The organism is Algoriphagus aquatilis (assembly GCF_042657405.1).
In the GTDB taxonomy this organism is placed as follows: domain Bacteria; phylum Bacteroidota; class Bacteroidia; order Cytophagales; family Cyclobacteriaceae; genus Algoriphagus; species Algoriphagus aquatilis.
Genome location: NZ_JBHSKS010000006.1, coordinates 119,291 through 176,961, shown reverse-complemented (window position 1 = coordinate 176,961; position 57,671 = coordinate 119,291). Strand labels below are relative to the sequence as shown.

Sequence of the window (57,671 nt, the reverse complement as noted above, 5' to 3'; positions counted from 1 at the left end):
CTTAGCACCTTCATTGGCAAAAAGCAGTGCGATCGCTTTTCCCATCCCAGAAGCTGCCCCAGTGACAAGGGCTACTTTATTTTCTAGCTTTTTCATAGTTGTTTTCTTTTTAGAGGTAGGCGTTGTCTGGTTGTCCTGTTATCAGGTTGTCAGAATTTCTTTTAAATCGCAATGAGACTTTATACACTAAACCAATCATTTTCCGCTTCAAAAATTGGAACCTGAGACTGCTAACTGATCACTTCCGCTCTGCTTCCACCATATTCTCAATCCCTTTCAGCAAAGCATCGGCATTGAAAGAAATACTGTCTATTCCCTGCTCAATCAGAAACTTGGCAAATTCGGGTCGATCGCTTGGTGCTTGTCCACAAAGCCCGATCTTTTTTCCTTTGGCCTTAGCCACACGGATCACTTCTGAAATCATCCACTTTACAGATGGATTAGTTTCATCAAATAGTTCACCCAACACTTCCGAATCCCGATCCACGCCCAAGGTGAGTTGAGTGAGATCATTGGAACCGATCGAAAAGCCATCGAATAGGTCAGCAAACTGCTCTGCCTGAATCACATTGGAAGGAATCTCAGCCATGACGTAGATTTCAAGACCATGTTCACCACTTTTCAACCCAAGCGATTCCATTAAGTCAAGCACTTTTTTGCCTTCTTCAGGTGTGCGGCAAAAGGGAATCATCACTTTCAGATTTTCCAAGCCCATCTCTTCCCGCACTCGCTTCACCGCGGCACATTCCAAGGCAAAGCCTTCCCGATACCGCTCATGGTAATAGCGGGAAGCGCCACGGAAACCAAGCATTGGATTCTCCTCATTTTCTTCAAACTGCTTTCCGCCAATCAAATTCGAGTATTCATTGGACTTGAAATCACTCATTCGGAGGATGACATCTTTCGGACAAAAAGCTGCCGCTATAGTCGCTACCGATTGAGCCAACTTATCCACGAAATATTCCTTTTTATCTGAATAATCCTGACAGAGCGACTCAATCATGGTCTTGTCCTCCTGATTTTTCAACTGATCAAAATGGGCCAAAGCCATGGGATGTATACGGATGCTTTTGGATATCACAAATTCCATCCGCATCAGGCCAACTCCCTGATTGGGGAAAAAGGAAAGATCAAAGGCTTTATCAGGATCTGCTAAAATGAACATGGGCTTGGTCTTCGGCATCTGCATGCCTCGGAAGTTGTGTTGGGTCTCTTTCCACTTGAGTTTGCCGGAATAAACTTTTCCGATCTTTCCCGAAGCATTATCGATGGTCACCAAATCCCCAGTTTGTAAAGTTTCAAGGGCATTTTCTGCTCCCACAATCGCCAAAGCACCAACTTCTCTGGCTACGATAGCTGCGTGACTGGTCCGCCCCCCTTTGGATGTGATGATCGCAGCTGCCTTTTTCATGATGGGATCCCAATCCGGATTGGTAATTTCAGTCAGGAGAATTTCATCCTTTTCCAACAAGTGGGATTCAGCGGGTGATTTGAGACGTTTGATCTTTCCTGTTGTAATTCCGCTACCAATCGCATAGCCCGTAGACAGCAAATGCCCGGTCTCGATTAGAGCGTATTCTTTGAGCAAAAAGGGATCCTTTCCCGAATGAATCGTCTCAGGCCTGGCTTGGACAATGTAAAGTTCACTGTTTAAGCCATCCTTAGCCCACTCAATATCCATGGGCATTTTATAGTGCTTTTCGATAGCCACGGCCCATTTTCCCAAGGTCTCTACTTCCTGATCATTTAACACCAGCAACCGCTGCTTGGCAGGCTCAGTATCCAAATTGACCACACCTCCATATTTGGAATAAATCATGGTTTTAGTCTTGGAACCCGCCTTTTTGGAAATAATGCTCTTTTTACCTTTTTCCAAGGAAGGTTTGAATACCAAATACTCGTCCGGAATCACAGCTCCTTGGACGATATTTTCCCCCAAGCCCCAGCATCCTGTGATCAAAACTGCATTCGTAAAGCCTGTCTCAGGCTCGATGGTGAAAATCACTCCACTACTCGCCAAGTCAGCCCTGACCATTGCCTGCACTCCCACAGAAAGAGCGATAACATACTTGTCAAACCCTTTATCATGTCGGTATTTGATCGCACGTGCGTTATAAAGAGAAGCAAAACAGGCCCTGACCTTGTCCAAAAGTGCCTTTTCCCCCTTGATATTCAAAAAAGAATCATGCTGTCCCGCAAAACTAGCTCCAGGTAAATCTTCTGCTGTCGCACTGCTTCGCACAGCAACTTCCAGTTCCCGTCCTGCTTTATCACACAGTCCTTGGTAACTGGATCGGATGGCAGAAATCAATTGCTCTGGAATTTCAGCCTTAAGAATTTCACCTTTGATCTTTAAGGAAACTTCTCTAAGGTTAGAAAAATTGACACAATCGAGACTTTCTAGAGACTCAGAAACAACCTTTTCCAAGTCATTTTCTTTAAGAAAAAGCCGATACGCATCTGCCGTTACGGCAAAACCATCAGGAATATGAATCCCAAGAGGATTTAGTTGCTGAACCATTTCTCCAAGGGAAGCATTTTTACCACCGACCCTGCCCACATCCTGAATCCGCAACTGATTAAAAGGAACTATCAAGTTTTTCATAGCGCTTGCATTGGTATAGTTAAACCTAGTCAAAACCACTCCGGAAAAGGTTGACAAAAATCAGCTTCTCGCCATATTTTCGCTCGAGAAACAACCTCATGTTTTTTTTGTTAGCTTCACAAAGCAAAACCCAAATCAAAAAACACATGAAAAACGCGAAACTCTTTTTTCTAGCCTTCGCGCTGTTGCTTACCTCATCGTTTGCAGCGTTTGCCCAGCTTCAGCAGCCAGCGTTGAGCCCTGCAGCTCACGTATCCCAAAATGTAGGCTTTACCAAAATCAGCATTGACTACTCTTCGCCCGCTGTAAAAGGAAGAAAAATCTTCGGAGAAATCGAAAAATACGACGTGACTTGGAGAGCAGGAGCTAATGCTCAAACCGTGATCGAATTCAGCACAGCCGTGAGCGTGGGTGGCAAAAATCTTAGAGCAGGGAAATATTCTATCTTCATGACTCCGACAGCATCCGGAGACTGGACCGTACATTTGAACAGCAAAGCTGCTTCTGTTTTCTCCTACATGAAAGACGGCAAAATCGACGAGGAAGCGGTAGCCAAAGACGATGCAGCATCTTTCAAAGCCACAACCGAAAGAGGTGGAAACACCGAGCGCTTGCAGTACCACATCTCTGCTAATGACAACAAAACAGCCATCATCACCATGGCTTGGGAAGGTGTAAAAGTTTCTTTCCCAGTAGACACTCAGGTTACTCAGAAAATGGATCAGTTCAAGACCCAGTTCTAAGGACGAATCTTGACCTTATCAAGGCCTATTCTGTAAAGGAATAGGCCTTTTTCTTTACATAAAAGCTAAATTTACTCAGTAAAAAACTCCTGCTTTTTTCTTGAAAAAACCTCCTTTAGCAGTTACAAAATCTCCAAAAAGAGCTCAAACACCCGAGGAAGAATGGGCAAACGCCTGGTCCCATGGCATCGGATTGATGTTGGGTGCCATCGGAATTCCCTTTCTTTTCTCCTATGCCCTTCAATCTCAAAATCAAGGATCATGGATCGGTGCAGCAACTTTCAGCTTGGGAATAGTGATGGTATATGGCTTTTCGACTGCATACCACGCGGCAAAGAATCCTAAGAAAAAATCCAAACTCCAAGTCATGGATCATGTGTCCATCTATTTCCTGATTGCTGGATCTTATACACCTATGGTTTTGTCCATATTGAAAATGGAAACAGCCGTTATTTTCCTTGGCATTATCTGGGGCTCAGTGCTAATTGGAACGTTTTTCAAGCTTTTTTTCACTGGAAAATTCAAAACGCTTTCGGTCGTCATCTACTTGACTATGGGCTGGCTGGCAGTCTTTTTTATCCAGGATTTGGTGGAAAAAATCTCTTGGGATACGCTCACTTGGATTGGATTGGGTGGGCTGAGCTATACCATTGGGGTTTTCTTTTATGTGAAAAGTGAAAAGCTCTACTACCACGCCATTTGGCATTTGTTTGTATTGGGCGGCACAGCAGCACATTTTGTAGCGGTGTATCAATTGATATAATCCCAGCTATTCGAAGCGATCTTTTCAGAATATTCTTTTGTAAAAAGGAATTTCACCGCTCCGTTTATCACAATTTTAACGAGGTTAGCACAGCATTTTTTATCTTCAGATCAACCCATTAACCTCACTATGACTGCACTTTCTCCCAACCCCACCCAGCGATTGGTTTCACTGGATGTCTACCGTGGCCTGACCATGTTTTTATTGGTAGCCGAGGCTGCCTTGGTTTACGATGCGTTGTTGGAGCTTTTTCCAGAGGGACATAGTTTACATCCGCTTTTCCTCCAATTCACCCATCATGAGTGGAACGGGTTGCGGTTTTGGGATTTGATCCAGCCCTTTTTCATGTTTATCGTAGGTGTGGCCATGCCATTTTCACTAAATAAACGACTGGCACTTTCTGAAGATCGAAGCAAAGTGACCTTGCATATTTTGAAACGCTGTTTGATCCTTTTCCTGTTTGGTACAGGACTCCATTGTGTGTACTCAGGTAAAATGGTTTTTGAGCTTTGGAATGTCCTGACCCAATTATCCTTCACCGTTTTGGTGACTTACTTCTTATTGACGAAAGGTTGGAAAGTTCAGCTTGGAGTTTCTTTGGGTCTTTTGGCATTGACTGAAATTCTCTATCGAGCTTACAATCCGGAAGTTCCTTTTGAACACGGCACCAATTTCGGCAACTCCATTGACCAACTCCTGATGGGCAAAATCAACACCGGAGGATGGGTGGCCATCAACGCGATTCCTACCGCAGCACACACGATTTGGGGAGCAATCTGCGGCAATCTGTTGCTTTCGGAAAAACCTGCTTCGGAAAAAATCAAAACTATTGCCCTTGCTGGAGTTACAGGGTTGGTGATTGGCTACGGGTTGGATTTGGCAGGCATCACCCCGATTATCAAGCGAATCAGTACAGTTTCCTTTGTATTTGCCTCAGGGGGTTGGGCCTTAGTCGCTTTGGCTTTTTTCTACTGGTGGGTGGATGTAAAAAACCGTAGAAAAGGCATTTTCCCTTTCTTGATCGTGGGAATGAATTCAATTTTCATCTATCTGTTTGCCGAAATGCTGGGAAGATGGATGAATAAGACGGTGGGGATTTTCATCGGAGGGATCTTTGGCTGGATGGGATTTGGAGAACACGGACTCTTCCTGATGGCTTCCCTCGGAACTTTGGTTGCGATGTGGGGACTCTGTTATTTCCTGTATAGAAAGGGGATTTTCTTTAGGATTTAGCGAATTGAGATTCCAAGATTCGTTTGAAAAAATGTAGTCTCCACACTTTTTCAAATGAAAAAATGTAAAACTCAACACTTTTTCAAACGAATAAATGTAAAAACAAACCCTCCAAGGGATCAAAACCCTTGGAGGGTGGAAGCCTTACTTTCCAAAACTTCCCGAATCCACTTCTTTGATAAACTGGATCACACCTGGGAAAAAGTGCTCCGGATCATCGTATTGGCTCAAGTGGCTGCCATTGGGACAAAGTAAAAATCGGCCATTGGCTACTTGCTTGGACATCCACTCCATGTGTTTGGGATCCATCGTATCGTGAGTGGCCCCCAAAACCAGAGTAGGAACTGTAATATCTTTCAGCTGATCCTTGATATCCCAACCTTTCAGACTCGCACCCGGAGTAATTCCAAACTCGCTGTAGCCCTGCATAAAGACATAGACATTGGGGTTGACTTGGGACATCATTCGGTTGATTTCTTCCGGCCATTCATTGGGAGGTCTGCGAAGGACATGCTGAGGGTAATGGTGCTCTCCAAGCAGCTCCATGTAACGGGGATTTTCGAAATCACCCTTTCGCTCGATCTCCATCACTTCAGCAAAAACCTCCTTTGGCATCTGAGGCCCTAAAACTTCCTTGGCATAGTTCTCATACTCATCCAAACTCGACATCATGTTACAGATAATCAGTCCTTTGAGTTTATCCTGATGCTTCAGGGCGTATTCCATCCCCAGCATTCCTCCCCAAGACTGGCCCAGTAGGTAAAAGTTATCCTTATTCAATCCCAAGGCCATTCTAACCTGCTCCACTTCATCCACAAACCGCTCAATCGTCCAAAGGGTGGAATCCTCCGGCTGATCGGAATGTGCCGAACCCAATTGGTCATACCAAATGAACTCAATGCCTTCCTGAGGAAAATAATCCTTGAAATTGGCGTACTGCTCATGGGTCATGCCTGGCCCACCATGGAGAAGCAGCACCTTCATGGTAGGATTAGCTCCTACCCGCTTGGTAAATACCTTAAATTCTCCTTTAGGAGTCTGAATCGAAATCATCTGTACACCTTCCTCAAGTGCCACCGCTGATGAGTCTGATTTACTCTCCTCTTTTTGGGTTTGAGATTGGCAGGAAAAAAGCATTCCTACTGATAAAACAAACAAGTAATACAGCTTTTGCATGGTCATTTAGTCTTTTGGATTAGGTCAAATTAGGGGAAAGATGGCTGGGATTCAAGGCACTTCGCTAGGGATAAACTTTCCAAAATAGAAAAGGCTCAAACCTTTCGATTTGGGCCTTTTCAGATTTCACATTTTAGACTTCAGATTTCAGACTTTCTCTACCCACTCCACGCCGGTGTCCTTCCAAGCTCGATCACGAGCCGAATCCAAGACTGCTTCGCATACTTTCTGTGTTTCAAATGCATCTCTGAACGTCGGATGACATGGCTCCCCTGATTGCAGGCTGTAGAAGAAGTCAGCTACCTGATGGATAAAGGAATGCTCGTATCCAATGGAGGTTCCCGGTATCCACCAACGGTGCATGTAAGGATGATCTCCGTCTGTGATATGAATGGATCTCCAGCCTCGGACCTTGCCCTCGTCACTGTGATCGAAGTATTCTAATCGGTTCATATCATGCAAATCCCATCGGATCGAAGCATGCTCTCCGTTGATTTCTAACGTATATAGTGCCTTGTGTCCACGAGCATAGCGGGTAGCTTCGAAAAGCCCCAAGGATCCGTTGTCAAAATGGCAATGGAAAATACAGGCATCGTCAATTCCTACTGCTTGCTTTTGTCCTGTTCCTTGGTGTACACGCTCCTTCACAAAGGTCTCTGTCACAGCCGACACATCTTTGATACCTCCATTGATCCACATCGCGGTATCCACGCAGTGGGCCAGCAAGTCACCGGTCACGCCTGAACCAGCCGACTTCACATCCAATCTCCAAGTACCATCTCCACCTTGTGGAAGATCAGGATTGATCGTCCAATCCTGAAGGAAGTTTGCTCGGTAATGGAAAATCTTGCCCAACTTGCCCGAAGACACAATATTTTTAGCCAAAGTCACCGCCGGAATCCTTCTGTAGTTGTACCACACGGTATTTTTCACTCCAGCTTCTTCTACAGCTTTCAGCATGCCTTCTGCCTCTGCTACCGTTCTAGCCAATGGCTTTTCGCAAAGAATCATTTTTCCTGCTTTAGCTGCAGCAATCGCGATTTCAGCATGGGTATCATTGGGTGTACAAATGTCCACTGCATCGATATCGTCCCGCTCAATGATTCTTCTCCAGTCAGTTTCGTAAGAGGCATAACCCCATCGCTCCATAAAGGCTTTGGCATTGGGTTCACGTCTGGAACAGCAAGCCTGAAGCACAGGAACATATTCGTATTCCGGGAAGAAGTCAGCCAAACGCTTGTAGCCATTGGTATGGATTCGGCCCATCAGTCCCGTACCGATCAGACCTACTCGGATTTGTTTTTTATTACTCATAATTGAAAGATGTTAAGATTGAAAGATTTTAAAATAGGAGAACCAGCATTGAAAAGAGCATCTTCAGATTGAAACCAGATTTTAAACTCAATTAAGCATGAAATAGAAATTCAGTCTCAACTCTAATTTTGATCTCGTAAATCGTAAATCTGCCTTCGTAAATCCTATCGGCCTTACCAACCATGTGCGTTCCGCACCTTGACCATTGCCGCGAGGATATCATTCCAAGTCTGTTGCTTTTCCATGACCGCGTTTGGAAACATACAACCGTCCCAACAGATATGAGTCATGGCTTTGGTCAGGTTACCTTGACCATCTCTAAGCCAATATCCAGCATCATGCGCAATGTCCAAGAGACCGTTTGGATCGGTAGCTTGGCAGTGGCGACCTGTCTTGTCGTGTGAACCTGAGCCAAACACAGAACCGTCGTTCTGCGCCACATGGAAATCAATAGTCCAAGGTCGAAGAGCATCAGTTACTGTCTTTAAAGCAGCTTTGATCACTTCACGATCTTTCAAATCTGCATCAGCAGGAAGAATACGATGCTCAGGAGCATTGTATCCCATCGTATAGAGGAAGGTGTGAGACATGTCTGCTTGGAAGCCTACATTTTTCCGATCTGTCATTTCCAAAAGCTCCACCATATGCTTCCAACTGTGCATGCCCCCCCAGCAGATTTCACCTTCGGCAGCAAGTCTTTCTCCAAATCCCGCCGCTACATCAGCTGCTTCCTGAAAAGTCTGAGCAATCAACTTGGAATTCGCCAATGGATCTTTAGCCCAGTCAGAAACACCGGCAGCAGAATCAATTCGGACAATCCCGTATTCTCGCACTCCCAGTTCCTTCAGTTTTTGTCCGAATTCACAGGATTTGCGAACCATCTCTACAAAGGTCTTGCGCTGATCGGCTGTACCCATCGCTGAACCAGCCCAGATTGGGGCTACCAGTGAACCCACTTTGAGGTTGTGCTTGGCAACTTTATCGGCAAGTCTTTTGGGCTCGTCAGGATCATCCTCCAGGTTGAAATGTGGCTCAAGAAGACCCACATCGATTCCATCAAATTTGACCCCGTTGACTTCGGCAGCGGCAGTCATGGAAAGAAGGGTATCGAAAGGAATCACCGGCTCAGAATCCGGTCCTTTTCCTACTAAGCCTGGCCAAGTGGCATTGTGGAGTTTGGGAAAATTGTTCATGGTTATGTTGAGTTTATTGTTGAATAGTTGAGTTAAAATTTGTCCGATGTCCGTTGTCGGATGACCGATGAAAATATGCTGAAAGACAGGAGACCGAAGACGGAAGACCGAAGTGTACCAGCATCAACCATCTTTTCCGAATCTTAGGTCTAGCGTCTTATGTCTTATGTCTTTCTTCTCAGCCAACCACCAAATCCGGATTTCTTGGACCAAAGTGCTTCAGCATCACGATGGGATCAGTTTTGGACAGGTTGGTAATTTTCACACCGGCTTTAGCTGCATCCTCTGATACGAAGTATTCGTCATGGGTCAGCTGACCAAAACGAATCAAAGCAGGAGTCTCGATATCCCACACACCCATTTTGCCATAGCCCTGCATCATGATCATGCCGTAAGCAGCCGCATCTTTGATGACCACAGTTTGCCCCGGAAACACAGTCAATTCTTTAGCACTGTAGTCATGGGACCGGTAGCAAATCCAGTTTTCATGATAGCCCGCTGCATTCATCTCTGCGACAGCATGCACCGGTTTTGGTTCCATGTAGTGGTTATCCATCAGATTTGGGTTCACATTCAAATCCCAATCGATCATCTCCACTAGCAATTCATAATCACCCCAACGGTTTTTTGGAGTGGCATTCCAGAGCAATTCTTCAGGAATAATCGCCTCATTCACCAGTGACTGATACATCGCGAAAATGTCAGAGGCTTTCTGAGGTTCGTAGGTACAAAGCGATCCTGGAGCATGAAGCATTCCCGGAGGCACATCCCAACCGGTACCCGGCTGAAGGCGGAATGCTTGAGAGTAGTTGGTGATTTTGTTATCGCCTTTGGTGAAGTTTTTCAAACAATCCAAGATCGTCTCTTTACTGGTACCCGGAGCTATTCCAAAGAAGGTATAAGGAAAATCTCCTCCATGGTTGTTGACTTGAGGAGGGAAATAGTAGGCTTCAGGCTTTCCGTTTTGATTAGTCAGCTTACCAAACTCATCGGAAGGGTGAATGTGGTGAGGAAGTGGCCCCATGTTGTCAAAAAATTTGGAATACATCGGCCAAGATTTGTATTGATCCCAAAGTCTGCTGCCGATAATAGCAGCGCCTAACTCATCGATGGCATCCTTAAGAAGGAAAAGCTCAGTCTTCCCACCTTCCTCGTAAGCGATATGACTCAGTCCTTCATTTTTGGAGGTCAACGGGCCATTTTCTGCCGGAGTCGTAGATGAAAACCAACGCTCGTCGATTCCTCCACGCATACCTCCAAAGGAATAGTAATCATCGGGATGTAGCTTGATTCTTCTACCCGGTACGCAGAATGAGCGAGGAACCCAAGTAGGAGTCAATCTTAAAATGCCTTCGCCCTGCTCCAGGGCCTTTTTTGCTAAACTCATCGTATTGGTTATTAGGTTATTGAGTTATATTTTTTGTTCAGTGTTCGTTATTCAGCGTTCGACATTCGATGTTCTGAAAGTTCAAGGTTCGAAGTTCTTGGTTCAAGGTTTCCATTCAAGGAAAAGGTCGTAAATCGTAAATCGTAAATCGTAAATCGTAAATCGTAAATCGTAAATCGTAAATCGTAAATCGTAAATCGTAATTCTTAAATCGTAAATCCCCTCGCTTTTTCACCTGTCAGCACTTCCAAAAGCAGATCATAAGTTCTGCTTTCTCCGGGTTCCAAAAGAATCAAGGTTCCGTTTTCCCTGGCTGCTGCCTGACCGATTGGCGGATGAGAAGCTGGCTCCAAAGCGGTTACATACTCATTCTTCCCCCAATGCTGCCAGTTGATCAACCAAGGCATTTGAGTTTTAGAAAAGGTGATTTTCAACGCTAGGCCTAGCTGATCATTAGCATAGCCGCAGATCACTTGATCATTGCTATCTGCCTTTGGATCGATAAAAGCCACATCTTCTCCAAACCCGGCATGCTCATCCATGGGTGGAGCACAGCGGGTAAATTCGTGCTCTCGATTGAATGCTGTATTGTTGGCATCGGTGGCCTTGGCCTTCTTTTCACCTTGCCAAATAATCCGTGTACCCTCATCAATCAATGGCCATCCACAGTTGATATGATACAAAATCATGTGAGGTGCAGGCGCATTTCCACGATTGGTCACGGTGTCTTTGATTCGGATTTCAGGCGAACCGATGGTACCTGAAATGGATCGATGCATTTCCAGACTTGGTCCAAAGGTGGTAGTCTCTCTTACCTTGGCAACGATCTCAAAGCTTAAATCTTCGGTGAAAATATCCGGTTGCTTGATCGAAATGAGTTCAGCCGGAGTATTGGAATAATTACCGTGAAGACCTCTGGAACCGCCTGCATCTGTATTGGGAGGGCCTGCATTGGAAAGCCCACAGGTGGTCAAAAGACCTCCCCCAAAAGTCCTAAGCCAATCAATTCCTTGATTCGAAAATGGCTGCGGAGTAGTCAACCCGGCATGAGAAATCCAAGCCAAGCTGTTTTCATTGTAGAAGGCATCCAAGATATCCATCCCTCTGTCCAACACCAGTTTGTAGCGTAGGCCGGTTCCGGTATTGATCCAAGCGAACCTAACTCCCCGACCGGGTCCATTATCCACAATAGAGGTTTCAATGCCTCCCAGTTGATGGGAATTGGAGAGTTTGTGCTTCCAGTTTGCGGGATTTCCGAGGGTCATTTTGGGTAGTGTAATGAAAAGGTAACCTATAAAAAAGCCTTTCTGAGACTGTCCTGCCCTATAAGGGTGTCTGGAAAAAGCTTGGCTTTAAGATAGCCAAAAGAGGAAACAGAATTCTGCCTTTGATAAAAAAGAGAACAAAAAATCCTTTAAAAACAAAAGGCGCTAAAATTAATCTAGCGCCTTTTTGACTTTATTAACCAATTAACACTATAACTTTTTCAACTGGATATTTTTGAACATTACTTTCATCGGTGGCCCAACGTGCACTTGGAATCCCATCAAGCCTTTCAGCATGCGGTTTTTGGCATCGTCATCCGTGACTTCACTCATCAAGGTACCGTTGACATAATGCTTCATTACATTGCCTTTGGCCACGATATGGATGGTATTCCAGTCTCCTTTTTTGATCAGGTTGCCTAATTCGGCACGGTCACCCAATTCAGAAACCAGATTTAAGCCTTTCCAAGCATTGCGCTCCACAAAACCGCGGGTCTCCTTGATGGAATCGGGTTGAGAAGTAATGCGGGTTTGCTGACCTCTGTAGGCCAAGGTAGTACGCTTACGCTCTTCATAGTTTTGGCCGGTGTACCGATTGCCTCCATCGATGTCTGCTTGATATCCACGAAGCGCATAGGGAACTTCGGTAAACCGATCACTGCGATATTGCACTCCCGAATTTCCAGTTTCAGAAATCCAGTAGTCCAATTTGAGCTCAAAATCTCCGAGTTCTCCACCTTTCCAGATGATAAAGGTGTTGTTTTTCAGGACAGTCTCCGGAGTGATTTCTCCTACGATGGCTCCATCTTTTACGGACCAATACACAGGATCATATTCCCAGCCTTCCAGACTTTTTCCATTGAAAATAGGCTTAAAGTCTGCCTGAAGCTCCTCCTTTTCTGCCGGAGTCTGGCAAGTCAAGTTGACCCAAGCTACCGTGGCCAGGGTGGCCACGGCTAAAAGGGTTTTATTTGAAATTAAGGAAATCATTTCTGTGCAGTAGGTTGCTTATACACCGGATGATCTGCATTACCGCCTGAGATCAGGTAGGCCATCAGGTCTTTTAGTTCCTCTTCATTCAGACGGTTAATCAGACCACCCATCATGATGGAAACCTCTGCATTTTTCTTCAACACTACCGTGTTTTTCGCTACCGTCTTGATGTCATTTGGAGCAAATGGATTCTGAGAGATGTAATAGTTTTGAGCATCCTCATCATTCAGTTTACCCACGATAGAACCACCGGCCTTAAGCTCCAATACCGTTGCATGGTACTGATCAGAGATGGTTTCACTTGGGTTGATCGTCGCTACCAAGATATCTTTTGGAGAGAATCGGGTTCCTAATTGGCTCAAATCTGGGCCAATCGCTCCCCCTTCACCTTGCATGGTGTGGCAAGACTGGCAAAGGACTGCGGAATACATGGCTTTACCTTTGACCAGGTCGCGGCCTACCAGATTAGCAACCAACGGTTCTGCTTCTTCCACGGTCCAGCGACGTCCAGGGCCTTCAGGCTGCACACCGGTGTTGGCGATATCATTTCCGCTGGCAGTAAGTAATTTTCCACCGGACATTTCATCGTACTTCTCAAAGTCAGCCTTATCCACAGATGCAAGGGCCATCTTTCTGGCTCGATCGAGGAAGCCCACATAGCTTCGGCCACCTTTGTAAGCTGTCAAGGCATGATTGATCCACTTGAAGTATTCTTCCCGCTGAGCCGGAGTCCAGCCCTTGTCTGCACCTCCTAAAACGGTAGCGTAGAATGTCGCCTGAGCAGGTGGCACATTAGCCAGCATGTTGGCAATGTCTAACCCGTACTGCGGGTTTCGGAAAATCAAATCCGAAGAGGAAGTAAAGGTCTTCTGATAGTCCGGATCATCTTTAGCATTCTTAAGCAATGCCAATGTTTTTTCTACGGCTGTTGGCGCATCCAAATGAGCCATCAAAATAGAAAGTGAGCGATCCAACAAGTTGTCATTAGCTGGGAAATTAGGATCCAAATAGGCGATGAGCTGCTGCTTTACTGACTCGGCACCTTTGTCATAGCGGTAAAGAATCACCTCTATGGTACGAAGGATGTCTTGTTTTTCTTTGGAAGAAAGTGCCTTATAATCCACCTGCATCAAGCTGGTAAGCATCGCAGCGGCATCTGCATCGGTGGCATGGTGAGCCAAAGCCAAGATTGCATGGATCTTTTTGGCAGGATCTGTCTCGGCAATAGCTTTGGCTTTCCAGGAATCAACTGGCTGATGTTCCAACACAATACGAGCTGCATATTGCACATAGCGGTCTGCATGTCCTAGCTGAGCCCAAGCTTTTTCCAATCCCTCTGCAGGAGCACCAGCTTTGTGATATTGCTCCAATTCTCTTCTAAGCTTAGCTTCTTGAGGCAGGTCAGCCTCGGTCAATGGCACATATTCATCGAGCTCACCTTTATAAGTCACTCGATACAGATCTGATTCCAATCGTCTACCTCCAGTGGCAAAATAAAACGCTCCGTCAGGACCGATGATCCCGTCTGTCAGCGGAAGTGGAGAACCTGAAATAAACTCCTCAGCTGTGGCATCATAGGTTGCCCCGTTTGGAGTCAGGTGAATCGCATAGATGATCCCGAAGCTCCAGTCAAAAGCATAAAGTGCCTTTTTGTATTTGCTTGGGAAGTTGGCTTTAAATCCAAACATTGCATTGGTAGGAGAACCCTGACCGATGTTAAGTACTGCGGGTAGGTTATCCGGATAGTTGGGAGACCATTTGGAGTTGCCTGTTCTCCATCCAAATTCCGATCCGCTCGTTGCATGATTGATACGGGTAGGTCGATACCAAGGCATCCCAAAATCCCATTCCATATCGGCGTCATAGGCGAAGATATCCCCTACCTCATTGTAGTCAAAGTCAAAGGCATTTCTGAAACCAGCTGAGATCAATTCCCAATCAGTGCCTTCTGGATTGATTCGAGCAATCCATCCTCCTGGAGCCATTCGATCATTGGCATGCCCTCTAGGATCTTTGATCAAAGGGAAAAGATTATCCTCTTGCCACACGCGAGGCAAACGATAGGAGTTCATCTCTGGCACATCCACGTGATTGCCTGCAATTAGATAAATCCCTTTTCCATCAGGGGTAACTTTCATGGAGTGAGGACCATGTTCACCTTGTTGACCTTTCAACTCACGGATCTGAGTAATGGTCTCAAACTGATCATCACCGTCCAAATCCTGAATTCGATACAGGCCTGTTGGTTGGCTGAATTTTTCATTGGGATTATGGTTTACCATCACATAGAGTGAATTGAAGGCATAGAGTAAGCCTTGAGCATAGCCCATTCCGACCAAGGAGTCTGGCGCATTACCTACGATCAATTTTTCGACTTTCGGTTTAACCGTGGAATCAGAGCCAATTGGAGGCAATTCCAAACGGTATAAAAACCCATATTGATCGGAGGTGATCATTCGGCCCTTGTCGTCAAAGGTCATGGCAACCCATGATCCTTGATCATTTTCTCCCGGACTGTAGAGCAATTCAGCCACAAAGCCATCAGGTAGTTTTAGCTTGTCAATTTTTGGATTTCCGGTAAGCTGCCGGACTTCTTCTTTTTTTGCGCAAGCCAAAAAAACAGAGGCAATGACAGCAAAGAAGAATAGGTGTTTTACAGTGCTTTTGAGGAACATATTATTTTGGATTTAAAGCTCTTATTAAAATTCTATTTTAAGAGAATTCAATATGAGAAGTTCTTTTAGGGAAAGAAAGCCACTCATGAAGGCTATTTACTTTTTGTCAAGAATTTAACTGTCCTGCCATTTCAGGTTTGATAAAAAAATAACCCAACATCTTCGCTTATCTAAAAAAGGAGATGTCGGGCTATTTCATTTAGAAAACCAACTTAGAAATAAGGACTGATCTCAGATTCTGCAGCCGGTAAGGCGTAGAATTTGGTAATGTTTGTGAAGGCATTGCTTCGGAAAGTCGCTCCCTTAGGATAGTAGTACAGCTGGGGATTGGCTTTAGCTCTTGCAGCGAAAGCCCCAATGATTTCCTGTACTCGATCGGTTCGGGTGATGTCATGCCATCTCTTATTTTCGAAAGCCAATTCCACTCTTCTTTCTTTGAAAATCGCTTCTCTCATGGTAGCCTGGGTGCTTGCAGTAGTAGCAGCAAGACCTGCGCGGCTTCTTACCTGATTTAGGAATGTAGCAGCTTCGGATGTTTTCCCTTGTTCATTGAGTGCCTCTGCCAAAAACAAAAGCACCTCCGCATAACGGTAGATCGGAAAATTCATTCCGTGGTTACCGTGCTGGGCATGCTTTTTAGCGAATTTCTTGATGTATGGGAAGATTTTAGGAGCATCTACGAGTGAGGTAGATAAGGTAATAAACCCGATAGAGGCATCCTTTCTCAAGTCACCCTCCTCATAAGCCGCGATGATATCCGGTGTCGGTACGTTATTGCCTTCACCGTCCAGTGGCTGTGGATTCGATGTACCCGTAATGGTCACCAATTCGGCAGGAGTCATTGGTCTTGGCATGAAATTGTACAAGAATGAACCCGCCATACCTGCTGCACCTTCCAAGAACTGCACTTCAAACAATGATTCTGCATTGTTTTTATTGGACGTATTGTCGGAAAACACATTGGCGTAGTTTGGAATCAAGGAATAATGTCCACTGGAGACAATTTCCTTGAGCAAGGTCTCTGCCTGAGCCCAGTTTTTACGAGTAATATAAACATTAGCCAAAAGCATTCTTGCCGCTCCGGAAGTCACTCTTCCCAGCTCCTGCTGAGGTCTAGCAGGAAGAAGTGTAATAGCTTCTTGTGCATCCTTGATGATTTGAGTATACAGTTGCTCTTCTGAGGCCAATTCTTTTGCGGCTTCAGATCGGTTGGTCACCGGAGTGAGATGAAGTGGCGCTTTTTGGAAATAACGCACCAATTCGAAATACGAATAAGCTCTCAAGAACAGCGCCTGACCTTTGATATTGTTTTTGCTAGTCGCATCAAAGGTTACAGGATCAATAGACGAAAGAATTTGATTTGTCCTGGAAATGGTCAAATAATTCAGTCTGTATTGATTGAGAACGTGCGTGTTGGACGTGATCCCCTGTGCATCCGGTATCGCATGGTCAGAGATGTCTTCTTGCTGTTCGGTAGCACCAAAGAGGATATTTCGTGCATAAATGGTGTTATCCGAACGCATTTCAGACACCAGCCATGCCCGATCATTGACTACGTTTCTCATCGGTGCATAAGCTGCATTCACTGCCTGCTTAAAGTCATTTTCTGTTTTAAAGAAAGTCGCGGAACTAAGCTGGGTCTCAGGTACAATCGAGAGGAAATCCTCACAGCTGCTGAGCGTCAAGCCGCCTATCAACGCGAATAATATGCTTGTCTTTTTCATAATTTCTCGGTTTTAGATTTTTCGCTCAATTAAAAGTTGATGTTTGCACCAATGGTGAATGTTCTTGGGATTGGATAACCCAAGAAGTCGATACCTTGGCTCAGGTTACCACCGTCGCCTTGACCATTACCCTGCATACTGGATTCAGGGTTGGAACCTCCCCAATAAGGAGTCCACGTGTACACATTTTGAATTGAGGCATAGAATCTGGCGCTTTTCACAAACTTGGTCAGCTTGCCAGCGTCGTATCCGATCGTGATGTTTTTGATCGTAAAGAATGAGGCATCGTAAATAAAGTTGGTATTCATCCAGTCACGTTCGATACCGGTCACGTTTCCACCACCTACTGTGGTACCAAAAATTCCCTCACCTGGATTTTCCGGAGATCTGAATCGGTCTTTAGCTCTTCTGACCATGTTAAAGACACCGTCCAAGTTTGCTGTAGAATAAAGGTGTCTCATCAAGAGTTCATTACCATAAGAACCAGATCCTACAATACTCATATCCCACTTGCCATACTGGAAGTTATTGACGATACCGTAAGTGAAATCCGGGAAAGGGTTACCGATGATAGTTCGATCGTCATTATTACCTCCGTTGGTAATGATGCCGTCTCCATTGATATCCTTAAGCTTGATACTACCTACAGTAGATCTACCCGGTACCTTTGGATTGTTGGCTAGGTCTTCAGCATTCATATAGTTACCGAGCTTTACCAAGCCGTAGAATTGTCCAAAAGGCTTCCCAACCTGAGTAATGTGGAATGAACCATACACTCGGTCGATTCCGTCTGCCAATGCAATTACTTTATTCCTGTTGAAGGAAATATTGGCACTGGTAGTCCATTTGAATCTACCATCTGTATTTCGGGTGTTGATCGAAAATTCATGACCCCAAAATTTGATTTCTCCGATATTGTCATTGAAACTTCCGAAGCCTGATTCTTGAGGAATCTGAACGCTGTAGAGGAGGTTAGTTGTGTTTTTCTGATAGTAATCGTACACAAACTGGATTCGATCATCAAACAATCCTAAGTCAATTCCCATGTCGAATTGTTTGGTAGTCTCCCATCCCAGGTTGGCATTGGCCAAAGAGGTCAATCCAGCACCTGGAACCACATTGTTATTGAATACGTGGTTGATGGTATTATTTACCAGCGCATATTGGGTGTAGTTACCGATGTTGTTGTTACCGGTCACCCCAAAACTACCTCTCAACTTTAGGAAGGAGATTTTTTCATTGGTTTTCAAAAACTCTTCATCAGACATTACCCAACCTGCAGACACAGATGGGAAAATACCCCAACGGTTATTTGCGCCGAATCTTGAAGATCCATCACCTCTGATAGCCGCTGTCAAAAGGTATTTTCCTTTATAGTTGTAGTTCAATCTTGAAAGCAAGGAGGTCAAAGACCATTCGTTAATGCCAGTTGTGGATGAGTTTCGGTCTATATTGATGGCTCCTTGGATGGTAGGAATACGGTCATCCGCATAGGTATTGGCATTGATCGTAGTCCGTTCGTTTCGATAATATTGATTGGTGTAACCCAACAAGACATCAAATCCATGATCTCCATAGGTCTTTGCATAAGTCACCAAATTCTCATTCAACCAGCTCAGGTCGTCATTGGTCTCTCTCGTATAGCGGGCCACGGTAGGAATTGGCGCGTTGAGTGAGTTGGTCGCAGTAGAAGGGTTGAAGAAGGTAAAATTTGAATTTCTGATCTCTGCGTTGAACGTAGACTTGATGGTCAGCCCTTTGATCGGCTTATATTCCGCAAAAGCATTGGAAAGCAAGTTCGTGGTTTTAGTTACGTTAGTGATTTCCTTTGCAGCTCTTACCCAGTTGGCATAGGCCCAGATATTTCCTGTATTTGACGGGAATCTATTGAAATAGGTCAAATCTCCATTTTGATCATAGATATCCATAATTGGCCATGTGTGGATGGCATTAAAAAGCAAACCTTGGCTTCGGTCTCCATCTGTACGTGGAGAAAAGTCATACACATAGGTTGGAGCCACATTAATTCCCACTCGGAGATTATCGAGGATTTTATAATCCGTATTGAGTCGCATGGAGTACCTCTGATAGTCTGTGTTGATTACCACACCTTTTTGATCAAATACCCCAGCCACTAACGAAGTATTGCTGCGGTCAGTATTTGAAGTCACAGTCAAGTTGTAATTCGACATAGGCGCTACCTGCAAAAGGGCATCAAACCAGTCGTTGTTTTTGTCTCTGTATTGAGCTGGATTTTGAAAAATATCAGGAACAGGCTGCTTGGCATCCTCAAAAAACTCTTTCTTAAACTGGGCAAACTCCTCTGCATTCATCATTTCCAACCTGTTGTAAGTTGGCACGTGCTGCAACCCGGTGTATACATTTAAGGCCACATTGGTTTGATTTGCTTTTCCTTTGGTAGTCGTGATCAAAACCACACCATTAGCCGCTCTCGATCCATAAAGTGACGTAGAAGCTGCATCCTTAAGCACGGTGATATCCTCGATTTCGTCAGGGTTGATATTGGCAATGTTACCGGTGATAGGGAATCCGTCCACTACGTACAGCGGTTCGCTACCTGCAGAAACAGACAACTGTCCACGAATTCTTACTGACATTCCTGTACCAGGTCGTCCGGTAGTCTGGTTGATTTGCACCCCTGCCAATCGACCTTGCAGCTTATTGGTGATCTGAGCCACAGGCATATCCCTAAGGTCATTTCCAGCTACGGTCTGTACAGCTCCGGTCACTTCTCGTTTGAGCTGGCTACCGTAACCTACAACCACAACCTCAGAAAGGTCTGAGGTAGAATAAGCTAAATTGATGTTGAGATTAGTCTGACCTGCTACTACGGCAATCTCCCTGGTAGTAAAACCAACAAAGCTGATCACTAAAACATCACCGGGAGAAGCATCTATGGAAAACACCCCGTCGATATCGGTAACCGTACCTTTTTGAGTGCCTTTAATAGAAACCAAAGCGCCGGGAATAGGCTCTTTGTCTGGATCAGAAGTCACAACCCCTCGTACGGATTGCGTCTGACCAATACTCGCTATGCTAAAGCAAAGCATTAACAATAAAAATCCGAAAAGCCGGACTTTTATCTTAGATAGATAGTGGTTATTCATATTGGTGGGTTTAAAGTAATTTGTAATAATTCCGATTAAATATCCTAATCCAACTGACCCATCCCATCCTGTTGAATCCTGCATAAAATTCAGAAAATCAGTAGCTAACAAGCAGGATAGAGCAGGATACCGCCACCCAAATCATTTAATCAAATTGAAGTTTTAAAAAAAAATACCACTGAGATAAAAGTCTATAAAATACAGGATGCAACAGGATACTGAACAACTTATTTATACATAATAAGATTGAAAAATTATTTAGTCAAAAATATATAAGACACTATACAAAAACCATTGAATATTGAATTCATTCTGATTATACTTAAGCATTATTGTCAATAAGCATTTATGAAAAAATTGATTTCAGCTCAATCCTATTTATTCATTTTTATTCTTTTAGGCGCTCTGATAGCAAGCTGCACCCCAGAAAAAACCTTAGAACTCCGAAAAGGATCCAAAATTACCCTCGTGGGAAATAACCTTGGCTCCAGGATGATGGAGTATGGACTTTTTGAAACTGAGATGCACATGAGGTATCCAGACAGTACACTTTTCATCCGTAATCTCTGTGATCCGGGAGACACACCCGGATTCAGACCTAGGTCGGCATCCAATGACCCTTGGGCTTTCCCGGGAGCCGAAGAGTTTCAGGATGAATATGGGACTCATTCGGATTCTCAGGGATTTCTCGAAAAACCCGATCAGTGGCTGACCCGACTTCAGGCGGATATCGTCATCGGCTTTTTCGGCTTCAATGAATCTTTTCAAGGACCTGAAAAACTCCAAAACTTCAAAGATGAACTTGAAGCATGGATCATTCATTCCAAATCCCAAAAATACAACGGCAAGTCAGCACCCCAACTTGCCTTGGTCTCTCCTATTTCCTTCGAAGATCTGAGTGAGATCAAAGACGTGCCCAATGGCAAAAAAGAAAATGAAAACCTCTCCTTATACACCAACGCCATGGCGGATGCAGCCAAAAAGCATGACATCGTATTTGTCAATGCTTTTGAGCCCAGCAAGGATTGGTACGAGGAAAGCGAAGAGCCGCTAACGATTGATGGTTCGCAACTCAATGAAGCTGGGTATGCCAAGCTGGCCGAACTTTTAGCAGATAAGCTTTTTGGAAAAGAATCTAGAAAGGCAGAACCCAACCGTGACCTGATCCATCAAGCAGTGATGGAGAAAAACTGGTTTTGGCACAATGACTATAAAATTCCCAATGGAGTTCACGTCTATGGCCGTCGATATGATCCTTTTGGACCAGACAATTACCCTTTCGAAATTGAGAAAATCCGTCAAATGACGGCAATCCGAGATACGGCCATTTGGGAAGCTAATCTTGGAAAAGTCAAAGATCTCGCTGCCGCTGATGCTAAAACGAGGTCATTGCCCGAAGTGAAAACCAACTATAATCCGGAAGCGAATGGAAGCTTGGAGTATAAATATGGAGAAGATGCCCTGAAAACCATCAAAGTACCTGAAGGCTACAAAGTGGAGCTTTTTGCCTCAGAAAAGGAGTTTCCAGACCTGGCCAATCCCGTACAAATGTCCTTTGACAACAAAGGCCGTCTTTGGGTAGCCACCATGCCTAGCTATCCGCATTACAAGCCGGGCGACTCGCGTCCAGCGGATAAGCTGATCATCCTGGAAGACACCAACAACGACGGAAAAGCGGACAAGCAAACCACCTTTGCAGACAACCTTCATATTCCGGTTGGTTTTGAAATCGCTCCCGAAGGAGTTTATGTGTCCCAGGGTACCAACTTGATTCTATTGATCGATGAGAATAAAGACGACAAAGCCGATAGAAAAGAAATTCTCCTGAGTGGATTTGATGATCATGACACACACCATGCGATTTCGGCATTTACCACAGATGAAAGCGGTGCGATCTACATGGCTGAAGGGGTGTTTTTGCATACCAACGTAGAAACTTCCTACGGCCCTGTTCGCGCGACAAATGGGGGCTTTTACCGCTATGAGCCCAAGCGTCACAAGCTGGAGCGTGTCAACCAAGTCAGCATCCCTAACCCTTGGGGCATTGCCTTTGACGAGTGGGGACAAAACTTCTACGCCGAAACCTCCGGCCCTAATGTCAACTGGATGCTTCCAGGATCTACCCTTCCTCGTTATGGAAACGGGAACTTCAAAGGACCCAACCTGATCGAAAAAGATCACATGGTGAGACCGACCTCCGGATTGGAATTTATCTCCAGCCGCCACTTCCCTGAAGACATACAAGGAGATCTGATCATCAACAATACCATCGGCTTCTTGGGCACCAAGCAACATCAGATGTTTGATGATACGGTAGGATTTACGACCAAGTGGAGACAGGATTTGGTGGTGTCTTCGGACCGAAATTTCCGCCCGGTGGATATGGAGATTGCTCCTGACGGCTCGCTATACATCGTAGACTGGCACAACATCCTGATCGGACACATGCAGCACAATGCCCGCGATCCACTCAGAGACCATGTCCATGGACGAATCTACCGAGTAACCTATCCTTCCAGACCTTTGGTCACTCCTGCCAAAATTGATGGAGCAAGCATCTCCGAATTGCTGGAAAATCTAAAACTACCCGAATACCGGTCCAGATATCGCTCTCGTCGTGAATTGAGAGGAAGGGATGCCGCAGAGGTGACTGCAGCAGTAGAAAAATGGGTGGCCGGATTGGATAAAAATGACCCACAGTATGAGCATCACCGACTCGAAGCGCTTTGGGTGACCTGGGGAGCCAATAAAGTCAATCAATCGTTGCTTAAAGAACTGTTGAAATCTGCTGACCATCGTGTAAGAGCAGCTGCCACCCGGGTAGTGCGGTACACCGGACACCAGATAAAAGATCAGTCAGAACTCCTCATGGCTTCTGCCAAAGATCCTCATGGTCGAGTTCGCATGGAAGCCATAGCAGCAGCCTCCTGGCTGCCTAGAGAAATCGGAACACCGATTTTGGCTGAGGCAGAAAAACAACCCAAAGACAATACCTGGATTCCTCGTACCCTCGAAACAGCCGTTGCGCACCTGAATGGGCTTTCTGTCCAGCAGAAAAAAGAGGAGGACATCAAGTCCTCGCTGACAGGTTCGGATCGGGAGCTATTTGTCCTCGGAAAAGAAATCTACGCCAGAGAAGGCTTCTGCGGCACCTGCCATCAGATGGATGGAGGAGGCTTGACCGCCTCACAGTTCCCTCCACTAAGAGGTACCCCTTGGGTGACCGGCAGTCCGGAGCGATTGATAAAAATCGTCCTCAAAGGCATCATGGGCCCTATCGAAGTAGCCGGTCGAGAATATCCTGGACAGGTACCGATGACTCCTTACGAAGGCATGCTCAATGACACGGAAATTGCTGCGGTTTTGACGTATGTCCGTAACTCCTTTGGCAATAAAGCCACTCCGATTTCACCTGATTTAGTGAAAAAGGTAAGAGACGAGGTGAAAGACAAGGAAGGTTTCTGGAGTCCTACAGAGCTGTTGAAGATGCATCCGATGGAGAAATAGAAAGTCGGATTTGGGATGTCGGATTGGGTTCGATATTCGGAGTTCCTTATTCGTTATTGAGAAATTTCGCCCCCGGTAGTGTCACCACTAACGGAACCAAAAAAGGGAGTGGTGACACTCCCTCAGTCGAGCGTGATTTCAGACTTCGGATTTATTCGAAATTCGATATTCGGCGTTCGTTATTCGTTATTCGTCTTTATTGAGTTATTGGTGGCATGATTTTTTTGGATCGTTCCACCAATACTTGTTTTAGGGGACTCATTATAAATTCAGGTTTGAGGCTCCTATTTCTGTCGTAATTCAAAAATCGTAAATCGTAAATGAAAGCTTCACTTTGTTTTCTAGCCCTAGCACTTCCTTTTCTTTCCTTTTCTCAATCCAAAACCCTCCGCTTCGAAAAGCAGCTAATCGCCTTTGAAAGCTATGAGTCAGTGGGTATCATGGATGTGGACAAAGATGGACACCTGGACTTGGTGTCGGGAAGCTATTGGTACAAAGGCCCCAAATTCCTCGATCGGCAATTGATCGGCCAAGTGAAGCGATATGGAGAGTACTACGAAGACTTTTCGACCATCCCGATGGATGTGAATGGGGACGGAAATATGGATTTCATCACCGGGGGCTGGTTTGAAGGAAAACTGATCTGGAAAGAAAATCCCGGCAAAAACGGGGAGTGGAAAGAGCACCTCATTGCCGAAACCGGAAACATTGAAACCGTCCGTGCTTGGGATTTGGACGGAGATGGAACCTTGGAAATTGTACCCAATACCCCAAGAAAACCCTTGGCTTTTTACAAATGGGTTGGCCCAAACCAGTTTGAAAAATACGAGGTCTTCGAAACCCAAGGCCATGGACTCGGCTTCGGCGATATCAACGGGGATGGCTGGGGAGATTTAGTCAGCAGCTACGGTTGGTATGAGGCCCCTGCCGACCTGAGGTATGGGGAGTGGACCTTTCACCCCACTTTTGAACTCGGCGATGTCAGTGTGCCGATTATCGTGACCGACCTGACCGGAGACGGACTGAATGATCTGATTTTGGGAAATGGACACAACTACGGGCTTTTCTGGATGGAACAAAAACGGGATGCAGAAGGGAAAATCACTTTTGCCAAGCACGACATCGACCCCTACCACGCCCAATACCATGTGATGGAATGGATCGATCTGGATAGCGACGGCAAAAACGAACTGATCACAGGCAAGCGCTACCGAGCCCACAATGGCAAAGATCCGGGAGAATTGGATGAAATCGGCCTTTATTATTTCAAGTGGGACGGTAAGACCTTTGTCAAAAATGTGATCAGCTATGGTCCTTTCGGAGAAGGTAAGGGAACTGGACTTTACTTTTCCACAGGGGACTTAAATCGTGATGGAAAAATCGACATCGCAGTGGCAGGCAAGGATGGGTTGGCTGTGTTTTTTCAGAAATGAGCCTTACCTAAATTACTTAACAGAAAATCGACCTGAAAAGAACTTGATGTACGTCCAAAATATTTATATTTACACGTGCAATTTATTGAATAATGGATACCAAGCTCACACTTAAACTAGATAAAGGCATCATCGAAAAGGCAAAAGCCTATGCATCGGATCAGCAGGTGAGTCTGTCCAAATTGGTTGAAAACTATTTGAATTCACTTACCTCAACTACACCCAAGAAGGATGATATTACCATTTCACCATTTGTAAAGAACCTGACAAGCGGAACCACCATTCCTGCTGATTACGATTACAAGAAGGATTACCAAGATTATTTGGAGGAAAAATACCGATGAGGAAAATCTTTTTGGACACCAATGTCATCTTGGATCTTTTAGCTGAAAGACACCCCTTCTATGACCCCATTGCTAAAATTGTGACACTTGCTGATCGGAAAGAACTGTTTTTGGTCACTTCTCCACTATCTTTCACTACAGCGGAGTATGTCTTATCCAAATTTGAATCAAAGACGTCTGCCTTACTAAAGCTTCAGAAATTTTCAATTCTCTGTCAGGTAGCAGATGCAAACCAAGAAACGATAGATAAAAGTCTAATATCCGGTTTCAAAGATTTTGAAGATGCTGTTCAGTATTTCTCCGCACTTCAGGCAAACTGTGATTTATTTTTAACTAGAAACCAAAAAGATTTCAAGCAATCTGCATTGCCAATACTGACTCCTGAGGAATTTTTGTCCACCTATCGGAAATCCGGTTAAATCTCGGATTTCAAAAAACTAAACCAAATGACCCTCACCGAAACCTACGCCCGATTCCAATTAGGAGAAGTTATCCCTCCTACCGATCCAGCATTTGCGGTAGTCATGCCGATTGTCAGTGAAACCTTACAGTTGATCGGGAAACTCAATTCCAGCGGAGATATCGCCGAAGCACGGGAAATTCTCAGTCAGATTTTCGGTCAGGAGCTAGATGAAACTACCACCGTTTTTCCACCATTCACGACCAATTTTGGGCGATTTACCACAATCGGAAAAAATGTCTTCATCAACCATGGCTGTTCCTTTCTGGACCTAGGCGGAATCACCATCGAGGATAATGTGCTCATCGGTCCCCAAGTCAAACTCGTCACCGAAAATCATCCCCTAGATCCTGCCACTCGAAAAGGCCTGATCACCAAACCGATTTTGATCAAGCAAAATGCCTGGATCGGTGCAGGTGCAACAATTCTTCCCGGCGTAACCGTGGGTGAAAATTCTGTAGTTGCCGCCGGATCGGTAGTTTCCAAAGACGTGCCTGACCATACCGTGGTGGGAGGAATTCCAGCCAAATTCCTTAAGAAAGTGGATTGAAACACAGAAAGTCGCCGCGAAGCGCAGATAAGGGTAAAATGCCAAAAGCAGAAGAAAATGGTTTCTTCTGCTTTTTTTATTTCCAAAATCGAAATGAATTTATTTCAACAATTATTTATTGTTTTTCAATAAATTTTTACTGAGTTTTGAAAAGTCAAATCCATACCTCTATGAACTCAATCAAAACACAATGGAAAGAAAAGTGGGTCAATCAGCCTTCTTTAATGCTAATTACAGTAGTCATCTGGTCCATCTTTATCGGGCTGTGCATTCAGGCAGGAGCACTGCTGTTTACGGCAGTTTACAGCTTTTTCAATCCTGTTGTAGCTGAAAATCTTTACGAAGGTCTCAACCTTTCCGCTTTGCGTAAACAAAATCTCTGGTATTATGGAGGAGTACTTTCCATCGTCCTATTTATCGCAGGTCAGAAAGCCTATCTTTTTTTCCTAATGATCCGAGTTTTTCTGAAAATCAACCTCGTCAATCCCTTCAGCAGGGAAATTTCCAACCTCATCTCGAGGATCAGCTATGTAGCCTTTCAGATCGGTGTGGCGATCATTTTGGCCTCGGGAGTATTCAAGGGAATGGGAAAAAGAGGCTACGATCTGGACGGCGTGCCTCAGCTGGTCGGCAATGGCTTTGAGTTCTTACTGATGGCAGCCCTGTTGATTGCCATCGGAATGGTCTTCAAGCGAGGCGTGGAGATTCAGGATGAAAATGAATTGACTGTTTAATCTCCCAACTCATGAGAAAAACTACAAATACCCTTCTTTGGGTCATAGATGTGATTTCCACACTGATATTCTGCGCAATGTGCGCCACTTCAGCCTATTTACTCATCTTGTTTTTTTATCATCTATTCGATTCTGAAGGAGCAAAAATCTGGATGTCCGGAAATGATCTGTCTCAGCTTTTTAGCTTGAGTAAAGCTCATTTTGTGATTTTATACAGCTTCACTTTAGCCATTAGCGTATTGAAAGCATTTGTATTTTATTTCACCACCAAAATTTTCAGCACACTCAATCTTGTCAAGCCTTTCAGCCCTGAAATCGCAACGCTGATTTCACGGATTAGCTATATGATCCTGGCCGTTGGGATACTTGGTATCATCGCATTTCGCTATTCGGAAATAGTAGAAACAAAGGGAATGGCTCTCAGTGAACTTCAAACTTGGTGGGATGACAAGTATGCCTACTTACTGATGGGCTCGATCATTTTTGTGATCGCTCAAGTTTTCAAAAAAGGGCTGGAAATCCAATCCGAAAACGACCTTACCGTCTAAGCCATGGCAATCATTGTAAATCTAGATGTGATGATGGCCAAGCGGAAAATGTCACTCAATGAGCTTTCCGAAAAAGTAGACATCACGCTCTCCAATCTGTCTATTCTCAAAACAGGCAAGGCAAAAGCCATCCGATTCAGCACACTGGAGTCCATTTGCAAGGCGCTAGACTGTCAGCCGGGGGATATTCTGGAGTTTAGAGATGATGACGGCACCTAGTTTCTTTTGTGTTCGGCGTTCAACATTCGGCGTTCGATATTCAATATTTTTAAATTCGAACATCGAATACCGAATATTGAATGATGAACAAACCAAACCCTGAACATCGAACCTTTTAACCCTTAACCTCTGATGAACCCCCAAGTCGACCTCTTCCTCCTCGAAGGCTGCATGCGATGCCCCAAAGGAGCCACTCCAGCCTGCAAAGTCCACCGATGGACACCTATCCTGGAGCAACTCAGGCAATTTCTCCTCGAAACCGAACTGACCGAAGAACGGAAATGGGGAATGCCGACGTATACCTTGAATGGTAAAAATGTAATCATGCTGGGAGTTTTCAATGATTCCTGTGTCATCAGCTTTCTCAAAGGAATCCTAATTGAGGATTCGGATTCATGGTTGGAATTTCCGGGAGCCAATTCCCAACAGGCCAAAGTGATGCGTCTTACTCAACTTCATCAAGTGGTCGATCGGTCTTTTGCTATCAAAAACTACATCCAACAAGCCATTGACTTTGAGAAAAAAGGAACCAAAGTAGAAGCACCAAGGCAGACTGGAATGGAAATACCGGATGAACTCACCGAAAAATTCAAAGAGCATAAGGGTCTGGAACAGGCATTTTTTGCCCTTACTCCGGGTAGACAGCGCGGCTACCTGATTCACTTCACCGGCGCTAAACAATCCGCCACCAAACTCAGCCGGATCGAGAAATTCGTCCCGAAAATCTTGGATGGAAAAGGGATGTTGGATTAACAGTCGGTCAATTTTCCGCTTTCTGAAATTCGACTTTTCAAACGCATCGTTTCAAGTCCTAATTCTCTTTTCTGATTACCCACTTTTCTATCATTAACCAAATAAAACAAGGTTTGAAATCCGAATAGAGGTGCTGTGGACTGTCGTCTGTGGTAAGTCGACGAATCTCCGCCGTCTTTAAAGCCAATGACCTACTGGGTGGTAAGATTGCGGATATTCATATTCTCTTTTCACTTGATAGGGAATTGGTTTTTGTTAACTTGATCAAATGAAAAAATTTTTCACGCTCAACAATCCCAGCTCCATCACCTTGGTGTACCTGACTTTTGGCTTAGGGTGGATTTTTCTCAGTGATCGGCTGATTGATATTTTATTCAGCAATGACATTCAGCAGCTGACTCGGTTTCAACTCTACAAAGGCTCATTTTATGTAGTCATTACAGCAGTGATTTTCTTTCTGATGATTCGAAGATTGTACGACACAGTCAATCAACGTAACCAGGAGCTGGAACTCCTCTTCTCCAATCCTGATCTGGGTTTGATTCGACTCGATGAGGCAGGAAGATTTTTGGAAGTAAGTGCAAACTTTGAAAAAATCACCGGATATCTATCGGAAGAATTGATAGGCAAACATCCTCTTTATTTTGTGCCCGATCACCTCAAAAACAACGTGGCGGTGCATTTGAGCCAAATACAAAGCGCCAAATCCGCCGATGGGTTCATGTTAAAGACTCCTTTTTTGGCGAAAAACGGCACCAAACTTTTTTTCAATCTGTATGGAATTCAAAATTTGACTGATGGGGAAAAAGAAAAATCCTACATCGCCGCTATTCAAAATATCAGCACCCAAGAGGTAGCCTTAACTAACTTGGAAGCTAAAAACCGCCAACTCACCGAACTGGCCTCAGACCAATCGCACTTGGTGCGTGCTCCTCTGGCGAGAATTCTCGCAATCACTGAAGTACTCAAAGAGGAATATCATTTAAGTGAAGAGGAACGAAATCACCTGATCGAAAAGATCAAACTCTCAGCCGAGGAGCTGGACATTCAGATTCGGAAAATCTCTGAAAAAATGAACTCCTAAATTTAAGTAAGAAGTTTTCAGTCTCAGTATTCAGTTCTGGAGCGACTGGTCACTGGTTATTCATAAAACTTCACTCACTAATAAAATCACAGCAAAGGAGCAGAGTACGCAAAGGGAATTTTGATAGGATCAAGTCAAGATCTCAAATGAAAAAACCTCCCATGCCCCTAGCCTACCGTAGGCAAGTCCGCTGTGAATAGCACTTTGGGACCTCCCAATTTTCCTTGGTGTACTTAGCGTTTAAAAAAATCACTGCGACTGCTTACTGACTACTTCTTCTCCGAGCTTTCCGCGCCCCTGCGGTGAATTTTTCTTTGTGTTCTCTTTTTTATTCTTAGTGAACTTGGCGGTTAATCACTTAACCTCCACCACAAACCGCACATACCTCGTCATCGGATGCACTCCGTTGTCCTTCACCTCAGCAATCACATGCAGCTGACCGATAGCCTTGGCATCAAAACTCACCTCCACTTGATTGCCTGAGGCAGTTAGCCCCGCTTCCCCGGTGTAGGTACCTACTTCCTTGTAAATCCAAAACTTCGTCTCTACCTGATCTCCATCCGGATCGCTGGTCTGAACCTCCAAGCTCAGTTTTTCTCCGGGTTTGGCAGAAAGTCGGGTAGCTCCCGCAGGCTTCACCACCGGAGGATGATTGGCATCGGCATAGTCCATCACACACCAGTCTGCCCGTGCGGCAAAGTCCTGCTGAATCGCCTCAATCCAGCGGATTTGGGGATAAGTCGCATCAAGGGTGTCGGTAAACGGATTGTAATCCAGCACAGCTTTCCCATCTTCCCAACGGTTGGGTTGCTCGGCAGACTGGACCAATCGACCTCCCCAACCACCCCATTGCGGCTGATTGAGATTATCCAAACCTACGTTGATCAGGTGCAGGTAAGCCGGTGAATCGCCTTCCGAGATAAAGTCATACACCCCAAAAGTCCCCCACTGCGCATGGATCAACTTGGTTGGGTCGCCATGGATATGCTCGTCATCTCCGGCCTGCACCTGCCCGTCGCCGTAGCTATAGTATTGCTTCAGCAATGGGCCGTGATTGTTGATGATTTCCTCACCCATAAACTTCCCTTCGAACAAGTACTGCTGGCTCTCCGGAACAGCACGCCTCCAAGCATAGGCAAAGCACCAAAACTGGCTCGAATTGTAATAAATCTTCAGGTCAGGCCAATTGGGCGCGATGTACTTCCGATAGGTAGCATCCTGATCGAGAATGGCATAAATGATCGCTTTGTCAATGACTTTTTGGTAGATGCTTTTCCAATCCTTCGTGCCTTTGTATTGGTCTTCGATAGACTTCAGGGCCCGTGCAATGGTATTCGTTCCACCCCAGACTTGCAGATAGATCGGCTCCCTGTTATCGTCCAGTAGCTTTGCCTTGATGTAGTCCGAACCCTCGGTATCCACTTCCATTTCCCCCTCGAAATCAATATTCCCAACCCGAACCACCGAGCGTAGATAGTCCGCCGTAGGAAAACCGGCCGCATGCTGACTCAGCTTGGGATAGACTGCTTCATAAGCATCCAAAAGCGGGTTCATCCACTCCACTCCCGGCCAACGCAGGTCTGTCTTGGCCCCGTACATGGTTTTGGTCATTTCCATCTCCGAGGTAAAAAGCGTCCCCTTTCCATCCCCCTTGTAATGCCACATCGAAGAAGAATAAATTAACCCCTCAATTTGAAATTCATTGGCATAAAGCAACATCCGGATAAAGGAATCCACATCATCAATCTCCCCGTCGGTGGTGACGATGGTACGGGGTTTCTTGACTTCAACTGTGACTTCCTCTATGGATTCGGTCTTGGGTTGACAAGAGAAAAAGGAAAAAAGCAAAGTGATTAGGAAAAGGTAGCGCATGGGTTAAGGGGTTTGAGAAAGGGAAAATAGGAAATGTGCGGGAGAAATGCGTGGCCTCCATCTAAAGCAAGAGGCAACCCAAAATCAGGGACTGAGCCCATTGAATAGGAATGTGGCTTTAGCCCATTCCCTTGCAAGCCCTATTCTCTTCCTATCGGGCTTTAGCCCAAAAAATCACCTATTAATTACCTCAATTTATTCCTCGGAGGGCCGAAATCGAAACCCGAATGGTGGTGCATGGATTAGTGAAATCCAATAAATTTAAACCGATCGAACCCTTACTAACCATGAACAACGATAAAGCACCCTTTTCCCGGAGAGATTTTGTGAAAGCCGCCGCCCTCAGCGGTGCAGGAATGATGATTGTACCCCGACATGTGATCGGCGGACCCGGATATACAGCGCCCAGCGATCAGGTCAATTTAGGAATCATCGGTGCAGGAGGAAAAGGCAAACAGAATGCTCAGGAGTTTTTGAAACTGGAGAATGTCAACATCAGCGCAGTCGCAGATCCTGCCTATTACTGGAATTTGGCGGATTTCTATTACCGCTCAGAAGCAGGAAGAGGACCTGTGGTGGACATGATCGAAACACAGCAAGCTGCAAAAGGCAATACCAAGCGGGTAGCTCAATACAGCGACTTCCGCAAAATGATGGAAAACGCCTCCGATCTCGACGGCATTGTCATCTCCACACCTGACCATACACACGCCTACCTTGCCCTGATGGCTTTGAAAATGGGCAAACATGTATTCTGCGAAAAACCCCTCACGCACAACATTTGGGAAGCACGAGAAGTGGCCAAAGTCACCAAGGAAACCGGCCTGATGACCCAAATGGGCAATATGGGACACTCCACGGATGGCATCCGAGAGACGGTAGAATACTTGCGGGCAGGCGTGATCGGGGAAGTCAACCAATGCCACGCTTGGGTACCAGCTGGCCGTTGGCTTCCGGGATTGAAAGGACTGCCTGAAGGTAAAACCAACATGCCCATCGGCTTTGATTGGGATCAATGGATTGGCCCGAGAGAAATGGTTCCTTTCCATGAGAATTACGTTCCGGTCACTTGGAGAGATTTCTGGGATTACGGTTGCGGGGCTTTGGGTGATTTTGGTTGCCACGACTTGGATGCCGTGACCTGGGCCTTTAATCTGAAGAGTCCCGATACCGTTCAGGTATTCCCTGCCGGCTATTCCGATAGCAAAATCGCTCCTTATGGGGAAGTAGGCTATTTCAATTTCTCTGCGAAAGGCGATCAAAAAGCCATGAAAATCAATTGGTATTCCGGTGGCTTAAAGCCAGACCTACATCCTGCTTTGCCGGCAGGTTATGCTTACCCAGCAAGAGCTTCCATGTTTGTAGGCAGCAAAGGAATCATCATCAATGACGGCAGCGGCCGCAAGCCTCAGGTATTCCCAGAGTCACTCAGAAACAACATCAAACCACCCAAGCAAACCATCGCCCGTTCTACCGGCCATTTTCAGGATTGGGTAAACGCCATCCGCAATAAGGAGCAATCTTCGGCGAATTTTGAATACGGTTCCAGATTAACGGAGATCACCTTACTGGGCGTGTTGTCCCTTCGATTAGGAGGAAAACTGATCCAGTGGGATTACGAAAACATGAAGGCGAAAGGCCTTCCAGAAGCAGACCAATACATCAAGGAACCGGTAAGAAAAGGTTGGGAGATGTAAAGATATTGGTGTATTAAAACGATTGAGCGGAATGATTCATTCCGCTTTTTTTATTTCTAAAGTCTCAAAAAAACATAGTATTGAGTTTTGACCTGTCAGGTTTTGAAAACCTGACAGGTGTTTTCCCCCATTCATAGCTGTCGGTGAATTTTACCAACCCATCTAAGTTTTATTCTAATTGCAATCAAAAACCCCGTTCATTTCCCAACCACTTTTGCACACGTAGGATTTCCAGCATTTCTTTGCAGTCAAATCTCCCCTGACATGTCCACTCCTACCCTTATCCAGCAAGTCACCTTGGTTAACGAAGGCCAAAGCCAAGTAACCGATGTACTCATCGTCGGCGAGCGAATCCACCAAATCGGTTCGATCCCAGCCCAAGACGGTTTTCGTGTGATTGATGGACGTGGAAAATTCCTCCTTCCTGGAGTTATTGATGGACAGGTGCACTTCCGCGAACCGGGACTCACGCACAAGGCGGACCTCCACAGCGAAAGCAAGGCTGCCGTGGCCGGTGGTGTCACTTCCTTTATCGACATGCCCAACACCCGTCCCAACACGCTGAACCTCGAGCTTTTGGCAGAAAAATATCAGATCGCTTCGCAAAAGTCCCTGGCCAATTATGGCTTTTTGCTGGGAATCAATGGGAAAAATCTGGACGAAGTCATGCAATGGGATACTTCCGGACTTTTGGCCATCACGGATGATGGGCTTTATTTTTCGGGAAAAGGAAACATCCTCGCCGACCGACCGGACATGCTGGAAAGGATCTTTTCGAGGTACAAAGGAGTGATTGCCATTCACTCGGAAAAGGAAGAAATCGTCGAAAAAAATGAGGAAATCTACCGTGAACAGTACGGCGAGGACGTTCCGGTGAAGTTTCACCCGCTGATTCGCAGCGAACAAGCTTGCTATGAGGCGACCGAACGGGCTATCGGCCTCGCTGAAAAACACGGAGCCAGACTCCATATCCTTCACCTCAGCACGGCCAAGGAAACGGCACTTTTCCGAAATGACATTCCACTTTCGGAGAAAAAAATAACTACCGAAGTATCCGTACACCACCTTTGGTTTACCGATCTGGATTATGAAAAAAAGGGCACGCTGATCAAATGGAATCCAGCAATCAAAACCCAAAAAGATGCTGACGGCCTCCTCGAGGCACTGCTGGATGATCGAATCGATCTGATCACTACCGACCATGCCCCGCACACCTTGGAGGAAAAGCTAAAGCCTTATTTCCAGTCCATGTCTGGTGCTCCGTTGGTTCAGCATTCCTTGGTCTGTTTGCTTGAATTTTTTCATCAGGGAAAAATCAGCCTGGAAAAAATCACAGAGAAAATGTGCCATAATCCTGCGATCCTCTACCGAATCAAGGAGCGAGGATTTGTTCGTGAAGGTTACTTTGCTGACTTGGTTTTGGTGGACCTCAACCAGCCTTGGACCGTGGGCAAAGAAAACATCCTGTACAAATGCGGATGGTCCCCACTGGAAGGCACGACCTTTCACAGTCAGGTCACGCACACTTGGGTCAACGGCAATCTGGTATTTGAGGAAGGAACTTTCCACGAAAACGCCAAAGGAAAAGCCCTGGAAGTATGGGACTTGAAAAACTAAACGAGCTCTTTGCAGGCCGAAAGCTCGTCATTGCCACCAAGCACGGGAAAGAATCCGTCCTGAAGCCGCTTTTTGATGAAGACCTTGGGGTGGAATGCGAGGTCACAACAAGCCTCGATACAGATCTATTGGGCACATTTTCGGGAGAAATCGAGCGAACCCTCGATCCAATCAGCACCGCAAGGCGAAAGTGCGAACTAGCCATGGACCTCACCGGTGCGGATTTGGCCTTAGCCAGTGAGGGTTCCTTTGGTGCGCATCCTTCCGCCTTTTTCCTCCCCGCCAATGAAGAGTGGCTGCTCTTTTTGGATCGAAAAAACCAGCTGGAAGTCCACGCCAGACATCTGAGTATGGAAACCAATTTTGCTGGGCAAGAATTCAGTGACTTGAATACCTTGGAGGACTTTGCTCAGCAAGCGCTTTTCCCCAGCCATGGGTTGATTTTGAGAAATCAGCAAAACTGCAACTTCGAAATCTACAAAGGCATTACGGATCAGTCCCTACTTTTAGAACTTGGGGAACAACTTTTGAAAAAGTATGGCAACGCCTACGTGGAGACAGACATGCGCGCCCATCTGAATCCTACCCGGATGAAAGTGATTAAGGAAACAGCCCAAAAGCTGTTGGAAAAAATCCGTTCCTGCTGCCCCTCCTGTTCCCTACCCGGCTTTGCAGTGGTCTCCGCCGAACCAGGCCTTCCTTGCAGTTGGTGCGGAACACCAACCCGATCCATTCTTTTTCAGACCAAAACTTGCACTCATTGCGGGCATACCGATCGAGTTCACTTTCCTCAAGGAAAAACCACAGAGGATCCTATGTATTGTGACCGCTGCAATCCATAAACATTCCTCACAGACACAACCTGATTTTTATCAGGGACTTAGCTAAGGAATGCCTACAAAAAGCTCCTTCGGAGAAAGTATCTTGCTTTACTTTCTTGGTAATCCTAAACTTCTGACCTTATGCGACACGGCATCCTTTTCCTGTTTCTCTTACTTTCGCCCGGACTTGCCCGAGCCTTCCAACCCACACAGGTGGATAAAAAAGTAGATTCACTGCTTTCCTTGATGACTTTAGAGGAAAAAGTCGGGCAGATGAATCAGTACAACGGCTTTTGGGAAGTGACAGGACCGGCACCGAAAGACGGAGATGCCGCCAAAAAATACAACCACCTTCGAAAAGGTCTCGTGGGGTCCATGCTCAATGTGACCGGAACAGAAAATGTTCGAGCCGTGCAAAAAATCGCAGTCGAGGAAACCCGACTGGGCATACCACTTCTGATCGGCTACGATGTGATTCACGGATTCAAAACGCTTAGTCCAGTACCTCTGGCGGAAGCGGCAAGTTGGGACTTGGAAGCTATTCGCAAGTCGGCGGAAGTGGCCGCCTTGGAAGCCAGTGCCGCTGGGATCAACTGGACCTTTGCACCGATGGTGGATATCTCCCGCGATGCACGTTGGGGCCGAGTCATGGAAGGTGCCGGTGAAGACCCTTACCTCGGAAGTCAGATCGCCTTCGCTCGGGTTAAGGGATTCCAAGGTTCGGATTTGACCTTGCCCCACACCATTTTGGCTACAGCCAAGCACTTTGCCGGCTATGGATTTTCGGAGTCAGGCCGGGATTACAACACCGTGGATGTAGGTACCACCACCCTTTACAATGATATTTTACCGCCTTTTCAAGCTGCACTCGAGGCAGATGTGAAGACCTTCATGAATTCATTTAATATCCTAAATGGCATTCCTGCTACCGGAAACTCTTTTTTGCAGCGCGAAATCCTCAAAGGAAAGTGGGACTTTGACGGACTGATGGTCTCTGATTGGGGATCGATCGGAGAGATGGTAGCACATGGATTTGCAGCTGATGGCAAGCACGCCGCCCAACTCGCCCTCAATGCCGGTTCGGACATGGATATGGAGTCTGCCCTCTATGTGGAGCACTTGGTAGCCTTGGTCAAAGAAGGAAAAGTCAAAGAAAGTGACGTGAACGATGCCGTGCGTCGAATTCTGAAACTCAAGTTTGTGCTCGGATTGTTTGAGGATCCTTACCGCTATTGCGATCCAACCCGTGAGGCAGAAATCACCGGCAGCAAAGCCATTCGTGAAGCTGTCCTTGACATGGCACAAAAGTCCATCGTACTGCTCAAAAATGAAAACAGCCTACTTCCACTTCCGAAATCAGGCAAAAAAATCGCCTTGATCGGAAAGTTGGCCACAGACAAAGACAGCCCACTGGGCAGCTGGAGAGCCATGGTTGCACCTAACTCGGCGGTATCGGTGTTAGAAGGACTTCAAGCGCTTGGAACCCATTCCATAAAGGTTGCACAAGGTCCGGTGATCTTTGAAGGCAGCGCTAATTTTGCCACCGAAGTCAAGGTGAATGTAACTGATAAAAGCGGAATGGAAGAAGCCATTCTAGCAGCCAAAGGAGCTGAAGTGGTCGTGATGGTGTTGGGCGAACACGGTTTTCAATCCGGTGAGGCTCGTAGCCGTACAGACTTGGGACTGCCCGGATTGCAGCAGGAGCTTTTGGAAAAAGTCTATGCAGTCAATCCCAACATAGTCCTCGTCCTGATGAACGGAAGGCCACTTACCCTTGAATGGGCCGACAAGCATATTCCTGCTATCGTGGAAGCCTGGCAACTCGGCAGTGAAAGCGGAACTGCCATTGCTCGGGTGCTTTACGGCGACTACAATCCAAGTGGAAGACTGCCGATGACTTTCCCAAGAAATGTGGGACAACTGCCGCTTTACTACAACTACAAGCCTACCGGCAGACCCAATGATCCCGGTCAGAATCTGGTCTTTTGGTCACATTACATGGATTCACCCAATTCGCCATTGTATCCTTTTGGCTATGGGCTGAGCTATACCACATTCACCTATTCAAACTTGCAAATCAGCCAACCTACCTTGCAAAAAGGTGGAAGTATCGAGGTGCAAGTAGTCTTGAAAAATACCGGCAAAAGAACAGGCAAAGAGACCGTCCAACTTTACATCCAAGATCCTGTGGCCTCGATCAGCCGACCCGTACGCGAACTCAAAAGCTTCCAGCAGGTAGAATTGAAATCGGGGGAATCGAAAACCGTAACCATTACCCTTACCGAAAAAGACCTCGGATTCTTTAGCCCAGAAGGCGCTTGGGTCGTGGAACCGGGGCTCTTTAAGGTGTTTGTTGGCGGCGACTCCGGGGCTTCGATGAAAGTAGAATTTCAATATGAATAGGAGTAAAAAGTTGACTTAATCCCCAAATGAAAAAGAGAGCGAGGTTTATCACGCTCTCTTTTCTGCTTTTATTCGACCAGAATATCCGCTTTCTAAACAATAAGCTAAAAAAGAAAAGTTTGAGGTCCTTTTTCTACTGTGGACTGTGGACCTTCGTCTGTGGACGCTTGTCCGCACTGCAAAATTCAAAAAATAACTTGTTGCCAAGAGAGCGGGTAATCATTAGCCACTAAAACCTACCTTTGTCAGAAATCAGCTTGGAAGTCCTCTTTTCCAACTTTTTGCGCAGCGCAACTAACTGACTTTGATAAGCAGGATTTTTCGCAAGGTTGTTTTGCTCCAAAGAATCCAACTGCAAGTCATAGAGCTCTTCATGAGACGGATCATTGATATAGCGAAAATACTTCCAACGCTCCGTGCGAAGGGCTTCACTTGGAGGAATAATTGGCGTTTGCCACAGGTGCTCGGTGACAAATTCCTTTCGAGCAGTCAACTTCGACGACAGAAGGGAAATTCCCTGCCATGTCTTGGGAACAGGAAGTCCGGCCAAGTCCAAAATCGTCGCCGGCACATCGATATTGAGTGCATATGCAGTGTTTCTTTTTCCACCTGCTTTTCTTGGGTCAAAAACAATGAGAGGCACCCGCAGGGAAGGTTCGTACATCAGCCATTTGCCTGCGAGTTGGCGTTCCCCAAGGAAGTAGCCATTGTCCCCCATCAGGATGATGACGGTGTTTTCAGCCAATCCTTTTTCAGCCAAAGCCTTTCGGATCTTGCCGATTTCAGTATCCACTTCTGAGATCATGCGGTAGTAGCCTTTGACACTGTGCTGGTACTTCTCCGGCGTATCAAACCGCCAATGCCAACGAGTGCGGTTTTCCCCTGTTCTCACATATTCTGGCTGGGCCAAAAATTCCGCATCTGAGGCCATGATCGGATCAGGAATGACCGTCTTTTGATACATCGTGTCGTACTCCGGCGACCAGAAATACTGAAGCGCTGCCGGGTCGTGCGCATGAGGAGCGCTGAAACTGAGCGAAAGCATAAACGGCTTTTCGCTGGGTGCATTTTGAATAAAATCTATCGCCTGCTGTGCAGTATAGCGAGTCAGGTGAACCGTATCTTTCCTGATCGTCTTGAAAAAATACCCGCGTCGATCGTCGTGTTTCCCATTTCGGTCATAGTCCTCCCCCTGATCAAATAGCTCCGAAAATCCGGGATAATTCACCCCGAATTTTCCAAAGAACCCCGTGTGATAGCCTCCTTTCCGAAGCTCCATGGGATAAGATTGATCGATAAAGGGTTGCTTGATGTTTCCCTGACCAAAGGTGTAAGCATGCGTACGTTCGTAAAGTCCCGTGAGGATACTGGCCCGACTGGCGGCACAGATCGGCGTGGTGACAAAGGCATTTTCGAAATAAGTTCCTTCGGCTGCCAAACGATCCATTTCTGGAGTTTGGATGATCGGATTACCCGCAAAACCCAGGGCATCCCATCGCTGATCGTCGGTGAGAATAAAAATGATATTGGGCTTAGTTTGGGAAAAGACCTGAGCCACTGGAAGAAGGAGAAAAAGAAGCAGGGTGACTTTTTTCATTCTTCAAGATAGTCGATAACCCAAAAGAAACGCATCCTGCCCTAGGTGATTTCATCTTCCCCATCCCGAAAAATCGATAGAATCTTTTCTAAATCCTGCCTTAGCCTTGTGAATATGGGGAAATATGCCAAGCTTGGAGAATACAACAACAGCGATTTTCTCCAAAGAAACACCTCATCACCCATGGCAAAAATTCTGGTAGTCGGGAGCTCGAATACAGATTTGGTAGTAAAAACCGGGAGATTTCCGCAGCCGGGCGAGACGGTAATGGGAGGAGATTTTTTCCTGTTTCAAGGAGGAAAAGGAGCCAATCAAGCCGTGGCCGCCGCCCGGATGGGTGGAGAAGTAGCATTTATCAGCAAGGTAGGCGCTGATCTCTTTGGCAGTCAAACCATGGAAAGCTTGGAGAGAGAAGGCATTCCTCGAACTTGGATGTCGATGGATGCTTCCACCTCCACAGGCGTGGCCATGATCACGGTGAATGCACTAGGAGAGAATCACATCGTAGTCGTGCCGGGAGCAAATGCCCTGCTAATACCTGAAGCGCTTGATGAAGCCCACGATGCCCTACTAACGACTGATGTTTGGCTTTGCCAACTGGAAATCCCTGTCGAAACAGTAGCCTATTTGGCTGAAAAGGCCAAATCCCTTCGTAAAAAACTTATTCTAAATCCCGCACCGGCAGCAGACTTGCCAGATTTGATTTATCAGGGCCTTTTCTTGATTACCCCAAATGAAACCGAAGCAAGTCTATTGTCCCGTATCTCCTGTGAACAGGAAGCAGATTACCCACGGGTTGCCCAATGGTTTTTGAATAAGGGTGTGCAACAGGTCGTGATTACCCTAGGCGAAAAAGGAGTTTTCTTCAAAAATGCTGAGCTTGAACTCCGAATTCCAGCCCCTTCTGTAGCAGCTGTCGATACCACTGCGGCAGGTGATGTATTCAACGGAACCCTTGCAGTAGCCTTGGCAGAAGGTGAACCTTGGGCAAAAGCTCTTCAAACTGCCATTCAAGCCGCTTCCCTTTCGGTCACCCGCATGGGAGCTCAGGCTTCCGCACCTTATCGAACCGAAGTATTGCCTTAAACCCCTTCATTTTCTGAAAATGACTTATACCTCAAGACCACTCCCCTGCCTTCTTTTGCTGATCGTATTTTCCTTTTCGGTTTTTTCCTGTGATCAAAAGGCCACGCCTGAGAAAAACCCAAGCTTGACCTACCAAGAATATCAACCGAAAGCGAGCGATCTGATCATCGACCGCGGACGGTATGAGGATCAGCTTCAGGGATTTTGGCTGGCTACCTGTATCGCCAACTGGACCGGGTTGGTCACCGAGATGGACAAAATCGGAGAAATCGGAGAGGTAAAGACGGGGGCTTTTTACACCCGGGAAGATTGGGGCAAAACCGACCAACCCAGCATTTGGGCAGAGGGAATCCCAAGCAACCTGTCACCGACGATTGATTTTGTGTTTGCCGACGAGGATACACTTTGGGGAGCGGACGACGACACCGACATTGAATACATGTATCAGGAACTGCTCCTGAGAAACAACACCTCAATGCTGACCGGCGAGCAAATCCGACAAGGCTGGCTACGCCACATCAAAGCAGAGGAAGAAAACTACCTCTGGGTATCCAATCAAAAAGCCTTTGACCTGATGCGTGCTGGACTGGTGCCTCCTGCCACTGGAGATCCGGCAAACAATCCAGAATACGACATGATAGACGCGCAACTGACGACTGAGATTTTTGGACTCTATGCACCTGCTCGGCCCAAAAAAGCGATCGAAATGGCCAAACTTCCTATTCAGACCACTGCCAGAATGGAAAGCCAGTGGATATCGGAGTTTTATGTAGCTATGTTTTCCCTCTCCTCAGCAGCAGATCCGGCTTTGCCGATCAAGGACCGATTAATGTGGATGGCAGAAGAGGCAAAAAGTACGCTGCTGGACTCCTCCTATGCTGCCAGGATGTATGACTTTGTCAAAGCCAAGTACGAGGAAGGAATCACCTGGGAGCAGGCCAGGGATTCCGTCTACATCCGCTACCAAGTCAATCAGCGGGACGGCTATGACCTCACCAGCCGCAACCTCTATTGCAATGGATGCTTTGCTGCCGGGATCAACTTTGCGGCGAGTTTGGTCAGCCTGTTTTACGGAGAAGGCGACCTGATCCAAACCATCAAGATCGGCGCTTTGGCAGGTTGGGACTCTGACAATCCCACCGCTACCTGGGGAGGCTTGATCGGCTTTATGATGGGTAAAAAAGAGGTGGAAAAAGCCTTTGGACGCAAGTTTTCTAACCGATTTCATATCCACCGAACCCGCATTGGCTTTGCCGGAGAAGGGATAGATACATTTGATAACATGGCCAAAAAAGGCCTGTGGATCATAGACAGAGTAGTCCAGGAAGAGCTTGGCGGAGGAGTGGATTTGGAGAAAAACAGATGGTATATCCCTGCTTCTACTCAGCAATAACGCATTACTACTCTAAGCCAAATTCTTGAAGAATGTCAACACAAGCATCTAATCATGGCAGAAAGACCTTGCTGCTAATTGTCATCTACCTTGCATTTATCAGCTTGGGTCTACCCGATTCACTTTTGGGATCAGCCTGGCCTGCGATGTACGAGGGATTGAGAGTGCCGGTGGACTATGCGGGATTGATCTCCATGATCGTAGCAGCGGGCACGGTGGTTTCAAGTCTTTTTAGCGGCAAAGTCATTTCCCGGTTTGGGGTCCCGATTGTTACCACCTTTAGCGTGCTTTTGACGGCATTAGCCTTGATGGGCTTTTCACTTTCCGGTCAGTTTATCTACCTATGCCTGTTGGCAATTCCGCTGGGACTGGGTGCAGGCAGTGTGGATTCGGCACTGAACAACTATGTAGCCTTGCATTTTGAGGCTAGGCACATGAACTGGCTGCACAGTTTTTGGGGAGTGGGTGCGGCAATTGGTCCGATCATCATGGCTGGACACTTTGCCAAAGGAAATTCCTGGTCCAGCGGATATGGAACCGTAGCTTGGATTCAATTGGGATTGGTGGTGATTTTGGTGCTTTCTCTTCCACTATGGGCAAAAAATAAAGAGTCAGAGCAAGCCGAGGAGCCTTCAAAATCCGAGGGATTTTTCTCCTTGATCGGGAGAGTGGAAGGGCTGAAACAAGCCTTACTGGTATTTTTTCTGTATTGCACCATCGAAGCAACTTTTGGTTTGTGGGGAGCGAGTTTTCTGGTTTTCGAGCGGGGTTTTGAAGTAGATCAAGCGGCAAGATTGACTTCGATCTACTACCTGGGTATTACTGTAGGACGATTTCTATCCGGTTTTCTGACGGCCCATTTCACCAACCGGCAACTAGTCTATTTGGGGCAGGGAGTGATAGGAATCGGTTTGATTTTCCTTTTTCTTCCTACCTCCTACACGCTGATTGTCGGATTCCTATTCGTAGGACTGGGTTGTGCACCGATATTCCCCAGCCTATTGCACGAGACTCCAGTCAACTTTGGAGCAAAAAACTCCCAAACCATCATGGGTATGCAGATGGCGAGTGCCTATGTGGGAATCACGCTGATGCCTTTCCTTTTTGGAAAACTCGCCTATTTCACGGGCCATGGTTTTCTTTTGGGGTTTCTGGGAATTTGTCTTGCCGCAATATTCCTGATGACCCGCTTGATGAATCAAAAAGTGTCTAAAGCACCCCATTAATTTGAAATCAATCCTCATGATGAAATCTCTTATCCTACTCTTCACATTCTTGATCCTTTCCCTAACGGCCTATTCCCAAACTTCCGAAGCACAGTTGCTTGAATTGGACAAGGGTTGGGAAAATGCCCTGCTAGCTTCCGACGTGAAATTTTTGGAAAGTTTAGTAGCCGATGAATTTATCTGGGTGCATAATCATGCAGGCCTCATCGATGGAAAAGAAGCAGTGCTTAGCCGTGCAAAAAGAATCCAATCCGGACAAGCTGATGATACCCGAAACCGAACTACCAAAAATCAGCAAGTGGTCATTTTGGGCAAGACCGGAATTGTCAGTGGATTCACCGTGGTTGATCGAGGCCCAAGCCCGACGCTCTACCACTTCATGCGAACCTATGCTTGGGTAGATGGGAAATGGAAGTTGCTAGGAAATCATACTATGGCTATTCCAGAACAGGAATAAAACTGATTTCATCTGTTTATATTTTGATTTTTTAAGGTCAGATGGAATGCCCTAGATAATCATTTCCCTCTGTGAGAAGCATTTTCTCATGGGCATTTCATGTGATTATAATTTGATTTTTAAAGGCCACATGAAATCTCGCATGGATTATAATGATTCATCTGTGTGTCGCTTAGCGTCATGCTCGATTTCATTTCCTTTTTTCCACAAAATACATGTCGACTTGTTTGTAGCTTTTGACATCAATCTGACCCCGATGAGTGCAGTGAAACACTTCCTTTACCAATTCATAGGTATCACCTGAAATATTGACTTTTCCAGGCTCTCCCGAAGACTCAATTCTGGAAGCCAGATTCACAGTACCACCCCAAATATCATAGGCAAACTTATTTTTCCCTACTACTCCAGCTACCACAGGTCCTGTGTGAATCCCTATCCTGGCCTGAAAATAAAAGTCATTGCCCTGGGAAATTCTTTGAGATTTGACCTCCTCCAGAAAGGCTACCATTTCGAGTGCAGCATCGATTATTCTTATTTCATCATGTATGCCTGGAGCTGGAACTCCACTGGCTGCCATGTAAGAATCCCCGATCGTCTTGATTTTCTCTATTCCATGTTTTTGGCTGATTTCATCAAATCTGCTAAACAAAAAGTCTAATTCCTCGACAAGTTTTTTGGGAGAAATGGATTTGGTCATCTGTGTAAATTCCTTGAAATCAGTAAACAACACCGTGACCTTAGGGAAATGTTTCGCTTCCACTGAACCTCGCTGTTTGAGTTCTTCCGCCACCTTGGAAGGCAAAATATTTTTCAGCAAACTTTCGGAAAGGTCCCTTTCCTTCATCAAATCGTAGGTTCTAGCTTTCACTTGCGATTCTAGGCTATCGTAGAGAAGGGCATTTTGGAGTGAAATAGAGAGCTGAACAGAAAGCAAGTTGAGTAACTCCACATTTTCTTCTGTAAAGGCGTTGGTAATATGCTCATTGACCAAATAGATGGTCCCGAGGATTTTGCCTTGATTGATGATCGGAGCACAAAAGACAGACTTACTTCCCAAACGGATGATGTCGTCATTTTGAACAAACTTGCCAAGTGTGGAAGCATCACTCAGCACCACGGGCTTGCCTGTACGTTCGGCATATTGGACTACTTTAAGTGAAAGTGGATGCTGATTACGGGGCAATTTGGTTAGATCGATCAATTCCGTGCTGTTCCCTTCCTGCTTAGAAAGGTCATTGGAAGCTCTAATCATCCATTCTCCTTTTTCCTTGATCAAAAACCAGCCCTTGTTTGCTCCTGCATTTTCCAGAAGAAGCTCCATCATCTTGCGCAGCAGGTCATTGAGCACAATTTCTCCTGAGATCACCTGTGAAGCTTTAAAAATGGTGGACATATTAAGGTTAGTATGCGTCAGAGAGCCAGACTTGGATGAAATAGAAGTAGAGACCTGGGCGGATGAAACCGGAAAATGCTTTTTATTCTTTAGCATCAGCTGGCTAACTTTTGCATTGGCTCCATAGGATTTATAGAGGTTGATTGCCTTGCCCAAGTAAAACTTATGGGCTTCTTCTCTTCCCAATTGGTCAAGAAAATAGGCAAACTGCTCACAGGCCAAAGCACCTTCTAGAATAAGTCCGTTCACTTTGGCTTCATGAATGGATTGCTCGTAATGATCCCTTGCCTTGGTAATATTGAGCTTTCGACGGTAGTTTTCAGCCAGTACCAAATGATACTTGTTGTTGTAGGAGAAAGGTGCTGTGCGCTTGTACCAGTTGATTTTTCGAAGACAAAGTTCAAGTTCGGCTTCTGCCTTGATGCGTTTTACTCCTTCCAGTTTTGGCAGGTATGCGATCAAAATCAACGCTCTGTAAAAGTAAAATGCACCGATATGAAATAGGCTGATGCCCGCATCTTTGTATTCCATAGCCCTTTGAGAAATGAATGCGGCCCGTTCGATTCTACCAAACAGGTAATACATCATCATCTGATACACCGAGGACTTGAAAATGCCATTCAGGGCGTTCGTCTTCTTTTGATAGTCAAAGGTTTTGGCATAGTCGTAATATTTTCCTTTGATTATTCCCGAGGTATAAGCCGAATCCTGCAAATGATCCATCATTTGCCGGATCGAAGACACATCGAGTGATGTGTTTTTTTGATTGATCACATGCTGCAGTGCATGGTCATAGGTCTCCACTTCGTCAAAAAACTGAGGAAGAGGTGTGCCCGAAAACAGCTGCATAAAGCAATAAACTTCAGCCCCATAAGCCGCAAAGACATAATCACCTACCTCGACCCCACGGATATAGATATCACGCGTGGTCTCTTGGGAATCGACCAGAGGCATGGTCCAGTGTCTGACAAAGACATTGGTAATCAGATGGGATTTAGGGAATTCTTCACGGGCATCATATTTCTCCACAATATCTCTTGCCAGCTGGGCAAATTTGGCACCCAGACGCATTTCACCGGTCAGTCCGCAAAGCACTAGTCCATATCCCCCATAGCCACTGGAAGAGGCGGGTGTATTGCCATACTTGACTGAAAGCTTGACCTGCTCAAAAATCAGAATAGGATTCATATTTGGCAGTCCCACATAGGTAGGACCATTCAGGTAGGTAAGCATCCGAATAGCCGCCAGCTTGACCGGATCTGTCATCAGCGGTTTGTGATAGAGCGATTCGATGGTCTCATTTCTTAATGCCCATCTGGCCGAAAGGAAATTTCGGATGATGGTCGCTTTGGTTGGGTTTTTTGGAAGAACGACACCAAGTTTTTCCAAAAACTCCAGTCCGGAATAGATACTGTCCAACAGTCTATTTTGGGCATGATATGCCAAAACCCTGATTTTATAGGCGGTCTCGGCTTCTAAACTGGTATGGACATGCTTTAAAATAGCATCAATATGACGGTGAGCTTCTTCAAAATCAGTTTTCAAAAAAGCATTTTCTGCCATCTCATTGTAGAGGGCCAGGGTTGTGTCATAGTGAGTTTGCCAAGAATCTTCAGGAAGCAGAAAAAGGCCCGTTTTAGCATACTTTAGCCCAATATCGTAAGCAGCAGAATTGCGAGCCAGCTCTGATGCTTTGAGGTTTAGCCGAACCAATTCAGCTCTTTCCGACAGATCAATCATGCTTTGGATACCATTGTTCAAGTGATCCACCAGATCAAATCGCCACTCATTTTTGTCTTCCAAAAGATTCGCTTGAGAAAGCTTTCTTCCAATCAACAGATGAATATCACTCTTGTCTTTTTCGGATAGGCTTGAATAGGCAGCCTGCTGAATCCTATCGTGAGCGAAGAGGTAATTGTTTTTTTCTTTGAAACCGGAATTACGAAGGATTAAGCCATTGATAAGAACCTCGTCCATTCCTTTGTCGAAGTGTTCCAAAGAAAGAGGAACCAGTTGCTCGAGAAGTGATTTATCAAAAGAATTACCAAGGCAAGAAGCATAGGAAATTACTGTGGAAGCTTCTTTACTAAGCTTGGAAAGCTTAGATGTCATGTATTCGACCACATTTTGGGATGACTCCGCCTGAATGATCCGCTGGATATCCCATTTCCAATGCCTGGTTTTGGGATTGATGACAATCGCTCCTTCCTCATACATTCCCTTGAGAAATTGTAAGGTGAAGAAGGCATTCCCATTGGTTTTTTGATAGATAATGGAAGCTAATTCAGAGATCCCCGGACTTTCTAATCCAAATGTGTCCAAGCAAATCTCCCGAACAGAAGCCAACGTCAAATCTCCCAAGACGATCTGAATAGGATCAAGTCCCACAGAACTCAAAGCCCTGAGCATGATTCTCAGCGGATGTGCCTCATGGACCTCATTGTCTCGGTAGGTACCTACTATGAGCACCTCGTCATTGGAAGCATCCTGTAGCAAATTTTGAAGGATGGTGATCGATCCCAAATCTGCCCATTGCAAGTCATCAATCAAAAATACCGTGGGATGATCTACCGTGCCGAGGGCCCGGATAAATTTCACCATCGTGCTGTTGAATCGGTTTTGACTCTCCGTTCCACTCAAAACCGGAATATCTTCTTGCTCTCCAATCAAAAATTCCAGATTGGGAAGAATATCCGAAATCACCTTTCCTGATCTTCCGAGGGCTTTTTGAATTCGATTAGCCCAAAATTCTATTCGGTCATTTTCTTCCAGCAGGAGTTGGTCTATGTGAACCTGGAGCCCACTGATAAGTGCAGAGTAGGGTATGTTTTTTTGGAGGTGGTCAAACTTGCCTTCAATAAAATAACTCCGGTGCAAAAAGGCTATTTCTTTAAATTTCATCGCAAGAGCCGTCTTTCCAGCCCCAGAGGTACCACTGATCAGTATAAGCGGCTTGGAGGTATCGTGAATCTTCTCAAACGTTTGTTGGAGGATCCGAATTTCGCGCTCTCGGCCGTAAAGTTTGTCAGGAATCTTCAGTTCCGAACTGATGTCAAACTGCCCAAGCTGATAGGTTTTTTGGTTTATGGGAGTGACCTCCACCCCACTAATTTCCTCACTTTTAAACAAGTCAAATAGCAGACCGGAGCAGCTTTGGTAACGGTCTTCAGGATTTTTGGCCATGAGTTTGGCTACTATCCTCGAATACAAAACCGGAACGTGTGGAAACCTTTGATGAAGTAAGGGTATTTCTGCTGCAATGTGCTGATGGATCAAAGCAAGATTCTCATGCCCTGCAAATGGCAATTCTCCACAGGCTAGGTAATAGAGCGTTATTCCCAAGGAGTAAAAGTCCGTTCTGAAATCTACTTTTCTGTTAACTCGGCCAGTTTGCTCTGGAGAGATAAAATCAAGGGTCCCATCCAGCTCATTCTGAATCTCTACCTGATCGTCTTTGCCGATGAGCTGGCTTATCCCCAAATCAATCAGGGTTGCCAATCCTGTTTTTTCGTTGAAAATAATGTTGCTCGGCTTGATGTCTTTGTGAAAGACACCTGAATCGTGAAGGTCTTTTAGAGCTTCTGCAATCTGGATAGAAAGTCGAATTACAGGTCCGAAGCCAACATTAGTGAAGGTTTTTCCATGTAGATCTACCCCTTGGACAAAGGAGCGAACCAAGACTTCCTGATCACCGGCCTTATCAATTCGGATAGCTCTGACGATCTTTGAAGAATGAATCCGCTCACTGATAAGCAGTTCATTTCTGAGCCTTTGCAATTCACCTTCGGGTGCGCTGGCGACATTGGGGATTTTATAAATGACCTCACAATTAGCCTCCACATCAAAGTCTTTGAAAAAGAGGTAATTCTTATTCTCCTTGAAGGTTTGATTGGGAAGTCTAATCATAAAGCATCAAAACTGGATACTGATGGAAATATTTTTTAATTCCATATACTTTTTGACCGGCATGTGCAGGTCCACGAGCTCCAGATCCTGAAGGAAATTGGCTTGTAATTTTTGTAATTCAGGAGTGGCAAATTTGTAATCCACATCGATCAGTCTGGTCACTGTATGGTCATTGAAAAATAATTTCCATTCCAAGGCATACTTGAAAATATCGATAAACTTCGCTTGGTCTTTCGCTTTAAAAGTGTCCTTCCTTGTGGCAGGTGGTGGCACCCGCATCCGGAGAGGAAGCCTATTGATGGGAATGGTACCATAGGAGTGGTGATCGGTGGCATGCGCCACGGAGAGATCCCACATGACTTTGGCCAAACACCCTGCGAGCATGTCGCCTTCCATGATTTTTTCTCCGGAAGGAAATCCCGGCAGCCACTGAGCGATATAGTCCGCCCAGATTTTGATTTCAGGCTTTTCTTGCGCAGGAATATGCTTGACTACTTCTTTGGTAAACCTCAAAAAAGCATCATAATACTGCTTTAGGAAGATATTGTAATCCGAATTAATCGGAGTGGGTTCAATGTCCCAGACAAATTTTGGATAGGACGAATTACCTTCGATTCCCACATAGCCAGACTCTAAAAGCGTCAATAAGCCATCCTGAGGTCCACAAAATCCGGTAAATGGATATTTTTGATCGTTGTATACGGGAGAGCTCTTACTTTCTAAAACCGAATCATTCAGTGTAAGGGTAAACTGAAAGTGAGGATAAAGAATTTTGAATACGGTGTTATCTACAGGCAAAGCAGTCTTGGTGATTGCATTAATCGTATCAAAAGGAAAATGGAGGATCGGGTGTGTAGAAAGCAGGATGCGATAGGTAGCTCCCATCATCGCAAAATTTTTGGCAAGGGACCACGCATCTCCATCACCTGGCAGGACCAACAGTTGGGTTTCAAAAATGTAAATTCCGTGTAGCCTCAACCTGTTTTCATCCTTAGGCTTACTCATTAGAGCAACCGTAGAGGCTACATAAAGTCCTTTGAAAGGAATGACGTTTTTCATACAACTGAAATCCGCCACATAATACTCATCCCCTTCTGATTTATCCTTTAGTTGTTCGGCAAAGATCTTTTGCAATGGCTCATCAATCGTAGCATTTAAAAACTTGGCTAAAGGAGTGGTGTAAATCTGATCACAAAAGACCTCATCATCCAAAATTTCCCAACTAGGATTTTGCCAAGCCTTCAACATGGCTTTGGGCCAATAAAAAAGAACGTTTCGAATGTATCGAAATCCGATATTCCAAAACCAAGTCCGTTGCTCATCTTTGGGTATGTGTACTACAGCAGGCGCCTCTCCAAAAGGGTGTGAAGGACTTGGCTGAGGCCATGGGCCTTTTCGGTCGTAGAGATACTTTGGTTTATTCATATCCTAAAATGTTCTCGTTAAAACCCCATTAAAATTTGGCCCTCTTCTAAAAAGTCATGAAGAAAACCTGAATGGGCATTGCTTCTCCAAATTGCATCAAAAAGCCAATGAAAAAAAACAGTTTATTTCTTTATAGAAATATTAGATGATATTTTTTGTATTTTTTTGATATCTATTGAATTTCAAGCTAAATAGACACCTACTAAACACGGACGAACTTGACTGTCCTTTTTTTTAATCAGGAAAATTCAATTTTCAATTCAACCTCTAAACTGAATGGTTTATGCACATCCCTTATCCCCTTCTTATCTCAACTTGGTCTAGATAGCTATTCACTTTTAACCCATTATCCTCCCACCTTTTAATTTTTGATCCAAATGAATTCTTCAACCTTTCCAATGAACCACCAAGACATAAAAAAAATCATTCAGGAATGTCAGAAACAAACTAAAATTGAATATCCCTACAAGGGCAGCTTTTTTACACCCCGATTTAAAAGTATCAACCACATTGAGGTAGGGAAGTCGAGAATGATTTCAAATCCGATTACCATTTTGATCGAACTGGCTTACGTTCTTTATAAGGACCTCAGAAATCTTTTGCACAAATGGGTCGATTTTCTTTTCCCCAGAAACCAACAGCTAGTAGGCAAGGACTTTTCTTCTGAACTAAAAGGCAGAATCACCTTCGCATCCAGCGAAGGCCCCGAAGCAATCCCTATTCACCACATGAGAGTGGAGTTTTGGGCCAAAACTTGGCTGGGGCAATGGCGAAAATTAGGTTCAGCCCTGTCTGATGATCAAGGGTACTACCTATTGAAATTTGATCAAAAAGCAGCTAGATCCATTTGGAATCTTTCCCTTCGGGTAGAAGCTTATCAGACTACCCACGTGTACTTCAAGGACAAAAAAGCCCATCCCCACTACACCATTTTCCACAGGGAGATCATCCGGAAAGATGATTTAAGAGGAGGATCTTACATGCTGGAAACCATGAGACTGCACCTTTGGGAATACCGAAAAGATTACCCGGCGCCCCGTGTGGTAATTAAAGATCGAGAAAAAGATGCCCCTCAGTATTATTCACAAGCGCGGCAGGATGCTTTAGCCCAACAATTTATTCCATACGAACTCACCAAGCTCAAGCATCTGGAAATGCTGGAGCAGGGTTCTCACAAACTGACCTTGGACTATATCCAACGTGACTACCCAATCAATCTTTCCCGATGCATTGAGAAAAGGCTGCCAGGTTACACTCGCTCGGATTCCTATTTTGGAAACCGGCAGATGAACGGAATGAACAGAGCGGCATTTTGGCCTGATCCTGAAGAACAGGGAAGCTATTGGGTGAAGTACTTTGGTTCATGCCAATACGAAACCAATCAGGAATTTGCATTCCCAGATGCGGAAATTAAATTTTTGCTTGATGCGGAAGGACTCCCTCTACCCAGCCAAATCTTCCTGACAGGCCCTTTGACTTCCCATGAGAAAGATGCTTGGCAAAAAAGAAGCTTCACCCCTGCTGATGGAGAAGCTTGGAATCAGGCAAAACGGGTAGCACGGGTAAGTGGAAGTCTTTGCACGGAAATTGACGATCACTTCACAGGGACGCATTTGAATACAGAGCAATATGCCATAGCTGCCTATCGAAATTTGAGAATTAATCCCATTGCTAATCTCCTCCTTCCCCATTTGAAGGAAGTGGTCTTGATTAATCATACTGCGGATAAGCTACTACTCAAAGAATTTTTGCCCATCTCTACTGCCATGACCGAATCGGGTCTTATATCCCGAACCAAGGACCTCCTAGGTATGCAGGACTGGAAGGGGTTTGAACCGATGAAATCCATCAGCACTGCCCATGACTCTGCTGCTTCAGACGAGTTGTTTTGGAAAATCACCAAAACCTACGTAGATGAATTCATTGAAGAGCATCTGGAAGAAATAAAAAAGTACTGGTTGGAGATTTATTGCTTTTCGCAAGACTTGGTCATGCATAGCGTGCCTGTGTTTTTGTCAGATGTGAATTGGGAAAAATTATCACCAGATCTTAGAAAACATTACCTCAGCCGACTCACCTATTACCAGTTTAAATACAGCTTCAATCCTGAATTGCCAAGAACAGTCATTAACGGAGAACTGAAAGCGGTCTCCCCAATCACTAATCAAAAAAATGGACTGGACATAAGCCTGAATGACATCCAAAACCTGAAGGAAAGCTGCACCTACATGATCTTCACGGCTACCTATCTCCACACTTGGATCAACGAGCATCAATACGATGAGCTTGGCGAGCTCCTTTACAATGGAGTAGGCTTACGCTTTGGAAGTGGAAAGAATGGAATCATGGCACCGGAGTCAGACCTCGCTATTGCACCGGATCTTGAAGCTGCCACGAAAATGCTGTGGTTTGTGAATCTACTTTCCCGCACCGAGTTTGGATTTATCACACGCAACGAAGAGGGAGATGTCAATCCGGCTTTTGCCAAGCTACTGATGGACCACAAAGAGGAGTTTCTTCGACTTGGTGTGGAAGTGGAAAATATCGAGTCCCGCACCAATATTTAACCTGGAATCAGAAGATTCCACGACGCTAAAAAAAAGGAAGAAAGTCAATTCACTTTCTTCCTTTTGCATTTTGGACGTTGATAAAACTCGGCTCAAAGCCCGTACTTCTCTCCCATTTCCCGAATGAGCTTGTAGCCGTTTTCGGCCATATCCCAAGGCGCTGAAAACTCACGCCATACACCGATAGAGTTGGCAAAGGCAGGATCATTACGGGTGAAGCCTTCGATGGTCAACCAACCTTGATAGCCCACTTTTTTGAGTGTGGCAAAAGTCTCGTCCCAAGGCACATGACCCGAACCCGGAGTGCCTCGGTCATTTTCGGAGATATGAAAATATCCTAATCGGGGAGCTATTTTTTCAATCGCCAAGCCCAGCTTCTTTTCTTCCATATTGGCATGGTGCGTATCAAACATCGCCTGCACATTCGAATGATTGACTTTGGCGAGCAAGTAGTCTAACTGCTCCATGGTGTTGGCCAAGTAACACTCAAATCGGTTCAAAGCTTCGGGAGTCATCAAGACTCCAAGTTTTTGGGCATGATCTGCCACCGAGTGAAGCACCTCAGCAGACCAATTGTATTCGTCCTCAATAGGTGCCCGACTGGCAAAGGTGGCAAAGGCAGAATGGTAAGGTCCACAGAGCACTTGAGAGTTCAGGTCAGCGGCTCGGTCAAGAATCCAAAGGAGTTTTTCTTTGGCTTTTTCTCGGACTTTGGGATCGGGAGAAATCGGGTTTTCATCCGGCCCCATGACCGTCACGGTGGTAACTTCCAGTCCGATGTTTTTGCAATGATCCCCTACGGCCCGACAAGCTTTTTCATCTGTGCCTCCTATAAAAAATTCCGCACCATCATAGCCGATGGCTTTCAGTCGATCCAAAATCGGAAAAAGGTTTTCCGAAATCTCCGCTGACCAAGCCAGCACATTAAATCCTATTTTGTTCATTGGTTCTTGTTTTGTCAACGGACCACAGACGACGGTCGACAGCCGCAAATCGGTGGACTGTTGACCGTGGACTGTTGACCAAAATTTTATTTGAAATCCGCCACTTTCATCCCCTTTCGGAAGGTATCAAAGCCAAACATGGTCGGCTTGTATTCGCCTACGATCTCCACAGACAGGTCAGGCGTGATTATTTCCGCCATTCCCAAAAGGTAAAATGAGGCATTGACCATCAACCTTCTCAAATCCTCACTCTGAAATCCCATGGAAGAACCCATAGTCGAGGCAAAGGCCATCCCGGGCTTTCCGCCTTCCAACTGATAGGGCTTAGTCCAGGCAATCGGCATGACTGACTTTTCCCACATCACAGGAGCTTTGTCATGCATTCCTGCCGTGGATTGGCCATGAACAAGTACGGTGGCATTTTCAGGTAGAGACTGAATTCCGTATACATCCTCAGGCACCCAAATGTCATTCACTCCTCTCAAAATCGGATGATCATTCATTTCCTGAACACCATCTATGAGTGCTCGGCAGCCTTCTTTGGCATGGATCCCGTGGTGATTGACCCAGGTTTCTCCGAAAATCACTTTTCCAAAACCCTTTTCCCATCCGGCTTCCTTTCCATTCCAAGTCCATTTGTAGTAAGGAGAGGTCTTGTTTTTCTGATAGGCAAAAGCATGGGTGGAAGTACGAAGTCCGATGATGGGTTTTCCAGCTTTGAGGAAGTCTTCGATGTGCTTGGTTTGCTCATCGGGAAGCTCGCGAAAGCGGATCAGCATGATCATCAGATCTGCGGTCTTCAAATGCTCCAATCCGGGAATGTTGTTTTGGTGATTGGGAACCACATTGCCGGTACTTGGCTCGATCGGGAAGAGCACGGTCGTTTTGAATCCATGCTTTTCGGAGAGAAGCTTGGCCAGCATGGGCATGGATTCCTCTGAGCGGTACTCGTCATCTCCCGCTACCAGTACGATGTGCTTTCCCTTTCCGGGACCTTCTTTGCCTTCAAACTGAAGAAAGGTGGTGCCGTTTTGTGCAAAGCCTCCACAATGGACTCCAAAGAGGAGCACCAAGAAAGCGGCAATTTTGGTCGAGAAGGGAAATTTCATGAGCTGGCTATTAAATTTTGAAAAAGGGTTTGGCTTATTTTTTAGCAATGAATTTCTTAAAAATAAGAATCGGAATGAGAATCACTATCCCGACACCCAGTCCAATAAGAAAATCTTTGATGATTCCAGGCCAAGTTTCCATCAGGTGATGAAAAAAGTCGATGTTGTGAGCGAAAATTCCTCCTGCCACTAAGAGTAAAGCAATGGTGCCGACGAAGGCGATGATGCGGATCAGAACAGGCAAGGCATTGACCAAAAACTTCCCGATTTTATCTGAAATAGTATTGTCTTCAGGATTCAGCGCGATCAATTTGTAACCAAATTCATCCATTCGAACGATCAGAGCCACCAAACCATACACACCTACTGTGGCCAATATTGCAATGATAGACACGACTACAATTTGAGTGGAAAGTGGCTTTTCCACCACCGTACTCATAGCGATAATTACGATTTCTACCGAAAGGATAAAATCCGTTGTAATCGCAGATTTGACTTTCTTTTTCTCGTGAGTCAATACCTGTTCAGGCGTAATCTTTTCGTCCAAGTCGATTTTTTCATGGGCTGGAGCATGAGGAACAATCCATTCCAGGATTTTCTCGGCTCCTTCATAAGCAAGGTAAAGCCCACCCAATACCAAAATCACCGTAACTGCTACGGGTGCAAAAGCACTAAGCAAAAATGCGACGGGTAAAATGATCAGTTTGTTGACAAAAGAGCCTTTGGAAATCGCCCAAAGGACAGGCAATTCTCGATCGGGTACAAAGCCAGACGCTTTTTCAGCATTGACCGCCAAGTCATCCCCTAAAATTCCGGAGGTCTTTTTTGCGGCAATTTTGGTCATGGCAGCCACGTCATCCATGACGGTGGCAATATCATCTAATAGGGCAAATAGTCCTGAAGCCATTAAGAAGTAAGATTTACGATTTTTGATTTACGACATTTTCTTAACCCTACCTCCGTCAAATTAAGTAGCAGGTAGCTTTATTAAGCTTACGAAGCTAAAAAGAAGTTGGGCTTTTTGGCAGTGTCTAATTTTTCAATCTTCAAATTTTTCAATCTTCCAATCTACTAGGGTCAAAAATCAATGGGAAAAACTTTCCTCCCATTTTTTCTCCCTTAGGAATCACCGGCACGCCTTCCAAAAGTGGTTGGTTGGTATCGGACACGGTGCCATCGGCAAAGACATTGAGCACAAAGGCTTTTCTGGAACGAGGAGAAAAATTAGCATAGCTACCATGTACCAAGAGCGGATGGTGGAATGCTGCATGCCCAGCTTTCAAAGGAATAGCAATGGGTTTAAAATTCGCTTTTTGCTCCTCCGTCATCATGGCCATGAGTCCATCCATCTCGCCAGCCAGTGCAGGTTTCTCCAATAAACCCCAGCGATGCGAACCAGGCACGTATTGGAGACAGCCATTTTCCTCCGTAGCATCATCCAATCCACACCAGCAAGTCAGGTGCTGCATCTCGATGGTTCGGGTCCAATAGCTATAATCCTGATGCCAGGCCACATTTCCCCCATGATGGGCTGGCTTGCAAAAGAGCTGATCATGCCAAAACCGAACTGGACGATCTCCCAAAAGCTGTGAGGCAACCATTCGGAACGCGGGATTCCAGATCACATCGTGAAAAGCTTCCGCAATCCGCCAATGACCCAAAGAGTGAAAAAGGACTTTGTTGGGATCCCCGGATTCATTGCTGTGAAATTCATGGAACAAATGATGGAGCGGATGCTTGGGATCCATGACCTCATCAAGCGATTTTTTTAGGGCCTCGATTTGAGCCTCATCCAAAAGCTTAATATCAGCCAGATAGCCATTTTCATGAAAAAACTCCACCTGCTCCTTACTGATACGGTATTGGTCCCAGTCTGAAGCAGATTTGGGTTGGGAGAAAAGCTCAGAAATCGGATGATGGAAATCGGCTAGGTCGCGCATGGATTGAAGGATTGTTTTATGGAGAAAATTTAGGAAAAAATAGACTTGACAGCACTCCATTCGAATAAATCAGTCCGAAAACCTTTCCGTTGATTTTCAAGACCAAACTCCTTTTTCTAAAATATGCTAGGTAGATTGGAGCAAGTAATCAAATCTTGTGGCGTAAAAAATTGGTCAAAACAGGCATTTGATCCCCACCCAAAATTCCCCAATCATGTCAACCAATAGAAGAGACTTTCTAAAAACCGGAGCTACGGCAGCCTTAGGGCTTTCGGGCTTCACACTCATTTCCCCCTCCGTCCTTGGCAAGTCCATGGGCTATGTGGCCCCCTCAGACAAGGTCAACCTCGCCTGCATCGGCATCGGCAACCGAGGCAATGAGATCAT

42 protein-coding genes (2 of these 42 running past the window's edge) are annotated in these 57,671 nt (G+C 45.5%); 23 read left to right on the top strand and 19 right to left on the bottom strand.

All coding sequences use genetic code 11. From position 1 onward, the window contains the following. Positions 1-96, bottom strand: the 5' portion of a protein-coding gene (locus tag ACFPIK_RS09970) for a glucose 1-dehydrogenase (RefSeq protein WP_377914771.1). The gene continues 663 nt to the left of window position 1, outside the view; only the first 96 of its 759 coding nucleotides appear in the window; it begins with the start codon at positions 94-96; its stop codon lies off the left edge, out of view. Between the two features lie 142 nt (positions 97-238). Beyond that, complete coding sequence (gene ppsA / locus ACFPIK_RS09965) at positions 239-2,605, bottom strand: phosphoenolpyruvate synthase (RefSeq protein WP_377914769.1); 2,367 nt, start codon at positions 2,603-2,605, stop codon at positions 239-241. A gap of 146 nt (positions 2,606-2,751) precedes the next feature. Between ppsA and ACFPIK_RS09960 the strand changes: the two genes are divergently transcribed. From ACFPIK_RS09960 to ACFPIK_RS09950, 3 genes are all read left to right on the top strand, one after another. After that, the gene (locus ACFPIK_RS09960; protein WP_377914767.1) at positions 2,752-3,348 is read left to right on the top strand and encodes a DUF2911 domain-containing protein; all 597 of its coding nucleotides are present in this window, start codon (positions 2,752-2,754) and stop codon (positions 3,346-3,348) included. A 100-nt stretch (positions 3,349-3,448) separates the two neighbouring features. Beyond that, a complete protein-coding gene (trhA, locus tag ACFPIK_RS09955) occupies positions 3,449-4,111 on the top strand; it encodes a PAQR family membrane homeostasis protein TrhA (protein ID WP_377914765.1) in 663 nt (220 codons plus the stop codon). Positions 4,112-4,240: 129 nt separating this feature from the next. After that, a complete protein-coding gene (locus ACFPIK_RS09950; RefSeq protein WP_377914763.1) occupies positions 4,241-5,344 on the top strand; it encodes an acyltransferase family protein in 1,104 nt (367 codons plus the stop codon). Positions 5,345-5,488: 144 nt separating this feature from the next. Here ACFPIK_RS09950 and ACFPIK_RS09945 read toward each other — a convergent pair whose 3' ends face one another. The 9 genes from ACFPIK_RS09945 to ACFPIK_RS09905 form a co-directional block, all read right to left on the bottom strand. Continuing rightward, positions 5,489-6,520, bottom strand: coding sequence for a proline iminopeptidase-family hydrolase (locus ACFPIK_RS09945; RefSeq protein ID WP_377914761.1), 1,032 nt, complete (start codon positions 6,518-6,520; stop codon positions 5,489-5,491). 147 nt (positions 6,521-6,667) lie between these two features. After that, complete coding sequence (locus tag ACFPIK_RS09940) at positions 6,668-7,834, bottom strand: Gfo/Idh/MocA family protein (RefSeq protein ID WP_377914759.1); 1,167 nt, start codon at positions 7,832-7,834, stop codon at positions 6,668-6,670. Between the two features lie 173 nt (positions 7,835-8,007). Continuing rightward, positions 8,008-9,033, bottom strand: a complete 1,026-nt coding sequence (locus ACFPIK_RS09935; RefSeq protein WP_377914849.1) for a sugar phosphate isomerase/epimerase family protein — start codon at positions 9,031-9,033, stop codon at positions 8,008-8,010. A 172-nt stretch (positions 9,034-9,205) separates the two neighbouring features. Continuing rightward, positions 9,206-10,414: a hypothetical protein gene (locus ACFPIK_RS09930; protein WP_377914757.1), complete on the bottom strand. Its 1,209-nt coding sequence runs from the start codon at positions 10,412-10,414 to the stop codon at positions 9,206-9,208. 206 nt (positions 10,415-10,620) lie between these two features. Beyond that, a complete protein-coding gene (locus ACFPIK_RS09925) occupies positions 10,621-11,679 on the bottom strand; it encodes an aldose 1-epimerase family protein (protein ID WP_377914754.1) in 1,059 nt (352 codons plus the stop codon). A gap of 210 nt (positions 11,680-11,889) precedes the next feature. Beyond that, positions 11,890-12,669: a 3-keto-disaccharide hydrolase gene (locus ACFPIK_RS09920; RefSeq protein ID WP_377914752.1), complete on the bottom strand. Its 780-nt coding sequence runs from the start codon at positions 12,667-12,669 to the stop codon at positions 11,890-11,892. Next, positions 12,666-15,347: a c-type cytochrome gene (locus tag ACFPIK_RS09915; protein ID WP_377914750.1), complete on the bottom strand. Its 2,682-nt coding sequence runs from the start codon at positions 15,345-15,347 to the stop codon at positions 12,666-12,668. Before ACFPIK_RS09915 ends, ACFPIK_RS09920 begins: the two co-directional genes overlap by 4 nt. Before the next feature lie 212 nt (positions 15,348-15,559). Then, entirely contained in the window at positions 15,560-17,071 is a 1,512-nt protein-coding gene (locus ACFPIK_RS09910; RefSeq protein WP_377914748.1) for a RagB/SusD family nutrient uptake outer membrane protein, read from the bottom strand. Positions 17,072-17,100: 29 nt separating this feature from the next. Then, a complete protein-coding gene (locus ACFPIK_RS09905) occupies positions 17,101-20,199 on the bottom strand; it encodes a SusC/RagA family TonB-linked outer membrane protein (RefSeq protein ID WP_377914746.1) in 3,099 nt (1,032 codons plus the stop codon). A 348-nt stretch (positions 20,200-20,547) separates the two neighbouring features. On the opposite strand from ACFPIK_RS09905, the gene ACFPIK_RS09900 reads away from it, so the two are divergent. The 10 genes from ACFPIK_RS09900 (at position 20,548) to ACFPIK_RS09855 (ending at position 29,831) form a co-directional block, all read left to right on the top strand. Next, a complete protein-coding gene (locus tag ACFPIK_RS09900; RefSeq protein ID WP_377914744.1) occupies positions 20,548-23,706 on the top strand; it encodes a PVC-type heme-binding CxxCH protein in 3,159 nt (1,052 codons plus the stop codon). Between the two features lie 320 nt (positions 23,707-24,026). After that, complete coding sequence (locus tag ACFPIK_RS09895; protein WP_377914742.1) at positions 24,027-25,139, top strand: FG-GAP repeat domain-containing protein; 1,113 nt, start codon at positions 24,027-24,029, stop codon at positions 25,137-25,139. 92 nt (positions 25,140-25,231) lie between these two features. Next, a complete protein-coding gene (locus ACFPIK_RS09890; RefSeq protein WP_377914740.1) occupies positions 25,232-25,483 on the top strand; it encodes a DUF6364 family protein in 252 nt (83 codons plus the stop codon). Then, the gene (locus ACFPIK_RS09885; protein ID WP_377914738.1) at positions 25,480-25,902 is read left to right on the top strand and encodes a type II toxin-antitoxin system VapC family toxin; all 423 of its coding nucleotides are present in this window, start codon (positions 25,480-25,482) and stop codon (positions 25,900-25,902) included. Before ACFPIK_RS09890 ends, ACFPIK_RS09885 begins: the two co-directional genes overlap by 4 nt. A 27-nt stretch (positions 25,903-25,929) precedes the next feature. Then, a complete protein-coding gene (locus ACFPIK_RS09880; RefSeq protein ID WP_377914736.1) occupies positions 25,930-26,493 on the top strand; it encodes a DapH/DapD/GlmU-related protein in 564 nt (187 codons plus the stop codon). 170 nt (positions 26,494-26,663) lie between these two features. Further along, a complete protein-coding gene (locus ACFPIK_RS09875; protein ID WP_377914734.1) occupies positions 26,664-27,227 on the top strand; it encodes a DUF2975 domain-containing protein in 564 nt (187 codons plus the stop codon). Between the two features lie 11 nt (positions 27,228-27,238). Continuing rightward, entirely contained in the window at positions 27,239-27,775 is a 537-nt protein-coding gene (locus ACFPIK_RS09870; protein WP_377914733.1) for a DUF2975 domain-containing protein, read from the top strand. A 3-nt stretch (positions 27,776-27,778) separates the two neighbouring features. Continuing rightward, complete coding sequence (locus ACFPIK_RS09865) at positions 27,779-27,994, top strand: helix-turn-helix domain-containing protein (protein WP_377914731.1); 216 nt, start codon at positions 27,779-27,781, stop codon at positions 27,992-27,994. A gap of 132 nt (positions 27,995-28,126) precedes the next feature. Continuing rightward, a complete protein-coding gene (locus tag ACFPIK_RS09860) occupies positions 28,127-28,747 on the top strand; it encodes a YdeI/OmpD-associated family protein (protein WP_377914729.1) in 621 nt (206 codons plus the stop codon). Positions 28,748-29,015: 268 nt separating this feature from the next. Next, positions 29,016-29,831 (top strand): PAS domain S-box protein, encoded by an 816-nt coding sequence (locus ACFPIK_RS09855; protein WP_377914727.1) that lies wholly within the window; start codon positions 29,016-29,018, stop codon positions 29,829-29,831. A 354-nt stretch (positions 29,832-30,185) separates the two neighbouring features. On the opposite strand, the gene ACFPIK_RS09850 is transcribed toward ACFPIK_RS09855, so the two are convergent. Then, positions 30,186-31,703, bottom strand: a complete 1,518-nt coding sequence (locus ACFPIK_RS09850) for a DUF1593 domain-containing protein (RefSeq protein WP_377914725.1) — start codon at positions 31,701-31,703, stop codon at positions 30,186-30,188. 287 nt (positions 31,704-31,990) lie between these two features. Between ACFPIK_RS09850 and ACFPIK_RS09845 the strand changes: the two genes are divergently transcribed. From ACFPIK_RS09845 to bglX, 4 genes are all read left to right on the top strand, one after another. Beyond that, positions 31,991-33,400, top strand: coding sequence for a Gfo/Idh/MocA family protein (locus tag ACFPIK_RS09845; protein WP_377914723.1), 1,410 nt, complete (start codon positions 31,991-31,993; stop codon positions 33,398-33,400). Positions 33,401-33,664: 264 nt separating this feature from the next. Further along, positions 33,665-35,017, top strand: coding sequence for a dihydroorotase (locus ACFPIK_RS09840; RefSeq protein ID WP_377914721.1), 1,353 nt, complete (start codon positions 33,665-33,667; stop codon positions 35,015-35,017). Next, positions 34,999-35,859, top strand: coding sequence for a DUF6671 family protein (locus ACFPIK_RS09835; protein WP_377914719.1), 861 nt, complete (start codon positions 34,999-35,001; stop codon positions 35,857-35,859). Before ACFPIK_RS09840 ends, ACFPIK_RS09835 begins: the two co-directional genes overlap by 19 nt. 120 nt (positions 35,860-35,979) lie before the next feature. Further along, positions 35,980-38,241: a beta-glucosidase BglX gene (bglX, locus tag ACFPIK_RS09830; RefSeq protein ID WP_377914717.1), complete on the top strand. Its 2,262-nt coding sequence runs from the start codon at positions 35,980-35,982 to the stop codon at positions 38,239-38,241. A 229-nt stretch (positions 38,242-38,470) separates the two neighbouring features. On the opposite strand, the gene ACFPIK_RS09825 is transcribed toward bglX, so the two are convergent. Next, entirely contained in the window at positions 38,471-39,838 is a 1,368-nt protein-coding gene (locus ACFPIK_RS09825; RefSeq protein WP_377914715.1) for a sulfatase family protein, read from the bottom strand. Positions 39,839-39,952: 114 nt separating this feature from the next. Here ACFPIK_RS09825 and rbsK point away from each other — a divergent pair, with 114 nt between their 5' ends. Genes rbsK through ACFPIK_RS09805 form a run of 4 tightly spaced genes read left to right on the top strand, consistent with a single transcriptional unit; the run spans position 39,953 to position 44,000 of the window. Continuing rightward, on the top strand, positions 39,953-40,924 hold the full coding sequence (rbsK, locus tag ACFPIK_RS09820) for a ribokinase (protein WP_377914713.1): 972 nt from the start codon (positions 39,953-39,955) through the stop codon (positions 40,922-40,924). A gap of 19 nt (positions 40,925-40,943) precedes the next feature. Continuing rightward, a complete protein-coding gene (locus ACFPIK_RS09815) occupies positions 40,944-42,317 on the top strand; it encodes an ADP-ribosylglycohydrolase family protein (RefSeq protein WP_377914711.1) in 1,374 nt (457 codons plus the stop codon). Between the two features lie 32 nt (positions 42,318-42,349). After that, complete coding sequence (locus ACFPIK_RS09810) at positions 42,350-43,543, top strand: MFS transporter (RefSeq protein WP_377914709.1); 1,194 nt, start codon at positions 42,350-42,352, stop codon at positions 43,541-43,543. 16 nt (positions 43,544-43,559) lie between these two features. Beyond that, complete coding sequence (locus tag ACFPIK_RS09805; protein ID WP_377914707.1) at positions 43,560-44,000, top strand: nuclear transport factor 2 family protein; 441 nt, start codon at positions 43,560-43,562, stop codon at positions 43,998-44,000. Between the two features lie 190 nt (positions 44,001-44,190). Here ACFPIK_RS09805 and ACFPIK_RS09800 read toward each other — a convergent pair whose 3' ends face one another. Together ACFPIK_RS09800 and ACFPIK_RS09795 are read right to left on the bottom strand one after the other, a co-directional pair. Further along, entirely contained in the window at positions 44,191-49,299 is a 5,109-nt protein-coding gene (locus tag ACFPIK_RS09800; RefSeq protein ID WP_377914705.1) for an adenylate/guanylate cyclase domain-containing protein, read from the bottom strand. Between the two features lie 6 nt (positions 49,300-49,305). Continuing rightward, positions 49,306-50,724: a hypothetical protein gene (locus ACFPIK_RS09795; RefSeq protein WP_377914703.1), complete on the bottom strand. Its 1,419-nt coding sequence runs from the start codon at positions 50,722-50,724 to the stop codon at positions 49,306-49,308. 398 nt (positions 50,725-51,122) lie between these two features. On the opposite strand from ACFPIK_RS09795, the gene ACFPIK_RS09790 reads away from it, so the two are divergent. Further along, the gene (locus tag ACFPIK_RS09790) at positions 51,123-53,291 is read left to right on the top strand and encodes a lipoxygenase family protein (protein ID WP_377914701.1); all 2,169 of its coding nucleotides are present in this window, start codon (positions 51,123-51,125) and stop codon (positions 53,289-53,291) included. 92 nt (positions 53,292-53,383) lie between these two features. Here the strand turns inward: ACFPIK_RS09790 and ACFPIK_RS09785 are convergent, their stop codons facing one another. From ACFPIK_RS09785 to ACFPIK_RS09770, 4 genes are all read right to left on the bottom strand, one after another. Next, positions 53,384-54,235, bottom strand: a complete 852-nt coding sequence (locus ACFPIK_RS09785) for a sugar phosphate isomerase/epimerase family protein (protein ID WP_377914699.1) — start codon at positions 54,233-54,235, stop codon at positions 53,384-53,386. Positions 54,236-54,321: 86 nt separating this feature from the next. Then, positions 54,322-55,344, bottom strand: a complete 1,023-nt coding sequence (locus ACFPIK_RS09780) for a ThuA domain-containing protein (RefSeq protein ID WP_377914697.1) — start codon at positions 55,342-55,344, stop codon at positions 54,322-54,324. A gap of 34 nt (positions 55,345-55,378) precedes the next feature. Then, positions 55,379-56,251, bottom strand: a complete 873-nt coding sequence (locus tag ACFPIK_RS09775; protein ID WP_377914695.1) for a DUF808 domain-containing protein — start codon at positions 56,249-56,251, stop codon at positions 55,379-55,381. A 148-nt stretch (positions 56,252-56,399) separates the two neighbouring features. Continuing rightward, entirely contained in the window at positions 56,400-57,284 is an 885-nt protein-coding gene (locus ACFPIK_RS09770) for a phytanoyl-CoA dioxygenase family protein (protein ID WP_377914693.1), read from the bottom strand. A 214-nt stretch (positions 57,285-57,498) separates the two neighbouring features. Here ACFPIK_RS09770 and ACFPIK_RS09765 point away from each other — a divergent pair, with 214 nt between their 5' ends. Then, positions 57,499-57,671 carry the 5' end (the start) of a Gfo/Idh/MocA family oxidoreductase gene (locus ACFPIK_RS09765; protein WP_377914691.1) on the top strand. The gene runs 1,252 nt beyond the window's last position, so 173 of the gene's 1,425 nt are visible here — the first part of the coding sequence; its start codon is at positions 57,499-57,501; its stop codon lies off the right edge, out of view.

Coding starts and splice junctions, on each gene's coding strand:
- ppsA (WP_377914769.1), bottom strand. CDS start 2,605: ATGAAAAACTTGATAGTTCCTTTTAATCAGTTGCGGATTCAGGATGTG.
- ACFPIK_RS09960 (WP_377914767.1), top strand. CDS start 2,752: ATGAAAAACGCGAAACTCTTTTTTCTAGCCTTCGCGCTGTTGCTTACC.
- ACFPIK_RS09950 (WP_377914763.1), top strand. CDS start 4,241: ATGACTGCACTTTCTCCCAACCCCACCCAGCGATTGGTTTCACTGGAT.
- ACFPIK_RS09945 (WP_377914761.1), bottom strand. CDS start 6,520: ATGCAAAAGCTGTATTACTTGTTTGTTTTATCAGTAGGAATGCTTTTT.
- ACFPIK_RS09940 (WP_377914759.1), bottom strand. CDS start 7,834: ATGAGTAATAAAAAACAAATCCGAGTAGGTCTGATCGGTACGGGACTG.
- ACFPIK_RS09930 (WP_377914757.1), bottom strand. CDS start 10,414: ATGAGTTTAGCAAAAAAGGCCCTGGAGCAGGGCGAAGGCATTTTAAGA.
- ACFPIK_RS09925 (WP_377914754.1), bottom strand. CDS start 11,679: ATGACCCTCGGAAATCCCGCAAACTGGAAGCACAAACTCTCCAATTCC.
- ACFPIK_RS09920 (WP_377914752.1), bottom strand. CDS start 12,669: ATGATTTCCTTAATTTCAAATAAAACCCTTTTAGCCGTGGCCACCCTG.
- ACFPIK_RS09915 (WP_377914750.1), bottom strand. CDS start 15,347: ATGTTCCTCAAAAGCACTGTAAAACACCTATTCTTCTTTGCTGTCATT.
- ACFPIK_RS09910 (WP_377914748.1), bottom strand. CDS start 17,071: ATGAAAAAGACAAGCATATTATTCGCGTTGATAGGCGGCTTGACGCTC.
- ACFPIK_RS09905 (WP_377914746.1), bottom strand. CDS start 20,199: ATGAATAACCACTATCTATCTAAGATAAAAGTCCGGCTTTTCGGATTT.
- ACFPIK_RS09900 (WP_377914744.1), top strand. CDS start 20,548: ATGAAAAAATTGATTTCAGCTCAATCCTATTTATTCATTTTTATTCTT.
- ACFPIK_RS09895 (WP_377914742.1), top strand. CDS start 24,027: ATGAAAGCTTCACTTTGTTTTCTAGCCCTAGCACTTCCTTTTCTTTCC.
- ACFPIK_RS09890 (WP_377914740.1), top strand. CDS start 25,232: ATGGATACCAAGCTCACACTTAAACTAGATAAAGGCATCATCGAAAAG.
- ACFPIK_RS09885 (WP_377914738.1), top strand. CDS start 25,480: ATGAGGAAAATCTTTTTGGACACCAATGTCATCTTGGATCTTTTAGCT.
- ACFPIK_RS09880 (WP_377914736.1), top strand. CDS start 25,930: ATGACCCTCACCGAAACCTACGCCCGATTCCAATTAGGAGAAGTTATC.
- ACFPIK_RS09875 (WP_377914734.1), top strand. CDS start 26,664: ATGAACTCAATCAAAACACAATGGAAAGAAAAGTGGGTCAATCAGCCT.
- ACFPIK_RS09870 (WP_377914733.1), top strand. CDS start 27,239: ATGAGAAAAACTACAAATACCCTTCTTTGGGTCATAGATGTGATTTCC.
- ACFPIK_RS09865 (WP_377914731.1), top strand. CDS start 27,779: ATGGCAATCATTGTAAATCTAGATGTGATGATGGCCAAGCGGAAAATG.
- ACFPIK_RS09860 (WP_377914729.1), top strand. CDS start 28,127: ATGAACCCCCAAGTCGACCTCTTCCTCCTCGAAGGCTGCATGCGATGC.
- ACFPIK_RS09855 (WP_377914727.1), top strand. CDS start 29,016: ATGAAAAAATTTTTCACGCTCAACAATCCCAGCTCCATCACCTTGGTG.
- ACFPIK_RS09850 (WP_377914725.1), bottom strand. CDS start 31,703: ATGCGCTACCTTTTCCTAATCACTTTGCTTTTTTCCTTTTTCTCTTGT.
- ACFPIK_RS09845 (WP_377914723.1), top strand. CDS start 31,991: ATGAACAACGATAAAGCACCCTTTTCCCGGAGAGATTTTGTGAAAGCC.
- ACFPIK_RS09840 (WP_377914721.1), top strand. CDS start 33,665: ATGTCCACTCCTACCCTTATCCAGCAAGTCACCTTGGTTAACGAAGGC.
- ACFPIK_RS09835 (WP_377914719.1), top strand. CDS start 34,999: ATGGGACTTGAAAAACTAAACGAGCTCTTTGCAGGCCGAAAGCTCGTC.
- bglX (WP_377914717.1), top strand. CDS start 35,980: ATGCGACACGGCATCCTTTTCCTGTTTCTCTTACTTTCGCCCGGACTT.
- ACFPIK_RS09825 (WP_377914715.1), bottom strand. CDS start 39,838: ATGAAAAAAGTCACCCTGCTTCTTTTTCTCCTTCTTCCAGTGGCTCAG.
- rbsK (WP_377914713.1), top strand. CDS start 39,953: ATGGGGAAATATGCCAAGCTTGGAGAATACAACAACAGCGATTTTCTC.
- ACFPIK_RS09815 (WP_377914711.1), top strand. CDS start 40,944: ATGACTTATACCTCAAGACCACTCCCCTGCCTTCTTTTGCTGATCGTA.
- ACFPIK_RS09810 (WP_377914709.1), top strand. CDS start 42,350: ATGTCAACACAAGCATCTAATCATGGCAGAAAGACCTTGCTGCTAATT.
- ACFPIK_RS09805 (WP_377914707.1), top strand. CDS start 43,560: ATGATGAAATCTCTTATCCTACTCTTCACATTCTTGATCCTTTCCCTA.
- ACFPIK_RS09800 (WP_377914705.1), bottom strand. CDS start 49,299: ATGATTAGACTTCCCAATCAAACCTTCAAGGAGAATAAGAATTACCTC.
- ACFPIK_RS09795 (WP_377914703.1), bottom strand. CDS start 50,724: ATGAATAAACCAAAGTATCTCTACGACCGAAAAGGCCCATGGCCTCAG.
- ACFPIK_RS09790 (WP_377914701.1), top strand. CDS start 51,123: ATGAACCACCAAGACATAAAAAAAATCATTCAGGAATGTCAGAAACAA.
- ACFPIK_RS09785 (WP_377914699.1), bottom strand. CDS start 54,235: ATGAACAAAATAGGATTTAATGTGCTGGCTTGGTCAGCGGAGATTTCG.
- ACFPIK_RS09780 (WP_377914697.1), bottom strand. CDS start 55,344: ATGAAATTTCCCTTCTCGACCAAAATTGCCGCTTTCTTGGTGCTCCTC.
- ACFPIK_RS09775 (WP_377914695.1), bottom strand. CDS start 56,251: ATGGCTTCAGGACTATTTGCCCTATTAGATGATATTGCCACCGTCATG.
- ACFPIK_RS09770 (WP_377914693.1), bottom strand. CDS start 57,284: ATGCGCGACCTAGCCGATTTCCATCATCCGATTTCTGAGCTTTTCTCC.